General features: G+C 63.1%; 39 protein-coding genes, 1 tRNA gene and 1 pseudogene. 27 read left to right on the forward strand and 14 right to left on the reverse strand.

The window, feature by feature from the left end; all coding sequences use genetic code 11:
* Window positions 1–204: 204 nt before the first annotated feature.
* The 3 genes from ACP7D4_RS24440 to ACP7D4_RS24450 form a co-directional block, all read right to left on the reverse strand.
* Window positions 205–825 (reverse strand): hypothetical protein, encoded by a 621-nt coding sequence (locus ACP7D4_RS24440; protein ID WP_426211835.1) that lies wholly within the window; start codon window positions 823–825, stop codon window positions 205–207.
* 320 nt (window positions 826–1,145) lie between these two features.
* On the reverse strand, window positions 1,146–2,369 hold the full coding sequence (locus ACP7D4_RS24445; protein ID WP_426211837.1) for a tyrosine-type recombinase/integrase: 1,224 nt from the start codon (window positions 2,367–2,369) through the stop codon (window positions 1,146–1,148).
* Window positions 2,370–2,543: 174 nt separating this feature from the next.
* Window positions 2,544–2,630, reverse strand: a tRNA-Leu gene (locus tag ACP7D4_RS24450).
* Between the two features lie 122 nt (window positions 2,631–2,752).
* Between ACP7D4_RS24450 and ACP7D4_RS24455 the strand changes: the two genes are divergently transcribed.
* The 10 genes from ACP7D4_RS24455 (at window position 2,753) to ACP7D4_RS24500 (ending at window position 13,539) form a co-directional block, all read left to right on the forward strand.
* The gene (locus tag ACP7D4_RS24455; protein ID WP_426211839.1) at window positions 2,753–3,520 is read left to right on the forward strand and encodes a hypothetical protein; all 768 of its coding nucleotides are present in this window, start codon (window positions 2,753–2,755) and stop codon (window positions 3,518–3,520) included.
* A 72-nt stretch (window positions 3,521–3,592) separates the two neighbouring features.
* Complete coding sequence (locus ACP7D4_RS24460) at window positions 3,593–5,773, forward strand: penicillin acylase family protein (RefSeq protein ID WP_426211841.1); 2,181 nt, start codon at window positions 3,593–3,595, stop codon at window positions 5,771–5,773.
* 177 nt (window positions 5,774–5,950) lie between these two features.
* Entirely contained in the window at window positions 5,951–6,502 is a 552-nt protein-coding gene (locus ACP7D4_RS24465) for a thymidine kinase (protein WP_426104830.1), read from the forward strand.
* A gap of 14 nt (window positions 6,503–6,516) precedes the next feature.
* The gene (locus ACP7D4_RS24470) at window positions 6,517–7,062 is read left to right on the forward strand and encodes a hypothetical protein (protein ID WP_426104832.1); all 546 of its coding nucleotides are present in this window, start codon (window positions 6,517–6,519) and stop codon (window positions 7,060–7,062) included.
* A 142-nt stretch (window positions 7,063–7,204) separates the two neighbouring features.
* Complete coding sequence (locus ACP7D4_RS24475) at window positions 7,205–9,394, forward strand: carboxy terminal-processing peptidase (protein ID WP_426211843.1); 2,190 nt, start codon at window positions 7,205–7,207, stop codon at window positions 9,392–9,394.
* 199 nt (window positions 9,395–9,593) lie between these two features.
* Complete coding sequence (locus tag ACP7D4_RS24480; RefSeq protein ID WP_426211845.1) at window positions 9,594–10,115, forward strand: PEP-CTERM sorting domain-containing protein; 522 nt, start codon at window positions 9,594–9,596, stop codon at window positions 10,113–10,115.
* Between the two features lie 173 nt (window positions 10,116–10,288).
* Window positions 10,289–11,479, forward strand: coding sequence for an acyl-CoA dehydrogenase family protein (locus tag ACP7D4_RS24485; RefSeq protein WP_426211847.1), 1,191 nt, complete (start codon window positions 10,289–10,291; stop codon window positions 11,477–11,479).
* Between the two features lie 8 nt (window positions 11,480–11,487).
* Window positions 11,488–12,633, forward strand: coding sequence for an acyl-CoA dehydrogenase family protein (locus ACP7D4_RS24490; protein ID WP_426211849.1), 1,146 nt, complete (start codon window positions 11,488–11,490; stop codon window positions 12,631–12,633).
* A complete protein-coding gene (locus ACP7D4_RS24495; protein WP_426104841.1) occupies window positions 12,630–13,091 on the forward strand; it encodes a MaoC family dehydratase in 462 nt (153 codons plus the stop codon). Before ACP7D4_RS24490 ends, ACP7D4_RS24495 begins: the two co-directional genes overlap by 4 nt.
* Window positions 13,084–13,539, forward strand: coding sequence for a MaoC family dehydratase (locus ACP7D4_RS24500; protein ID WP_426104843.1), 456 nt, complete (start codon window positions 13,084–13,086; stop codon window positions 13,537–13,539). The genes ACP7D4_RS24495 and ACP7D4_RS24500 overlap by 8 nt, the downstream gene beginning before the upstream one ends.
* Window positions 13,540–13,642: 103 nt before the next feature.
* On the opposite strand, the gene ACP7D4_RS24505 is transcribed toward ACP7D4_RS24500, so the two are convergent.
* The 8 genes from ACP7D4_RS24505 to ACP7D4_RS24540 all read right to left on the reverse strand — a co-directional run bounded on the left by ACP7D4_RS24505 (window position 13,643) and on the right by ACP7D4_RS24540 (window position 28,273).
* Window positions 13,643–16,042, reverse strand: coding sequence for a penicillin acylase family protein (locus ACP7D4_RS24505; RefSeq protein WP_426211851.1), 2,400 nt, complete (start codon window positions 16,040–16,042; stop codon window positions 13,643–13,645).
* 38 nt (window positions 16,043–16,080) lie between these two features.
* Complete coding sequence (locus tag ACP7D4_RS24510; protein ID WP_426211853.1) at window positions 16,081–17,715, reverse strand: DUF418 domain-containing protein; 1,635 nt, start codon at window positions 17,713–17,715, stop codon at window positions 16,081–16,083.
* 137 nt (window positions 17,716–17,852) lie between these two features.
* Window positions 17,853–19,604 (reverse strand): DUF418 domain-containing protein, encoded by a 1,752-nt coding sequence (locus tag ACP7D4_RS24515; RefSeq protein WP_426104848.1) that lies wholly within the window; start codon window positions 19,602–19,604, stop codon window positions 17,853–17,855.
* Window positions 19,605–19,834: 230 nt separating this feature from the next.
* Window positions 19,835–20,758, reverse strand: coding sequence for a diguanylate cyclase (locus ACP7D4_RS24520; protein ID WP_426211855.1), 924 nt, complete (start codon window positions 20,756–20,758; stop codon window positions 19,835–19,837).
* Entirely contained in the window at window positions 20,755–24,900 is a 4,146-nt protein-coding gene (locus ACP7D4_RS24525) for a response regulator (RefSeq protein ID WP_426211857.1), read from the reverse strand. The genes ACP7D4_RS24520 and ACP7D4_RS24525 overlap by 4 nt, the downstream gene beginning before the upstream one ends.
* A 248-nt stretch (window positions 24,901–25,148) precedes the next feature.
* Window positions 25,149–26,408, reverse strand: a complete 1,260-nt coding sequence (locus ACP7D4_RS24530) for an acyl-CoA dehydrogenase family protein (protein WP_426211859.1) — start codon at window positions 26,406–26,408, stop codon at window positions 25,149–25,151.
* Between the two features lie 2 nt (window positions 26,409–26,410).
* A complete protein-coding gene (locus tag ACP7D4_RS24535; protein ID WP_426211877.1) occupies window positions 26,411–27,484 on the reverse strand; it encodes a phosphotransferase in 1,074 nt (357 codons plus the stop codon).
* 90 nt (window positions 27,485–27,574) lie between these two features.
* Window positions 27,575–28,273: a histidine phosphatase family protein gene (locus ACP7D4_RS24540; protein WP_426104856.1), complete on the reverse strand. Its 699-nt coding sequence runs from the start codon at window positions 28,271–28,273 to the stop codon at window positions 27,575–27,577.
* 306 nt (window positions 28,274–28,579) lie between these two features.
* Between ACP7D4_RS24540 and ACP7D4_RS24545 the strand changes: the two genes are divergently transcribed.
* The 16 genes from ACP7D4_RS24545 (at window position 28,580) to ACP7D4_RS24620 (ending at window position 45,146) form a co-directional block, all read left to right on the forward strand.
* Entirely contained in the window at window positions 28,580–30,283 is a 1,704-nt protein-coding gene (locus ACP7D4_RS24545; RefSeq protein WP_426211861.1) for a GspE/PulE family protein, read from the forward strand.
* A 1-nt stretch (window position 30,284) separates the two neighbouring features.
* Window positions 30,285–31,517, forward strand: coding sequence for a type II secretion system F family protein (locus tag ACP7D4_RS24550; protein WP_426104859.1), 1,233 nt, complete (start codon window positions 30,285–30,287; stop codon window positions 31,515–31,517).
* A 19-nt stretch (window positions 31,518–31,536) separates the two neighbouring features.
* A complete protein-coding gene (locus ACP7D4_RS24555; protein WP_426211863.1) occupies window positions 31,537–32,079 on the forward strand; it encodes a type II secretion system protein in 543 nt (180 codons plus the stop codon).
* Between the two features lie 23 nt (window positions 32,080–32,102).
* On the forward strand, window positions 32,103–32,711 hold the full coding sequence (locus tag ACP7D4_RS24560; protein ID WP_426211865.1) for a type II secretion system protein: 609 nt from the start codon (window positions 32,103–32,105) through the stop codon (window positions 32,709–32,711).
* 97 nt (window positions 32,712–32,808) lie between these two features.
* On the forward strand, window positions 32,809–33,366 hold the full coding sequence (locus ACP7D4_RS24565) for a pilus assembly FimT family protein (protein ID WP_426104865.1): 558 nt from the start codon (window positions 32,809–32,811) through the stop codon (window positions 33,364–33,366).
* On the forward strand, window positions 33,356–33,970 hold the full coding sequence (locus ACP7D4_RS24570; RefSeq protein ID WP_426211866.1) for a type IV pilus modification PilV family protein: 615 nt from the start codon (window positions 33,356–33,358) through the stop codon (window positions 33,968–33,970). Before ACP7D4_RS24565 ends, ACP7D4_RS24570 begins: the two co-directional genes overlap by 11 nt.
* Window positions 33,967–34,854: a type II secretion system protein gene (locus ACP7D4_RS24575; protein ID WP_426104869.1), complete on the forward strand. Its 888-nt coding sequence runs from the start codon at window positions 33,967–33,969 to the stop codon at window positions 34,852–34,854. The genes ACP7D4_RS24570 and ACP7D4_RS24575 overlap by 4 nt, the downstream gene beginning before the upstream one ends.
* Window positions 34,851–35,324 (forward strand): agglutinin biogenesis protein MshP, encoded by a 474-nt coding sequence (locus ACP7D4_RS24580; RefSeq protein ID WP_426104870.1) that lies wholly within the window; start codon window positions 34,851–34,853, stop codon window positions 35,322–35,324. The genes ACP7D4_RS24575 and ACP7D4_RS24580 overlap by 4 nt, the downstream gene beginning before the upstream one ends.
* 12 nt (window positions 35,325–35,336) lie before the next feature.
* Window positions 35,337–38,441, forward strand: coding sequence for a DUF6701 domain-containing protein (locus ACP7D4_RS24585; RefSeq protein WP_426211868.1), 3,105 nt, complete (start codon window positions 35,337–35,339; stop codon window positions 38,439–38,441).
* A 160-nt stretch (window positions 38,442–38,601) separates the two neighbouring features.
* On the forward strand, window positions 38,602–39,510 hold the full coding sequence (locus ACP7D4_RS24590) for an agglutinin biogenesis protein MshI (protein ID WP_426104873.1): 909 nt from the start codon (window positions 38,602–38,604) through the stop codon (window positions 39,508–39,510).
* Complete coding sequence (locus ACP7D4_RS24595; protein WP_426211870.1) at window positions 39,507–40,181, forward strand: hypothetical protein; 675 nt, start codon at window positions 39,507–39,509, stop codon at window positions 40,179–40,181. Before ACP7D4_RS24590 ends, ACP7D4_RS24595 begins: the two co-directional genes overlap by 4 nt.
* On the forward strand, window positions 40,178–40,867 hold the full coding sequence (locus ACP7D4_RS24600) for a hypothetical protein (protein ID WP_426211871.1): 690 nt from the start codon (window positions 40,178–40,180) through the stop codon (window positions 40,865–40,867). The genes ACP7D4_RS24595 and ACP7D4_RS24600 overlap by 4 nt, the downstream gene beginning before the upstream one ends.
* Before the next feature lie 32 nt (window positions 40,868–40,899).
* On the forward strand, window positions 40,900–41,286 hold the full coding sequence (locus ACP7D4_RS24605; protein WP_426104879.1) for an MSHA biogenesis protein MshK: 387 nt from the start codon (window positions 40,900–40,902) through the stop codon (window positions 41,284–41,286).
* A 12-nt stretch (window positions 41,287–41,298) separates the two neighbouring features.
* Window positions 41,299–43,086, forward strand: a complete 1,788-nt coding sequence (mshL, locus tag ACP7D4_RS24610) for a pilus (MSHA type) biogenesis protein MshL (RefSeq protein WP_426211872.1) — start codon at window positions 41,299–41,301, stop codon at window positions 43,084–43,086.
* Between the two features lie 3 nt (window positions 43,087–43,089).
* Window positions 43,090–43,983, forward strand: a complete 894-nt coding sequence (locus ACP7D4_RS24615; RefSeq protein ID WP_426104882.1) for an ExeA family protein — start codon at window positions 43,090–43,092, stop codon at window positions 43,981–43,983.
* Entirely contained in the window at window positions 43,980–45,146 is a 1,167-nt protein-coding gene (locus ACP7D4_RS24620) for a tetratricopeptide repeat protein (protein ID WP_426211873.1), read from the forward strand. The genes ACP7D4_RS24615 and ACP7D4_RS24620 overlap by 4 nt, the downstream gene beginning before the upstream one ends.
* Before the next feature lie 131 nt (window positions 45,147–45,277).
* Here the strand turns inward: ACP7D4_RS24620 and ACP7D4_RS24625 are convergent, their stop codons facing one another.
* From ACP7D4_RS24625 to ACP7D4_RS24635, 3 genes are read right to left on the reverse strand one after another with little or no spacing between them, the layout of a single operon-like run.
* Window positions 45,278–45,772 (reverse strand): adenylate kinase, encoded by a 495-nt coding sequence (locus ACP7D4_RS24625; protein ID WP_426211875.1) that lies wholly within the window; start codon window positions 45,770–45,772, stop codon window positions 45,278–45,280.
* A 1-nt stretch (window position 45,773) separates the two neighbouring features.
* Complete coding sequence (locus ACP7D4_RS24630) at window positions 45,774–46,415, reverse strand: NrsF family protein (RefSeq protein ID WP_426211876.1); 642 nt, start codon at window positions 46,413–46,415, stop codon at window positions 45,774–45,776.
* Window positions 46,412–46,588 (reverse strand): sigma factor-like helix-turn-helix DNA-binding protein, encoded by a 177-nt coding sequence (locus ACP7D4_RS24635; RefSeq protein ID WP_426104955.1) that lies wholly within the window; start codon window positions 46,586–46,588, stop codon window positions 46,412–46,414. The genes ACP7D4_RS24630 and ACP7D4_RS24635 overlap by 4 nt, the downstream gene beginning before the upstream one ends.
* Window positions 46,589–47,010: 422 nt before the next feature.
* Here ACP7D4_RS24635 and ACP7D4_RS24640 point away from each other — a divergent pair.
* A pseudogene (locus tag ACP7D4_RS24640) lies at window positions 47,011–47,181 on the forward strand (cytochrome b/b6 domain-containing protein); the annotation flags it as partial.
* Window positions 47,182–47,287: the final 106 nt, after the last annotated feature.

The following is a 47,287-nucleotide window of genomic DNA, read 5'->3' on the forward strand; positions in this document are numbered from 1 at the left end:
GTCATCCGCTCATGTCTCGACACGCTACGCAAACAAGGCTATGGAATGCTGGAGGTCTTGCTTCGGGCCTTCACAGGCAATCCTATCCAGCTCGCAGCATAGCGGCTGAACAGTCACGAATCGTGATTGTTTTGAAGTTAGATGTATGCAGCTTTACCTAGGACCGGGTTAACCTGTGCTTAGCTCAAGCTAACTCTAGCAAAGCTAAGGCTGACCTTTTAGCGACGCGACATAAGCGCGAATCCACTTTAGCGGCCTAGTGGTCGATGGCTGTAGTTTTGTATGGTTCTTGGAAAATTCAACGACTTGCGGGGTTATCGCGAGAGCTGCTTCTGGGAGACTCCCCCATCTTCCGAGTTTGTATAGGCGAATGGTCTCCTGTTCGCACGCTTTGATCTTTGCCGAGCGAGCATCTCCGCCTGCCTTTGCCCTCATGTAGTTTAATGACTCCTCAGTACTATCCACGACAATTTGCTCGAACTCATTTTGCTGAATTTCATTATCTATATTTTTCGCGTCTCCAAGGATGCGACTGGCCAGCAAGAGGGCATTGGCTGTATTGATGCAAAATCCATCATTGCGGATCACAGAAAGGGTGTCGTCCAAAATTTGGAGAACACATATTCCCAGTAGCTGCGCTTGTCGAGGAAGACGCTCCGCCTTGATGAATACTTCGTCAAAAAATGTTTGGCCGATCGCATCGATGTAGCACTCCCATGCTTGAATGCTTGATACATCTCGTCGTAGCATCGTGTCAATTTCTGCTTTTTTACACCCAAACTCATAGGCAAGTTGGGCAAAATTTGCCAAGCGAATGTAATACATATTGCTAAGGCAGGTTTGTCGCCAATCAGACGCCGTTCCGCCCTTCGATAAGTGCCTATAAGCGCAAATGTTCCTCGTGCTTACAATGAGTTCGAGGACTTGAGTTCCGAATGTCTCACTCAAATTGTCGAATGTTTCAGTCTCAAGTTCAAAATTCTTGAAAGGTGATTCCCATTTAGTGCGATCGGGAAGGTGGCAATGTTCGAAAAAGTCGTGTATCACATACGCTCCTCAGCGTACCTGGTGAAATAGGTGCCAGCCCACCCGCTAGGTAAGCGGGTATTCGGGGATCAGCCTAGGGCTGGCGTAAGTCGGTCAATCTATGCTGCGTTGCCGTGCAGTGGAATCACGTCAGCGCCGCACCGCAACTTGTCCAGGTAGTCGGACCAACGCTGCATCATTTTGCGACGTGCCGGCAAGTGGGCGGTGCGGTTGTAGGCCCTCCCATTTGGGTCTTTGACGGCGTGTGCGAGCTGGTGTTCGATCAGGTCTACGCGCTCGCCCAGTACCTCGTCCATGATTGTTCTCGCCATCGCGCGGAAGCCGTGGCCGGTCATCACTGCCTTTGCGTAGCCCATGCTGCGTAGCGCGGCGTTGACGGTGTTCTCGCTCATACAGCGGTCGCTTGTACGAATGCTAGGGAAAACGTACTTGCCGTCCCCGGTCATGCCGTGCATGGCGCGCAGCAGGTCTACAGCCTGTGTCGAGAGCGGCACAAGGTGGTCTTGGCCCATTTTCATTTTGATACCCGGAATACGCCATTCCGCCGCCTCCAGGTCGATTTCTGTCCATTCGGCGCTGCGAAGTTCGCCCGGTCGCACAAACACCAGTGGCGAGAGCTTGAGCGCTGCTATGGCGTAGGGATGGCCGGTATAAGCATGGATCGAGCGCAGCAGCGCGCCACCGTGCAATGGCTCAGTGATCGCCGCAAAGTTCGCCTTTGGAACCGACGATAGCGCGCCCCGCAAGTCTGCGGTCACGTCGCGGTCAGCAAGTCCACTGGCGACGGCGGCGCGGAACACCTGGCCGCACAATTGTTTGATCTTGTGCGCCGACTCGATGGCCCCGCGCGCCTCGATCTTTTGCAGCGTCGCCAGCACGTCGCGCGGCTTGATGGTCGAAATAGGCATCTTGCCAATGAACGGGAATACGTTCTTTTCCAGCCAGCTTGTGTTCTTCTGCTGCGTGCTGGTGGCTCGATTTCCCGCCGTCTTGTTTAGCCACGAACGGGCGACAGTCTCGAACGTGCTCGCCGCTGAGTCGGCCTTGGCAAGCTTGGCGTCAATCTTAGCCTGGCCGGGGTCGATTCCATCAGCCAGCAGTTCGCGGGCGTCGTCGCGGCGTTTGCGGGCCTTGGCGAGCGATACAGCAGGATAGACCCCCAGCGCTAGCGTTTTCTGCTTGCCGTCGAAGCGGTAATTGAGACGCCAGTATTTGCCGGAGGCTGTCACCAGCAGGTGCAGGCCTTGCCCATCGGTGAGCTTATCGCCCGCCTTTGCGCCGCTGTGTTTTACATGGAGTAGGGCGGTGGCTGTCAGTGCCATATTGAGCCTGTTGTTGGTATGTGGATTTCACGTCTTCGAGATACCAACAAAACTACCAAGAATCACGTGATATTTGATACTACTTCATGCAACAAGGTAGCACAACAAAAAACCCGCGCTCCCTATAAGAGAGGCGGGTTTCGATGCTTAGTGAGAAAGTGTGAATCAAGTTCTTGGTGCCCGGAACCGGAATCGAACCGGTACGCCCTTTCGAGCACGAGATTTTAAGTCTCGGGTGTCTACCAGTTTCACCATCCGGGCAACGCGCGAGATTTTAGCACAATCGATGCGCATGCTGGCCACTTTCCCCGTCCGCGTCAATCGTGTAGCATGCGTGGCGGCGCCGGCAGCTCGGCGCGCCACGGTACATACAAGGACACGCATTGAACATCACCATCAACGAGGAACTGCGTTCCTTCATCGATCCACTGACCCACAACGAATACGCCGCGCTTGAACGCAGCCTGCTGGCCGAAGGCTGCCGCGATGCGCTCGTGCTGTGGGGCGAGGTCCTGATCGACGGCCATAACCGCTACGAGATCTGCAGCAAGCACAACATCGCCTTTCGCACCGTGCAAAACACCAGCTTCGCCTCGCTCGACGACGTGATGCTGTGGATGATCGACAACCACCTGGCGCGGCGCAGCGTCTCGGACTACCAGCGCGGCGTGCTCGCACTGCGCAAAAAAGATATCGTCGCCGCCCGCGTGGCCCAGCGCGCCGCCGATCCCCAAGCCGCACCGGCAAGCGAAGCCGCCGCCGCGCCGGAGTCGCCGCCATGGAACACGCGCGAAGACGTGGCCAAGGCCGCGCGCGTGTCCAGCAATACCATCAGCCAGATCGAGCGGATCCAGAAAGCGGCCACGCCGCAGCTGGTGGAAGCTGTCAGGGCGGGGACCATTTCCATCAACGCGGCGGCCAGCGTGGCCTCGCTGCCCGAAGCGGTGCAAAATGCCGCCGTGGCGGGCGGGCGCAAGGAGCTGCAGCAGGCGGCCAAGCAGGTGCGCGAGCAAAAAGCGGGCAGCAGGGCGCCCAAGGAGCCCGCGGTCGATGCCGAAACCGAGCTGCGCGCCCAAGTGGCGGCGCTGCGCGAAAAGGTTGATGCGCTGACCGCCGAGAACCTCGCGCTCAAGGCGCAGCTGGGAAGTTAGTTCAAGGCGGCGCGCTGTCGGAAGGCGCTGCGCGCTTTTACAAGCTGTTTTCATGTTGACTGGGGTAACACGATGTTGCGAACTGGCTTGTTTGGATCGACCTTGTTTGTTTGCGCATTGGCCACGGCGCTGCCCGGTGCGCATGCCCGGCCGGCTTCCGAGCAGGCCCGCTTGGCCGACAGCGCGCAGCGCGTCACCATCCTGCGCGACAAATGGGGCATCCCCCACGTGTTCGGAAAAACCGACGCCGACGCGGTCTTTGGCCTGATGTTCGCGCAGGCCGAGGATGATTTCAACCGGGTCGAACTCAATTACATCAACGCCCTGGGCCGGCTGGCCGAAGTGGAGGGCGAAGCGGCCATCTGGCGCGACCTGCGCATGAAAATGTACATCACGCCAGCCGCCATGAAAGCCCAATATGCGGCCAGCCCCGCATGGCTCAAGAAGCTGATGAACGCGTGGGCCGAAGGCCTCAATTTTTACCTGCAAACGCACCCCGACGTCAAACCGAAGCTGATCACCCGTTTCGAGCCATGGATGGCGCTTTCGTTCAGCGAAGGCAGCATCGGCGGCGACATCGAAGAGATCGACCTCAAGGACCTGGAAGCGTTTTACGGCAAGAAGCCGCAGCTCGCACGCGTGGCCCCTTTCGAAGCTGAGCCGCGCGGCTCGAACGGCTTTGCCATCGCACCCAAACTGAGCAAGTCGGGCAGGGCGCTGCTGCTGATCAATCCGCACACCTCGTTCTACTTCCGGCCCGAAGTGCACGTCGTCAGCGAACAAGGCTTGAACGCGTACGGTGCCGTGACATGGGGCCAGTTCTTTGTCTACCAGGGCTTTAACGACAAGGCGGGCTGGATGCATACGTCCGGCGGGGGCGACGTCATCGACGAATACCTCGAGACCATCGTCGACAAGGACGGCAAGGTCTTCTACAAGTACGGCGCGGGCGAACGCGCAATGAAGGCGGTCGCCATTACGCTGCCTTACAAAACGCCAGCCGGCATGGCCAGCAAGACCGTGACCGCCTACTTCAGTCATCACGGCCCGATCGTGCGCGCGCAAGACGGCAAGTGGGTCGCCGTCAAGATGATGAATGAGCCGCTCAAGGCCTTGACGCAGTCTTATTCGCGCACCAAGGCCAGGAGCTACCAGGCTTTTTACCAGACCATGCAGCTGCGGACCAATTCGTCGAACAACACCGTCTACGCTGACGCCGACGGCAATATCGCTTACTTTCACGGTAATTTCCTTCCCCGGCGCGAAGCGTCCTTCGACTGGAAACACCCGGTCGACGGCAGCAACCCGGCTACCGAGTGGCGCGGCCTGCACGACATCAAGGACACCATCACGCTGTTCAATCCCGCCAATGGCTGGATTCAGAATACGAACAACTGGCCGTTTCGCGCGGCGGGCGCCAGCAGCCCGCGCCAGCAGGACTATCCCAGCTATATGTGGTCGCTGCCGGAAAACGCGCGTGGCCTGCATGCGCTGCGGGTGCTCGGGCAGGCCAGCGACGTCACGCTTGACAGCCTGATTGCGTCCGCCTACGACAATTACCTGACCGCCTTCGAGGCGCTTTTGCCCCCGCTGCTGGCGGCCTACGACGCCTTGCCCGCGCAAGACCCGCTCAAGGCGTCGCTGTCCGGACAAATTGCGGCCTTGCGTGGCTGGGACTTGCGCTATTCGGTGACGTCCGTGCCCACCTCGCTGGCCGTGTATTGGGGGCAGCAGATGGTCGCCGCCGGTGCAGCGGCGGCCCGCGCGCGCGAAGTGCCGGTGGCCGACTATATCCGCGACCGCCTGACGGCGCAGGAGCGCTTGCAGGCACTTGCGCGCGCGAGCGCCAGGCTGGAGGCCGATTTTGGCACGTGGCAGACGCCCTGGGGCGAGATCAACCGCTTCCAGCGCATCAGCGGCGACGTGCGCCAGCAGTATGACGACGCCAAACCGAGTTTGCCGGTGGCGTTTCCTTCGGCGGTGTGGGGTTCGCTGGCGTCGTTCGGGATGTCGGCGCCGCAAACGACCAAGCGCATTTATGGCGACCGGGGGAACAGCTTCGTGGCGGCGGTGGAGTTCGGGCCGCGCGTGCGGGCCAAGAGCATTCTGGCGGGCGGGAACAGCAGCAATCCGGCGTCGCCCCATTTTGCCGACCAGGCGCTGATGTATAGCCGGGGCGAATTCAAGGATGTGCTGTTCTACAAAGAGGACATCGAAAAAAACCTGGAGCGCAAATATCACCCGGGGCAGTGAGCTGCCTTACATCGTCCTCGCGTACGCGAGGACGATGTGGCTCTGCTGCACTGCTACTCTTTTTGCTGCAGCCTCGTTCGCGAGGACGATGTGGGAGACGGTCGTCGCTTTCCTATATGGCGGACGGCGCCAGCCCGCTTGCTATAATCCGCCCTCGAGACATTCAGGATCATCGCAGTGGCAAAACTTTATTTCAGATATTCGGCAATGAACGCCGGCAAGTCCACGGCCATGCTGCAAGTGGCGCACAATTATGAAGAACAGGGCCAGCAAGTGCGCCTGTTCACCGCCGCCATCGACAGCCGCTACGGCGTGGGCAAGGTCACCTCGCGCCTCGGACCGCAGCGCGAGGTTGAAACTTTCGACGCCGACACCGATTTCCTCGCAGACGCCCCTAAAGTGGCGTGTCTGCTGATCGACGAAGCACAGTTCCTCACCACGCTGCAAGTGCAGCAGCTGCACCAGCTGGCCCAAGTAAAGGGCGTGCCGGTCATTTGCTACGGCCTGCGCAGCGACTTTCGCGGCGACCCTTTTCCCGGCTCGGCCTACCTGCTGGCCCTGGCCGACGACATCGAAGAACTGAAAAACATCTGCACCTGCGGCAAAAAAGCGACCATGAATGTGCGTATCGATGAGCACGGCAAGCGCATTCGCGAAGGCGAACAAGTGAGCATCGGCGGTAACGAAAGCTATCGCCAGGCGTGCGGCCGCTGCTTTTACGCCGGCTAGCCTGACGCGCGGCCATGGCCTTTTCCGCCACCTGCCGCGCCCTCGCGCCTGCCTTTGCCTGCGAGCATGGCGACATATTGCTGTACCTGTTGCCATCGGCGCTGTTGGCGCTCGTCATTCGCTTTCTGGCTGCAAAGCATCCCTTTTTCTTCTTGTTCACCGTGGCCGGTACCGCCTGCCACGAATTGGCCCATTTCACGGTCGGCCTGGTGACCGGGGCCAGTCCCGGCGCCGTTACCATCATTCCGCGCCGCAAGGGCAAGCACTGGGAGCTCGGCTCCGTGGCGCTCAAGCGCGTACGCTGGTACAACGCCGCCCCGGCCGCGCTCGCGCCGCTGCTGATCATCCTCATTCCACTGGCTGTCGCGTGGTGGCGCACCGGCGCGGGCTGGTCTTTCCACCTGCTCGATGTGGCGATCGCCTTTGCGCTGGCGCCCCAGTTCCTGTCGTTCTGGCCATCCATCATCGACTGGCGCATCGCGCTGCGCTCCTGGCCCTGCCTGTTCATCCTGGTCCCTGGCGCCTGGCTGGCCTGGCATTGGCACGCGCAACTGTTTTAGTTTGTAAGTCCCTGGCCCAGTTGCCCACAGGCCAGCTAAGCTGGTCTTAAGCAAGCTGGCGCAAGCTGGCTCTACGCCATCGGCGAAGCTGATAGAATCAGCGCTAGTGGATACCACGAGAAACACGCCTGGAGAGAAACAAATGAAGAAGTGTATGTTGATGGTCGCGCTGGCGTTTGCCATGACCACCCAAGCGGCCGTGCCGCAAGCAGATAAATTCACCGGCGCCCCGTTAAGGGCCGCGCCCGCGCAGGCGCAGGCGGCCGTGCTGGCGTCCATGTGGTTTGAAAAACGCCATTACAAGGCCACGCCGCTCGACGACGCCATGTCGGCCAAGATTTTCGACGCTTATTTCAAGTCGCTTGACGGTGAAAAGCTGTTCTTCCTGCAAAGCGACATTGACCAGTTCGCGCCTATCCGCACAAAACTCGACGACGCGATCCGCAACGAAAACATTACCTTGCCGTTCGTGATCTATTCCGCTTACCAGCAACGTTTCGCCGAGCGCATTGCCTATGCGCGCGAACTGCTCAAAGGTAAGCTCGACTTCACCATCGACGAGCGTTTCCAGATCGACCGCGAAAAGGCAGCCTGGCCCAAGTCCGAAGATGAAATCCGCGACCTGTGGCGCAAGCGCGTCAAGAATGACTGGCTGCGCCTGAAACTGGCGGGCAAGGAAGAAAAAGCCATCCGCGAGACGCTCGACAAGCGCTACGACAACTACGCCACCCGCGTGGGCAAGGTCGACAGCGAAGACGTGTTCCAGCTCTTCATGAACGCGTACGCCACCTCGATCGATCCGCATACCAATTACCTCGGTCCCCGCTCGGCTGAAAACTTCGACATCGCCATGCGCTTGTCGCTCGAAGGCATTGGCGCGGTGCTGCAGTCGCGCGACGAATACACCGTCATCCGCGAAATCGTGCCGGGCAGCCCGGCCGGCCTGTCGGGCAAGCTAAAAGTGGGCGACCGGATTGTGGGCGTGGCGCAGGGCGAAACCCCGTTCACGGAAGTGCTCGGCTGGCGCATCGACGACGTCGTTGGGCTGATTCGCGGCGCCAAGGATTCCACCGTCAAGCTCGACATCTTGCCGGTTGATGCCGGCCCCGACGGCAAGCACAATACCGTGGCGCTGGTGCGCAAGAAAATCAACATGGAAGAGCAGGCCGCCAAAAAATCGATCATCGAAGTGGTCGATGGCGCCGTCAAGCGCCGCGTCGGCGTCATTTCGCTGCCCACCTTCTACCTCGACTTCGAAGCGCGCCACCGCGGCGACAAGGACTACAAGAGCGCCACGCGCGACGTAGCGCGCATCCTGGGCGAACTTAAAAAGGCCAAGGTTGACAACGTGCTGATCGACCTGCGCAACAATGGCGGCGGTTCGCTGTCCGAAGCCGTCGAATTGACCGGCCTGTTCATCGACAAGGGCCCGGTCGTGATGCAGCGTTCGGCAGACGGCAGCGTGGGCGTCGAGAACGACGTGGTTCCGGGCTTGGCGTGGGACGGTCCGGTCGGCGTGCTGATCAATCGCGGCTCGGCTTCGGCGTCGGAAATCTTCGCCGCCGCGATCCAGGATTACGGGCGCGGCTTCATCATCGGCGAGTCCAGCTTTGGCAAGGGGACCGTGCAATCGCTGGTCAACTTCGACCGCAATGCGCCGGCGGGTGAAAAACCCAAGTATGGCGAGCTGAAGATGACGATCGCCCAGTTTTTCCGCATCAACGGCGGCACCACGCAGCTGCGCGGCGTCAGCCCCGACATCAAGCTGCCGGTACTGTCGGACGTCGAGAATTTCGGCGAGTCCAGCTATGACAATGCCTTGCCGTGGGTGGCGATCAAGCCGGCATCGTACGTACCGTCGGGCGACCTGAAAGAGCTGATCGCGCCGCTGCAAAAGCGCCATGACGCGCGCATTGCCAAAGACCGTGACTTCCAGTACCTCGAGGAAGACCTGGCCGAAGTGCGCAAGCTGCGCAAGGAAAACTCGGTGTCGCTCAATGAAGTGGTGCGCCGCAAGGAGCGCGACACCCAGGAAGCGCGCGCCAAGCAGCGCGAAGAGCGCCAGAATGCGATTGCCGCTGTTTCCGGCGATGCCGCGCGCAACAAGGTACTTGCTGCGGCCAAGGCCAAGCGCCGTCAGGACGACGGTTTGCAGGCTGACGAGCGCAATCTGGCAGCGGAACTGGCGGCCGAAAAAGCGGCCAAGGACGCCAAGGATGTCATGCTGACCGAGGCCGCGCACATCCTGAGCGACGCGGTGGGGATGGTCAAGACCGACAACCGGCTCGCAACGCGCCTGATGCCTTACATGCCAAGCAAGGCTTCCGATTAAAAAACTTGTTGCGGATATCACACATCCGTTGTTGTGTTGTTGAAATTGTCGCAATGCGAAAGGGGTCTCCTCATAGGGAGATCCCTTTTTTTTGCTTGGCACAATTGAATTTCAATCGAACATTGTCTATTTTCTACTGATGCTAGGATAGTTACTCAAATGCAGCGCTACCAACACTAACAATATTCAGGAGAGTTTCATGATCGTTCGCCACATAATCTTTGCCGGGCTGTTTGCTACAGCGTCATTCGCCAACGCCGGTACGGTGGACGCTTCCGCCGCGTCGGTTCAGCCCGCTTTCGCTTTCGCTACTGCCACTTCGGCTGCGCCTGTGATGGCGTTCCAGTCGTCGCTGGCCGGTCCTGGCGGCTCGTGGAGCGCACAGTCGCGCATGGGCGACATTGGTTCGACGTCGATGATGTTGTTCTCGCAGTCGGGTTCAGGTTTTTCAGCAGCGCCTGTCGCAGCAGCGAGCGCGACGGCTCCGGCGCAAGCTGCGGCGGCACCGGTAGCCTTCACCGAAACGGCCAAGGCCGCCCCCGAGGCGAGTATCGCCGCGCCTGCCGCGACCGACATGCCAGCCATCGTGCTGGGCGCTGACGGCATCGACAGCGCCAATGCCCCCGCAGCCCTGGCAGCAGTACCTGAGCCTGCGACCGGCATGCTGATGCTGGCCGGCTTGCTGGGCGCTGGCTTCATGACGCGCCGCCGCAACAAGTAAATCGACCCACCCGGTCGCACCGAAAGCCGCTCAGCCACAAGCTGAGCGGTTTTTTTTCGCCTGTCCTTCCACCCCGGGGGAGGTGGTGAATTGGTGCTTGCAGGCGGAATGATTTCATGTACAATTCTGTGAACGGTCGTGCTTTTTTCTGGCGGCGAAAACAAGGAGAGTAAATGGACCTGAACTATACGAGCGAGGATCTGGCCTTTCGCGACCAGGTGCGCGCCTTTCTCGACGCTAGCTTGCCGGCCGACCTGCAGCACAAGGTGCGCATGCATTTGCGCTTGTCCAAACCGGACTATGTACGCTGGCATCAGATCCTGGCCGCGCAAGGCTGGGTCGCACCCGGCTGGCCCGTTGAATTTGGCGGCCCCGGCTGGTCCCCCGTCCAGCGTCACCTGTTCGACGAAGAATGCGCCCGGGCCGGCACGCCGCCCATCCTGCCATTCGGCGTGAACATGGTCGCGCCGGTCATCATGGCCTTTGGCAGCGACGCGCAAAAAGCCCACTTCCTGCCGCGCATTTTGTCGTGCCAAGACTGGTGGTGCCAGGGCTACTCGGAACCGGGCGCCGGCTCCGACCTTGCTTCCCTCAAGACCACCGCCGTGCGCGACGGCGACCATTACATCGTCAACGGACAAAAAACCTGGACCACGCTGGCCCAGCACGCCGACATGATCTTTTGCCTGGTGCGCACCGACAGCGGCGTGCGCAAGCAGGAGGGCATCTCCTTCCTGCTGATCGACATGCACACGCCTGGCGTGACGGTGCGCCCGATCCTGATGCTCGACGAAGACCACGAGGTCAACGAAGTCTTTTTCGACAATGTGCGCGTGCCGGCAGCGAACCTGATCGGCCAGGAAAACCGCGGCTGGACCTACGCCAAGTACCTGCTCGGCCACGAGCGCACCGGCATTGCCGCGGTCGGGCGTTCCAAGCGCGAGCTGGCCTTCGTCAAGCGCTACGCGGCGGCCCAGGCCAAGAACGGCAAGCCGCTGCTGCAGGACCCGTACTTCGCGGCCAAGGTGGCCACGCTTGAAATTGAGCTGATGGCGCTCGAGATGACGGTGCTGCGCGTGCTGGCGCAGGAACACAAGGCGCCGGGACCGGAAGCGTCGGTGCTCAAGGTGCGCGGCACCGAGATCCAGCAAACGCTGACCGAACTGATGGTCGAGGCGGCAGGGCCGATGGCGCTCGCCTTCGACCCGGCCTACCTCGAGTCCGACACCGAGCACAGTGCGGCCGGCGACGACGACGCGGCGCCCCTGGCCGGCTACTACTTCAATTTCCGCAAGACCTCCATCTACGGCGGCTCCAACGAAATTCAACGCAACATCATCACCCAGATGATCCTGGGCCTGTGAGGTACTGAATGGATTTCAACTTCAAAGAAGAGCAGCTGGCCTTTGCCGACGCGCTCAAGCGCTGGGTCACCAAGGACTACAGTTTCGACGCGCGCCGCAAGATCGTGCACTCGCCGTCCGGCGTGTCCGACGCGGCCTGGACTACCTTGGTCGAACTGGGCATGACGGCCTTGCCGGTGCCCGAGGAACAGGGCGGCTTCAACGGCAGCGCGCTCGACATGCTGGTCGTGATGCAGGAGCTGGGACGGGGCCTGGTGGTCGAGCCCTACCTGGCCACGGTCATGGGCGCCGAAGCGCTCAAGACTGGCGGGGGCCATCCGCAACTGCTCGAACAAGTCGCCGTCGGCGAACTGAAACTGGCGTGCGCGTTCACGGAAAAACAGTCGCGCTACGATCTGGCCGACATCGCCACCACGGCCACGGCGCAAGATGGCGCCTACGTCATCAACGGCACGAAGAGCATCGTGCTGCACGGCGCGCAGGCGGGCAGCCTGCTCGTATCGGCGCGCAGCAGCGGCGCGCAGCGCGACGCGGCGGGCATCTCGCTATTCGTGGTGCCATCGTCCACCGCAGGCGTTGCCATCACCGACTTTCGCACGCTGGACGGCCTGCGCGCGGCCAATATCACGTTCACCAACGTGCAGTTGCCGGCTGCGGCGCTAGTGGGCACCGAGGGCACGGCCTGGGACACGCTGGAACACACGGTCGACTATGGCGCGGCGCTGTTGTGCGCCGAAGCGCTGGGCGCCATGGAGGCGATCTTCGCCGCCACGCTCGACTACCTCAAGACGCGCACCCAGTTCGGCGCGCCGATCGGCAAATTCCAGGCGCTGCAGCACCGCATGGCCGACATGTATATCCACCTCGAACAAGCCCGTTCGATGGCGATCCTGGCCGCCGTCAAGATGGCGTCGGGCGACGCCGCCGAGCGCCGCCGCACCGTTTCGGCCGCCAAGTTTCGCGTCGGGCAGGCGCTCAAGTTCGTCGGCCAGCAGGCGGTCCAGCTGCATGGCGGCATGGGCGTGACCAACGAAGTCATGGCCGCGCACCACTTCAAGCGCCTGACCATGATCGAACTGACGCTGGGCGACTGCGACCACCACCTGCAGCGTTTTATTGCGCAGCCGGGTTTTGCCACGGATGGCGAACCGTGAACTGGTATTTCGAAGACTTTTACGCCGGCCAGGAGATCGCCCTCGGTTCACGCACCGTGACCGAGGAGGAGATCATCGCCTTTGCCAGCGCGTTCGATCCGCAGCCCTTCCATGTCGACCGAGACGCCGCCGCCGCATCGATGTACGGCGCCGTCATCGCCAGCGGCTGGCACACCTGCAGCATGATGATGCGCATGGTGGTCGACGGTCTGATGGCGGCCTCGTCGAGCATGGGCTCGCCCGGGCTGGACAAGGTGCGCTGGCTGTTGCCGGTGCGCGCCGGCGACACGCTCACCGTTAGCTACCTGACCACCGCCGTCAAGGCCTCGAGCTCCAAGCCGGACCGCGGCGTGGTCTGGTCGATCTGGCGCGCGCTGAACCAGCACGGGGAACTGGTCTGCACGGTCGAAGGCATGGGTATGTTCGGGCGCCGCCCGGCGGGAGCGCCTGATGCGTGAATTCGCAACGCTCGACGAGATGCGCGCGCTCGTGGGGCAGGAAGTGGCGCTTTCGCCGTGGGTGGAAATTACCCAGCAGTGCATCGCCATGTTCGCCGACGCGACCGACGACCACCAGTGGATCCATGTCGATCCCGAACGCTGCGTGCGCGAGTCGCCGTTCAAGACGCCGGTTGCGCATGGGTTTCTGACGCTGTCGTTGTTATCGAGCCTGTTTGAGCAATCGCTGCGCATGACGGACGCGAAGATGGTCGTCAACTATGGTTTGAACAAGGTGCGCTTTCCCGCACCAGTGCCGGTGGGCAGCAGAGTGCGCGCGCGCCTGACGCTGTTGAAGATCGACCAGCTTCAGGAAGGCGCCCAGCTCGAATGGAGCGTGCTGATGGAGCGCGAAGGCGACGCCAAGCCCGTGTGCGTCGCCGAACTCATCATGCGGCGCTATCCGTAGGCGATAAAAGCCACATCGTCCTCGCACCGCCGCGTGCGCGGGGACGATGTAGCGGAGGCGCAGCTCCCGGTGCGCTTTTCCGGGCTGCATTCAACCCCCAGCGCTACCGTCCCGGCACCAAATCAATCCTCAACTCCGCAGCCGCCTCCACCGCCGCTCTTGAATAAAGCAGCGGAAAATACTCCCCGCCGGCCCACTTGGGTGCCAGATCGCGGTAATGCGCGCTCTCCGGGTCGCCCGACTGGCCCGGCATGTTCATCGCGCGCGAATTGTCCCAGTTGCCCACATCAATCACCACCCGGAACGACGGCCCGTTGTTCTGCACAAAGTCCGTGTTGCGATAGCTCGACTGGTTCACCGTGTAGGCGCCGCCCTGCACGGCAATCGGCCCCACATTGAGCTTCGCGCGCAGCGCCTGGTCGGCGCCGGCGCCCAGCGCGTGCATGGGATACAGGGTGTGCAGCCGCCCCCATTGCCACGCCGCCGCATCCGGTCCCTGCATCCGTTCCATGTCCGCATACGCCGCCACCAGGCTGCCCAGCAGCACCTGGTCGCGCACCGCCGCGCCATCCTTGCCCAGGCGCGAGCCCGGGCGCTCGAGCGTATCGATCAGTACCGTGGCGTCCGGCGCGGGCACGCTGGCCGCGTCTTTTGCGCCCAGCACGGCGTGCGTGAAGGCGCCGCCCAGATAGCGCGACCACCACATCTCGTACAGCGCCGCCGCGCCCGAATCGCGCCGTTCCTGGTAGTCCCAGTCCTTGAGCAGGCGCAGTGCCGCGGCGCCGCGCGCATCCATCGTCACCAGCGGCTTGAGCAACGCCACCATGCGCCGCGCCGGCACCGAATACACATCGTTTTGCAGCCGCATCGCGTCTTCAATGCCGCTCTTGCCGCTGCGCGATAGCTGCTCCTGCAAACGCGTGTAGCGGCCATTGTGCGGCCACTCGAAACCGAGTTTGCGTTCCTTGTACGGGAACGCGGCGGGGATGTTCATTTCGTTGGCCGAGGCGAACCAGCCGGCCTTGGGATTGTACGAAAACGGCAGCTTGTCGCCGGACAGAAAGCCGGCCCACTCGTAGCGCCCGTCGCCGGGCACGGGCATCAGGCCGTCCCAGTTGGGGCGAATCGGCACCAGGCCGCCGGCCACCCAGCCGATATTGCCGTCGGTGTCGGCATACACCTGGTTTTCGGTCGGCGCGCCCCAGTGCTTCATGGCGCGCCGAAATTGGGCAAAGTCGCGCGCGCGCATGTAGTCGATGCTGCCGAAGTAGGGCGCCATGCCGGGCGCCATCCAGCCGGTGCGCACCGCAAAGGCGCGCCGCTTGTCCGGCTCCGAGAAAATCAGCGGGCCGTGGCGCGTAAAATTGAGCTCCACGGTCACCGGCGCCTGTCCGCGCACCGCGATCGTTTCGCGCACCGTCTGCATGTTCTCCCAGGCGCCGCGGTATCGGTATTGCCTGGCGTCGGCCGGATTGAGCTCGTACACGTACAGGTCTTCCTGGTCGATGCTGAAAATGGTCAGGCCAAAGGCGATTTTGCCGTTGTGGCCGATCGAAATACCCGGCAGCGCCGGCTCGCCCGCACCGATCACGTCCAGTCCCGGCGCCGACAAATGCGCAATATAGCGCAGCGACGGCGCCGAGTAGGCGCGGTGCGGGTCATTGGCCAGGATCGCGCGCCCGGTCGTGGTGCGCCGGGGCGCTATCACCCAGTTGTTGCTGCCTTCCATGGACGCGTCCTGGTCCGGCGCGCTCGCCGTCAAGGCGGCCAGCGGCGCGGACGGCGCCACATCGCCGACGACGACCGCCTGAGTGGCCAGCGTAAACACGTCCAAGAGCTTGGGCGGCAGGCACGGGTCCAGGCCCTGCGGCACCTTGGTGACCCAGGCCGGTGTCAAGCCGTAGCGAATCTGGTCGGCAGCCAGGCCCGACTTGCACACCGTGTTCGCGCGCGCCACTTCCGAGAGCAGGTTGCGCGTCAAGCCGTGGCTGCGGATGCGCACCACGTCGGCCGCCGACCATTTGGAAGGCGTATAGCCAAGCCGGCGAAACTCGAACGGCATCTGCGCGGGATGCGCGGCCAGGTAGTCTATATAGGCGTTGATGCCGGCCACGAAACGGCCCGTCACCGCTTCGGCGCCGTCGCCGTAGGCGTGCCACTCCTGCTGCATGTCGCCCCGGTACAGGAACAGCCGCGCAGCCCGGTCCTGGTCCACGTAGCTGCGGCCAAAGACCGATGCCAGTTGCCCCAGGCCGCGCAGGCGCCACAGGTCGATCTGGAACAGGCGGTCGCGCGCCGCATTGAAGCCCTGGACGAAAAACAGGTCGTCTTCGCTGGCGGCATACAGGTGGGGGACACCCCAGCGGTCTACCAGGATGCTGGCGTTTTGCTTCAGGCCCGGCAGCGCAATGGCGCGCGCGGGCGCGCCTGCCAGTGCCTGCGAGGCGTCCAGGAGGAACAGGCCCGCAACCAGTGCGGCAACAATGCGAACGCGAGAAACCATGCAGTATTCTTTCTTCAAAGCTGGGTCGGGCGCGACGTTCAGGCCGGGCGCAGGGGGAGGTTGGCGGCGCTCGCAATGCGCATGGCGGGCAGCTGCCAGTAAGTGATCGCGCGCCACAGCCACTCCATGGGGCCGTAGCGCCATCTCGACAGCCACCAGTGGCTGAACGGAATTTGCAAGGCAAGCATTGCCACCACACAGGCCAGTTGCCACTTGCGTTCAATGCCGTAGTAGCCCAGGCCGTAGCCGTAAAAGACCAGCGTGAAGAGCACGCTGTGGGTCAGGTAGTTGGTCAGCGCCATGCGGCCGAACGGGGCCAGCACGGCAATGCGCGCGAACGGCGAGCGGCTGTGCAGCATCACGACCACCAGGCCCACGTAGCCCAAGCAAGCGGGCAGGTTGCCAAGGCGCAGCAGACCCGTGGCCAGGATGTGCCCGTCCAGCGTCCCCGGCACGGCGCGCACGGCGATAGTCGCGCCCAGCAGGCCCAGCCCTATTCCAAGCGGCAAGCCGAACAGGGCCAGCTTGCGAAACAGCGGCAAGTGCGCGCCGGCATTGGCGATCACGCCGGAACGGACAAACCACAAGCCGAGCAGGAACATGCACACGATAATCGTTGAAAAGCCGAACTGGCCCGGCGCATGGGCGATAAAGCGTGTGCTGCGCATGGCCACGGCGTCGGCATAGCTGCCCTTGGTCAGCACGGCCACCTCGCCCGCCATTTCCGCCTTGTGTTCGGTGATCGCCTTGGCGCGCTCCGCGCTGCGCAGGGCGGCGGCGGGGCTTGGGGCGCCGGCGGCGACCGGTTCCGGAAAATAATACTGGCCGGCGCCAAAGCCGATCAGCATCAGGCAGCTGAACACGTACATGGCAACGCCGATCCGCCACGGCCGGGCCGCCGCCGGCGCGTGGTAGCGTATCATCAACAGGTTAAGCAGCAGCACCATGCTGCCCACGATAGGCATCATGACCTTCGCTTCGCGCGGCAGGCCAGGAATCAGAAAGCCGGCCGCAATGGCCGCAGCCGCGGCCATCATGTTTAGGCGCGTGACGATCTTGAAAACCGGAACGCTGCGCTTGGACACGTCAATGTGCTGGGGGCAGCGCAGGTACCAGGCCATCCAGCCGAAGTAGGCCAGGCAGCCGGCGATCTGATAGGTCCACGTCAGTTTCAGAAGCAGGCCGGCGGCCCCCAGCAGCGCAATGGCGAGCACGATGAACTTGCCGCGCCCAAACAGCACAACGAGCAGGCAGAGTGCTGCGACCGAGTAGCTGAACAGGATATCGCCGCTCCACACCAGGATGCCGTGCAGGGCGCCGAACACGGCCAGCGCCGTGATCCTGCGCAAATACGGCACGAGGAAATTGCGCCCGGCCGTTTCGGCGCGGGTCAGCATGACGCCAAAGCCCATGCCGAACAACAGCGAAAACATGGTCCAGAATTTGCCGATGACAAAATATTGGACAAACAAGCTGAAAACCAGGTTGGCCCCGGAAAGTCCGGTCGGGATGCCGCTACCGATGTCGGACGTGGGCCGGTTGAAAAATTCTATGTTCATCAGCAAAATGCCGATCAGGGCAAACCCGCGCACGACGTCCAGTGCGGCAATGCGCTCGCCGCGTTCCAGCGGGGCCAGCAGCATGGACGGGTGGGTGTCGACAGATGTGGCCAAGGTTGCCCCTTTGCGTATATTTTTATGAGCTTGCATAGTACGTAATGACAGCGCCGCACAGCAAATGATTTTGCGGCGCGGCGCGTTTTTAATCGGCAAGGCAAGAGGGCGGACCAGCCGGTCCGCCCCAGTTTGAATCAGGCCACCTGAAGCGCGGGGCCTTGGCTGCTGGCCGGCCTGACGCGCATGGCAGGGATTTGCCAGTAGGTGATCGCGCGCCACAGCCACTCCATCGGACCGTAGCGGAAGTGCTTGAGCCACAGGTGGCTCAGCGGCACTTGCACCACCACCATGGCGATCACACAGCCCAGCTGGCCGATGCGTTCGAGGCCGAACAGGCCAAGTCCATAACCGTAGAAGAGCGTCGAAAAGACCAGGCTGTGGGTCAGGTAATTGGTCAAGGCCATGCGGCCAAACGGGGCGAGCACCTTGATGCCGGCGAACAGGCCGCTGTTGAGCATGAGCACAATCACGCTGACATAGCCCAGGCAGGCTGGCAGGTTGCCCAGCATCAGCAGGCCAGAGGCAAACTGGTAACCGTTCGGCGTACCGGGCGTGGCGTGGGTGGTAATTTGCGAACCGATCAGGCCCAGGCCCACGCCGAACGGCAGCGCAAACAGCGCCAGATTGCGAAACAGCGGCAGGTGCGCGCGGGTATTGGCCATCACGCCCGAGCGGACAAACCACAGGCCCAGCAGGAACATGCCGATCAGCACGGTGGCGAAACCGACTTCGTTGGGTGCGTGCTCGACAAACTGCGCGGCGCGCATCTTGACGCCGTCAGCCCAGCTGCCCTTGGTCAGTACCTTGATTTCGGTGTCCATCTTGGTCTTGCGCTCGGCCAGGCGTTCGTCTCGCTTCTGGCGCCGCTCGGCAATGCGCTCGGCGTCAGTTTGCGGCTTTTTGGCGGCGACGGCGCCTTTGACGGCGCCTTTGACGGCGGGAGCTGGCGTGGACACGGTGGTGGCAGCTGCCGGAGCAGCGACGGGCGCGGTCCCCGCCGCGCTCATTTTGGCAATCACTGCGTCGTCCGGGTTGGGAAAGTAATACTGGGTCGCGCCGATTGCCGCCATCATGAAAAAGCTGAATGCGTACACGCCGACGCCGATGCGCCATGGACGCGCTTGGACGGGGTTGTGAAAGCGTGCCATCAAGATGCCCAGCACCAGGAAGGCGAAGCCGGAGATCGACAGGCCAAATTTGGCTTCGCGCGGCAACGATGGAACCAGCAAGCCGACCAAGAGGGCCGCGACCGAGACGACCATGATCAGGCCGACGACGATCTTAAAAATCGGTACGTTCTTGCCAAACATGCGAATCTGGTCCGGGCTGCGCAGAAGCCAGGCCGTAAAACCGAAGAAGGCAACACCGCCAGCAACGCCGTAAGCCCAGTCCAGGCCGGGGATAAAACCCACGCCGATCAATACGGGGATGCTGAGGAAAATGAACAGCGCGCGCCCGTACAGCACGATCAACAGGGCGCTGGCCGCCACCGCATAGCTGAACAGGATGTCGCCGCTCCACAGAAAAATATGGTGCAGCGCGCCAAAGGTGGCCAACGCGGCGATCCGGCGCAGATAGGGAACGATGAAGTTGCGCTGCGCCGTTTCGGCCCGCATCAGCATCACGCCAAAGCCCATGCCGAACAGCAGCGAGAACATGGTCCAGAACTTGCCGACGACGAAATACTGGACAAAGTAGCTGAACCACAAGTTAGCGCCCGACAAGCCTTGCTGCATGCCGCTGCCGATGTCGGTGGTGGCGCGGTTGAAAAACTCGATGTTCATCAAGAGGATGCCAATCAGCGCGAAGCCGCGCACGACGTCGAGCGCGGCGATGCGCTCGGTGCCGGCGACGGGCGCGAGCGGCTTGTTCAGGTCTGTTGTCATGGGTTAGCGCCTTCCAGGGATTGAAGTGTTGTCAATTTGGATGGTACGTAAACACAAGAGGTAGCGGGCGCAATTTGCGACGAAACGCTCTTTTTCGGGAGCAGGCGGCGAAATTACTCAGTCGAAATACAAGCTAAGCTTGCATATGCATGGCTGGTTCCGGACGTGCCTGCGTTGCAGGCAGCCAGGCAGGAAGACATAAAGAGGCGCAGGCAGACGCGCACACTTCTTCAGCCCTTGGCGCCCGTCAGATAGCGGTTGCGCCCCCGCGCCTTGGCTTCGTACAGCAGCGCGTCAGCCGCCTTGATCAGTTGGCCCGGATCAGTCAGTTCGCTCGGCATCTCGCTTGCCACGCCCATGCTGACCGTCAGTTGCCGGCAGCCCGACGAATGTTCATGGGCGATGTTCAGTGCGGCGATTTCCTCGAGCACCCTGCGCGCCACCGCTTCAGCGCCGGCCAGGTCTTCCTGCGGCAGCAAGACGGCAAACTCTTCGCCACCGTAGCGCGCCACCATGTCTTGCGGGCGCATCGCCGCGCGCCGCATGGCCGCGCCCACCTGCTGCAGGCAGGCGTCGCCGGCCTGGTGGCCGTAGTGGTCGTTGAACAGCTTGAAATGGTCGATGTCAACCAAAATCAAGGCAATCGACATGCGCGCGCGCGCGCAGCGGCGCCATTCGCCCTGCAGCTTTTCATCAAAGGCGCGCCGGTTCGATACGCCCGTCAGGCCGTCGGTGAGCGTCAGTGCGCGCAGTACGTCGCTCTGGCGCTTGACGGTGAGCTGGGTGCGCACGCGTGCGCGCACCACCGCCGCGTTGACCGGTTTGCTGATGAAGTCCGCCGCGCCGGCGTCGAGCGCGCGTGTTTCGTCTTCGGGGGTCTTGAGGGCGGTGACGAAAATGATGGGAATGTCGCGCGTGACGGCCGACGCGCGCAGCGCCGCGCACACCGCGTAGCCGTCCATGTCGGGCATCACGGCGTCAAGCAAGATCAGGTCGGGCAACTGGTTCTGGGCGATAAGCAGCGCCTTGGCGCCGTCCATGGCAAACAGCACATCGTACTCATCTTGCAGCGCATGGTGCAGAATCTGGATGTTTTCCATCGCGTCGTCCACGATCAGGACGCGCCCCTTTTGTGCGATATCGTTCCAGCTCATGGCGTACCTTTTCTATTCATTAGTTCCCGGATCTGCTCCGCCGCGCCGGGGAAGGCCAGTGTGGCGACCGACTCTGCCAAGGACGCCATCTCGTCCGGCGCGGTCACGGCGGCCAACTCGGCGCGCAGCGCTTCAAACTCGGCCATGGCCTTCAGGTCGCTATTTTGAAGTAATCCGAGCAGATCCGCCAGTCTGCTGTGCAGCGCGCGCCCATCGCCCTTCGGCGCGGCCGTTTCAACGCCGCGCGGCATGTCGAGCTGGCGCGCGGCCGCCATCAGCCTGGCCAATTCGCCGTCGAGCACATCGAGCCGCTCGATCAGGTCGGCCATGCCGCCGCTGCGCAGTGCGTGTTCAAAGTCGAGCGCCAAGGCCGCAAAGTCGGCCGCGCCAAGGTTGGCAGCCACACCGCGCAGCCGGTGCACCAGCGCGACCGGCGCTTCACGCTCGCCCGCGCGCAGCAGCTGGCGCACCTCGGCCAGCGTGCCGCCCTGGGAACGCTCGAATCGCTTGAACAAGGTGACAAAATTGCCAAAGTTGCCGCCGAAACGGGGCAGCGTGGAGCGCAGATCGATGCCCGGAATGCTGGCCGGCAGCGGCGTGGCATGGTCGGTGCCGTGGTAGCCGGTGCGCACCGGTGCGCCCGGTGCCTCGGGAGCGCCGCCGGTCACCCGCACCACCGTCTCGATCAAGCTGTCGACGTCGATCGGCTTGGAGATGTGCGCGTTCATGCCGGCCTGCATGGCACGCGCGCGGTCGTCTTCCATCACGTTGGCCGTCATGGCAATGATCGGCAGGTCGGCCATGCCCATCTTGCGGATCGCCTCGGTCGCCTCGTAGCCGTTCATCACCGGCATCTGGATATCCATCAGCACCGCATCATAGCGGGTGGGCGTGGCGCTGAGCATCTCCACTGCGACCCGGCCATCGCCCGCAATATCGACCGCCGCGCCGGCGTGCAGCAGCAGGTAGTTGGCCACTTCCTGGTTGAGCTGGTTGTCTTCGACCAGCAGCACGTAGATGCCGGCCAGGCGTCCGGCCAGCGCCTGCGCCTGGCCGGGCGCCCCCTGCGCCCGGCCGGTGTGCAGTTCGACCAGAGCCGCGATCAGCGCTTCGCGGGTAACCGGCTTGAACAGCGTGGCGTCCAGTTTCAAGTCTTCCGACAGCATCGCCAGCTGTTCGCGCGTGGGCTCGGCCACCATCAGCGCGGTGCGCGGCAGTTCCACGCCGCGCTCGGCGCGCGCATGGGTCAGCACTGAAATGCCGTCCAGTTCCGGCATGGCCGCGTCAATCAGCATGAAGTCGTAGTGCCGCTGCGGCCCATTGGCCGCGCGCAGCATCGCGAGCGCCTGGTGGCCGTCGGCGGCGGTGTCGACATGCCAGCCGAAGGCGGTGCACTGGGCCGCGAGCGCCGCGCGCGCGCTGGCGTTGTCGTCAACCACCAGCAGCCAGCGTTCGGCCAGGCCGGGCAGGTCCGGCAGGGCGGCCAAGGGCGCCCCGACCGGCGCGCCGAAAGTCGACTCGAAAAAGAACTCGGCGCCCTTGCCAGGTTCGCTGGTAACGCCGATGACCCCGCCCATCAGGGCAACCAGGCGGCGGCAGATGGCCAAACCCAGGCCGGTGCCGCCGTATTTGCGGCTGGTCGAGCTGTCGGCCTGGGAAAAAGCGGCGAACATGTGCCCCTGGTGTTCGCTCGCAATCCCGATGCCGGTGTCGCGCACCGAAAAGGCGAGCGTGATATGGTCGTCGGCCACGGCGCCGGCGGCGCGGATCGTCAACACCACCTCGCCCTGTCCGGTAAACTTGATGGCGTTGCTGACCAGGTTGAGCAGCACCTGCTCGAGCCGCATTGGGTCGCCCGTCAACTGCAGGGGCACGTCCGGCGCCACGGCGAACACCAGTTCCAGGCCCTTGTTGGCGGCGCTCGGGGCTAGCAGCACGGAAATGCTGTCAAGTACCTGGTCGAGCCGGAACGAGGTGTATTCGAGCATCAGCTGGCCAGCCTCGATCTTGGAAAAATCGAGTACATCGTTCAGGATGCCCAGCAGCGAGCGGGTCGACATCTTGATCTTGGCCACATAGCTGCGCTCGCGGCGCGCCAGCGGCGACTCTTCGAGCAGGCGCGCCAGACCCATGATGGCGTTCATCGGGGTGCGAATCTCGTGACTCATGTTGGCCAAGAATTCACTTTTCGCGCTGCTGGCCCTTTCGGCCCGGTCCAGCGCGTGCGCCAGCTGCTCGTTAAGGGACTGCAAACGCGCTTCGCCGGCGATGCGCTCGCTGATGTCCCGTACCGTGGCCTGGATCACGCCCTTGCCGCCCGCGTTCAGGCTGGTAAGCAGGATATCGGCATGAAACAGCGAACCGTCGATGCGCTGGTGCAGCCACTCGAACTGGTGGCTGCCGCGCTCGAGGGCGTAGCGGATGAACTGCTCGGCCTTCTCGTCCGAGCGGCGCCCGTCGGGCTGGAATTCGGGCGAGGTGGCCGCCGGCGAGAGCGTCATCAGCTGCACCACGTCGGTACAGCCGAACAGCACGGCGGCGGCGCGGTTGCCGCCCACGTAGCCATCGTTGAGCGTGAGCAGCATGTGGGCGTCGCCCGACATTTCGTAGAGCACGTGGAATTGCTCGCTGACGTCGCGCAGCTTGTCGGAGAGCTGCTTTCGTTCGCTCACATCGACCACCAGGCCCGACACGCCCACCAGCTTGTGGTCCTTGTTAAAGATTGGATGGTAGCTCACGATCCAGTGGTGCTCGACGCCCGGCTCGGACGGCACTTGACCGTGGGACTCGATTGCCAGCAGCGCCGTCTCGGTGTCGCGCACCGTGCGGTAAGCCTTTTCGTATTCCACGCCCTGCTCGCCGAGCAGTTCGGGCAGCGTCTTGCCGATATGGTCGGCCACGGGAAGGTTATTGATCGCGGCCAGGTAGTCGTTGACCATCACCACCCGCAGGTCGGTGTCGAGCATGGCCAAGCCGGCGGGCGCCGTCGCATACACGTTGGCGATCAGCGCATTGGCGTTTTCCAGTTCCTCGGTCCGCTCGCGCACCCCGTCTTCGAGCCCGGCGCGAAAGCGCAGCAGTTCCTGCTCCACGTGGCGCAGCGCGGAACCGACTTCGGCCGCTTCGCGGATGTCCAACTCGGGAATGAGCACCGGTTCGCCGCGACCGAGCGCGATGGCAGGTTCCCTCAGCGCCCGCATCGAGCGCCCGATGCGTGCACCCATGCGCCAGGCCATGGCAAAGCCGATCACCAGCAGCGCACCAACGCTCAGAAATACGCTGGCCAGCGAATTTCTGAGCGTTTCGTTGGCGGCGGCGCGCGGCACGTCGATCGCCGCCACCCAGCCCCGCTGCGGCAGGCGCGTGTAGACCAAAAACACGGGCAGGCCATCGCGCGCGGTCAGTTCCAGCGTGCCCGCATCGGCGTTGGCCAGCGCGGCGGCCAGGGCCGGTTTGGCCCGCGTGCCGATATGCTCGGGCGCGCCGACGGCGCTTGTGCTGGTGTTCGTGATGGTGACGTTGGCGCCGTCATAGACGGCGGCCGACCACTGCGCGGGCAAGTGCAGCGCGGGCAGCAGCGTGCCCAGGCGCGCCGGCGCGATGTGAGCCGAGAGCACGTAGCGCACCGCGCCGTCGACGCGCACCGGTATTTCGATCGAGAGCAGCCATTGCTGGCCGGGCCCGAGGTGGGCAAGGTTGGACGTTGCGACCAGGCCGCTGGCGGCGGCGCGCACGATCGAGGCCGCGTTCGGGTTGGGCGGCAGGGTGGCACCAGGGTCGAAGCCGGTATGCGCCAGCGGCCGGCCGGTGGTGTCGCTGAGCACAAAAGCGTTGGCCGGCAAGCCTGCATCGAGCATGGCGCGGGCATGGGCGCGGAAGGCATCGAGCTGGCCCGTTTGCAGACTGGGCGAAGTTGCCAGCGCGCGCCCGGCGATCTCGGTTGTATCGAGCTCGCGTTCGAGTTCGCTGCGCAAGGCTTGCGCGATGCGCTCGGCTTCGTGCAGCAGGTTGGCCCGTTCGCGCTGGAACGAGTCGAAGGCGAGGGTGCCAAAGCCGATCAAGGACGGCACCAGGCCGGCAAGCACCAGCTTGGCCGTCTTGGAGCGGATCGAAGGTTGGGTATGACGTCGCTTTAAGTGCACCGGTACTGCCTCCGCCGCATCACGGCGCCGCGGAAGCGGCACCATATGCCTGATGGTAGCCGAGAGCAAGCTTTCTTGGTAGTACTTTACGAAAGCGCTGTGGTGCGCAGGGGCAGGCGGCGCTTGGCGGAATGCGCGCTGTGCGCTTTTCCGCCCTACAGTTTGCCACCCCGACATATGTCATGACAACCGTGGCATCTCGTGCACGGTAGGGCGCATTGTGCCAAGCGCCGCCCGCGCCTTGCGCTCTACGACCGCGTCACCGGCAACGCCAAACTTTCGCCAAGCTTGATATGCTTGGCCAGTTCCAGCTTGGCAATCGCATTGCGATGCACCTCGTCCGGACCGTCGGCCAGGCGCAGCGTGCGATTGCCTGCCCACTGGTAAGCGAGCGGGAATTCGTCCGACACGCCAGCGGCCCCATGCGCCTGGATCGCCCAGTCCAGCACCTGCTGCGCCACATTCGGCGCCAGCACCTTGATCATGGCGATCTCGGCTTGCGCGTGTTTGTTGCCTACGGTATCCATCAGCGAAGCCGTCTTGAGCGTGAGCAAGCGCGCCGTGTCAATCTGGATGCGCGACTCGGCGATGCGCTCGCGCCAGATGCTCTGGTCCGAAATCTTTTTGCCAAACGCGACCCGGCTGCCCAGACGCACGCACATCAATTCCAGCGCGCGCTCGGCCACGCCAATGGCGCGCATGCAATGGTGAATCCGGCCAGGCCCCAGGCGCCCCTGCGCGATTTCAAAACCGCGCCCTTCGCCCAGCAGCAGGTTCGAGGCCGGCACCCGCACATTCTCAAAGGTGATTTCGCAATGCCCGTGCGGGGCGTCGTCGTAGCCGAACACGGGCAGCGGGCGCACGATGGTGATGCCCGGCGTGTCGGCCGCGCACAGGATCATCGATTGCTGCGCATGGCGCGCCGCGTTTGGGTCGGTCTTGCCCATCACGATAAAAATCTTGCAGCGCGGGTCGCCCGCGCCGGAAATCCACCACTTGGTGCCGTTGATGACGTAGTCGTCGCCATCGCGCTCGATGCGCGTCTCGATATTGGTGGCGTCGGACGAGGCAACGCCCGGCTCGGTCATCGCAAAGGCCGAGCGCATTTCGCCGCGCAGCAAGGGTTCGAGCCACTGCTGCTTGTGCTCTTCGGTACCGAAGCGCTCGATGGTTTCCATATTGCCCGTATCGGGCGCGGCGCAATTGAATACTTCCGGCGCCCACACCACGCGGCCCATGATTTCGCACAGCGGCGCATAGTCAAGGTTGGACAAGCCTTCCGGCGCGCGCGCCGACTTGGGCAGGAACAGATTCCACAAGCCTTGTTCGCGCGCCAATGGTTTGAGGCGTTCGATCAGCTCGGTGGGGATCCAGCGATTACCCTTGGTAATGCCATTGTGATCAACTTCCTGTTTAAACATCTTTTCGTTCGGATAGATGTGTTCGTCCATGAAGGCCAGCAGACGGCTTTGGAGCTCCTTGCAGCGGTCGGAATAGTCGAAGTTCATGCTTAATCCTTGGAAAGTGAGATTGCGCGCTGCGCGTATGTCCAGCCCAGTTCGGCCATCGGCCGCGCGGCCTTGCCGTTCTCAAGCGCCTGGGCGCTGGAGGCGGTGCCGTCGACATAGCGTTTCATGATGCCCTGCATGATGCCGGCCAGCCGGAACATGTTATAAGCCAGGTAGAAATTGAAGTCTTCGATGCGGATCGTCTTGCCGGTGCGCGCGCAATACGAGGCGATGTATTCTTCCTGACTGGGAATGCCCATTTCCTTCAGGTCCAGCCCGGCAATGCCGCGGAACTGGCCGGGCGCGATATGCCAGCTCATGCAATGGTAAGAAAAATCGGCCGCCGGATGGCCCAGCGTCGACAATTCCCAGTCCAGCACGGCGAGAATGCGGGGCTCGGTGGGGTGGAAGATCATGTTGTCGAGGCGAAAGTCCCCGTGCACGATAGCCGTGTCGTCGCCCGCTGGAATATGCTGGGGCAGCCAGGCAATCAACTGGTCCATCGCGTCGATGGTTTCCGTGGCCGAGGCCTGGTACTGGCGCGTCCAGCGTTCGATCTGGCGCGAGAAATAATTGCCGGGTTTGCCAAAGTCGCCCAGGCCGATGGCCTGGTAGTCGGTGGTGTGCAGCCGGGCGATCACGCGGTTCATTTCATCATAGATGGCAGCGCGCTCGGCCGGCGTCATGCCGGGCAGCGATTGGTCCCACAGCACGCGCCCGTCGATGAATTCCATCACGTAAAAGGCGCGCCCGATGACTGTTTCATCCAGGCAGAGCGCGTATTGGCGCGGAGCGGGAAAGCCAGCCTTGTTGAGCGCGTCCATGACCTTGAACTCGCGGTCGATGGCGTGGGCCGAGGGCAACAGCTTGGCGGCCGGGCCGGGCTTGGTGCGCAGCACGTAATGCTGGCCGCCTGCCGTAATTTTGAAGGTCGGGTTGGACTGGCCGCCCTTGAACTGCTCCACACTTATCGCCCTTGCCGGGCCGCCCGGATAACCCTCCACGTGCTGGCGCATGTACGCGTCGAGCGCGTCCACGTCGAAGCGCTGGCGCTCCGATACCGGTTTGGTCCCCATCATTTCTTCGAACACAAGCGTCTCCCTGGAATTGGTAGCCTTATTCTAGCCGATGAAAAGCACGCCCGTACTATTTATTTGTGGCGGCCTTCAGCGCGATTTGCGGTATTGCTCGTATAACTGTTCCATCGTTGTGCTGCGGGTGTCGCCTTGCAGCGGGGCAGGCGGCGCGTAATTCATGAAGCGCAGCACCCAGTCGGCGTCGGCTTCGCCCACGTCGAGCGCGTTGATGCAGCCGGCCGTTTGCGCCAGCGCGCCCAAAAACATGCGCTGGCCCGTCAGTGCCAGCGACAGGATCGCACAGTTGACGCCGCCGTGCAGTACCAGCAGCACCGTGTCCCAGCCGGAATCGGCCCGCAAGCGCGTGACGGCGGGATGGATGCGGTCCATCAGTTCGCCGACCGATTCGCCGCCCAGAAAGCGCTTGTCTTCGCCGACCATGCCTTCAAAGGCGCCGGTAAAGGCGGCTTTCAGGTCGGCATCAAGGATGGTGGAGAGGCGACCGCCGCGGATTTCTTCGAGCTCGGGCCAGGTTTCGAGGGGGATGTGCTGGCCCGTTTCCGCCAGCACGCGCTTGGCAGTTTCCACCGTGCGCGGCAGGCCGGAGACGATCACGCGGTCGAAGCTGACCTGGTGCTCGGCGAAGAGGCGGCCGGCGGCGCTGGCCTGGGCGCGGCCCAGTTCATTCAAGGGAACCAGTTCGGGGAGGACGGGTTTGCCGGCGGCGTCGAAGTAGGTGACGCTGCCGTGGCGCATGAGGTAGATGCGACGGCGGGGGGAGGGGGGCATATAAGTTCCGAGGTGTGAGCGCCCCCTACGTCGTCCTTGCGAACACGGGGACCCAAGGAACATTTGCTCTGTCCAGCCGTTCTATGGGTCCCCGCGTTCGCGAGGACGATGTGGGGGTGAGCTTGCGTTGTTTGATGCTGTTCTTTTTAATTCTAGCCGATGATCGCCTTGCCTGTTGAATAAGCGATAGTGTCGCGGTTTCACAATGCCTGGGCACGCCCGACACACAAAATCATTCCTTATGACAAAATTTATTCGTTTCTGGCATAGAATGGTTCGCAACATGCATAACGCGAGGGTAAGCCCATGGCAAGACCAGAAAAAGTCCGACTAGGCGAAATCCTTGTTCAACAAAAGCTCTTGTCCGAAGATCAACTCGGCCTTGCGCTGCAAGACCAGAAGCGCACCGGCCGCAAGCTCGGCCGCGTGTTCGTCGAGAGCGGCTACGTCACCGAGGAACAGATCTCCGGCGCGCTGGCCAAGCAGCTCGACATCCCGTACATCAACCTCAAGTTCTACAATACCAATCCGGATATCGTCCGCCTGCTGCCCGAAACGCAGGCGCGCCGGTTCCGCGCGCTGGCGCTGGAAGACCGGCGCGGCGCGCTGCTGGTCGGCCTGGCCGATCCGACCGACCTGTTCGCGTACGACGAAATCACGCGCCTGGTCAAGCGCAACATCGAGCTGGCCGTCGTCAACGAAACCGAAGTGCTGGCCGCGATCGACCGCATTTACCGGCGCACCGACGAAATCACCGATTTTGCGCGCGAGCTGGAACAAGACCTGGGCGACTCGCTGGTCGACTTTGGCGCCATGGCCACCAATCCGGGCCTGGAAGAGGCGCCCATCGTCAAGCTGCTGCAGTCCGTGTTCGACGACGCCACGCAAGTGCGCGCCTCCGACATCCACATCGAGCCGCAAGAGGCGCGCTTGCACATCCGCTTTCGCATCGACGGCGTGCTGCACCTGCAGACCGAGGCTGACATCAAGATCGCCACCCCGCTGGCGCTGCGCCTGAAACTGATGTCGGACCTGGACATTTCCGAAAAACGCTTGCCGCAAGACGGCCGCTTTGCCATCAAGGTCAAGCAGCAGCGCATCGACGTGCGGATTTCCACCATGCCGACCCAGTACGGCGAATCGGTGGTCATGCGGCTGTTGAACCAGGGCGGCACCACCTTGCGCCTGGACGCCATCGGCATGCCCATGAAGCTGGTGGAGCGCTTTCGCGACATCGTGCAGCGCCCCAACGGCCTGGTGCTGGTAACGGGGCCCACCGGTAGCGGCAAGACCACCACGCTGTATTCGGCGCTGGCCGAACTGAACTCCACGGAAAAAAAGTTGATTACCGTGGAAGACCCGGTCGAATACCGGCTGGCCGGCATCAACCAGGTGCAGGTCAACGACAAGATCGAGCTGACGTTCGCGCGCGTGCTGCGCTCGGCGCTGCGGCAAGACCCGGACATTGTGCTGGTGGGCGAGATGCGCGACCAGGAAACCGCGCAGATCGGCCTGCGCGCCGCGATGACGGGTCACTTGGTGCTCTCTACCTTGCACACCAACGACGCGGCCAGCACGCCGCTGCGGCTGATGGACATGGGCGTGCCGCGCTACATGGTGGGCAGCGCGCTGCAGGCGGTGCTGGCGCAGCGCCTGGTGCGCAAGATCTGCGAGAGTTGCACCGCGCCCTACGAACTGCTGCCGGCCGAACGCCAGTTCCTCAAGTCGGAACTGGGCGACAGGGTCGACACCATCAGCTATTTCGCCGGCAAGGGCTGCTCGCATTGCAACGGCATGGGCTACCGCGGCCGGACCGGCGTGTACGAATTGCTTGAGATGACGAAGGAAGTGGTGGACGCGGCCAACAACCCGGACCCGGCGCACTTTTTGCGCGCCGCGCACGCCGAAATGAAGGGCGAAACGCTGCGCCGCCATGCGGTGGCGCTGATCGTGCAAGGTCGCACGACTGTGTCGGAAGGTATGCGCATCAGTAACCAGTTAGAGGATTGACGTGCCGTACTTCGCCTACAAGGGACGCAACACGCGCGGCGAGATGATGCAGGGCGTGCTGGAGGGCGCCGACACCAGCGCCGTGGCCAACCAGCTATTTACCACCGGGGTCACGCCGGTGGAAATCGTCGAGGCCAAAAAGCCCGTGGTGGCCGCCAACAAGGAAGGCGTGGTGGCCGCCTTCATGGAGCGCAAGGTCACCTCGATGGACGTGCAAATGTTCAGCCGCCAGCTCTATACGCTGCTCAAATCGGGCGTGCCGATCATGCGCGGGCTGACCGGCCTGCAGGAGTCATGCACCAGCAAGTCCTTCGCGCGCGTGATCGGCGACCTGCGCGAGTCGCTCGACTCGGGGCGCGAACTGTCGTCGGCCATGCGCCGCCATCCGGAAATTTTCGATAATTTTTACCTCAGCATGGTGCGCGTGGGCGAGATGACGGGCCGCCTTGAAGACGTGTTCCTGCGCCTGTTCGACCACTTGGAGTTCGACCGCGAAATGCGCCAGCGCGTCAAGGCGGCGCTGCGCTACCCGATGTTCGTCGTGATCGCCATGATCGGCGCCATCGCCGTGGTTAACGTGTTCGTCATCCCCCAGTTCCAGAAAGTGTTCGACAGCTTTCACACCGAGCTGCCGCTGGTCACGCGCCTGCTGGTGGGCTTTTCCAAGTTCACCGTCACGTACTGGCCGCTCATTTTGGGCATGGTCGGGGTCATCTGGTTCATCACGCGCAGCTGGGTGAACACGGAAAAAGGCCGCTACGAATGGGACCGGCGCAAGCTCAAGCTGCCGATCGCCGGCAAGATCATCCTGAAGGGGACGATGTCGCGCTTCGCGCGCAGCTTTGCGCTCGCTTCCCGCAGCGGCGTGCCCATCGTGCAGGGCTTGACGACGGTGTCGCAGACGGTCGACAACGCCTATTTGTGCGCGCGCATCGAACAGATGCGCGACGGCGTCGAGCGCGGCGAGAGCATCCTGCGCACGGCCAAGGCGGCCGGGGTGTTTACGCCCATCGTGCTGCAGATGATCGCGGTGGGCGAGGAAACCGGTTCGCTCGACGAACTGATGGACGAAATCGCCCAGATGTACGAGCGCGAAGTCGACTATGAACTGAAAACGCTGGGCGCGCAGATCGAACCGATTTTGATCGTCTTCCTGGGCATCATGGTCACCATTCTGGCGCTGGGTATCTTCCTGCCGATCTGGGATCTGGGCAAGGCGGCGATGAACAAATGAGCAAATAACGCATGAACACATGAACCATCGAGAGCGCGGTTTTTCCCTGTTCGAACTGGCCGTCACGGTGGCCATCATCGGCGTGCTCGCCGGCGTGCTGCTATCGCGCATCCAGCTGTACCAGGAAGAGGCGGACAGGGTGGCTATGGAGAGTGTCGTCGGCGTCCTGCGCAGCGCGCTGTCGATGAAGGCGGGACAACTGGTGGCGCAGGGGAAACAGGACCAACTGAGCAAACTGACAAGTATTAACCCGATGGATCTGTTGGCACAAAAGCCAGCAAATTACCTTGGTGAGTTCAATACGCCACAAAAAGAAAAAATTTCCCGTGGGAACTGGTATTTCAATCGAAAAAAATTACTCCTCGTGTATATTGCAAGGACTGGTGCAACTTTCCAGGTCTCAGATCCAAGGCAGTTCGAATTCAAAATCGACGTCCTGAGAGACCTGGATGGCGCAAACGGCCCAAAACCTGCCGAGACGTCAAATAGCACGACGATAGAGGGAGTGGTGTTGAATCGCATTCCCAGTAGTCTCAGCAAGCAAGCAATTTTGCCTAAATAACCAAGTGTCGTAGGAGCTAAACAATGAAAACCACCCAAATGATTCGCAAGCAGGCCCAGGCCGGCTTTACCCTCATCGAGCTGATCGTCGTGATCGTCATCCTCGGCATCCTGGCCGCTACCGCACTGCCGCGCATGTTCGACATGTCCGGTCAGGCGCGCCTGGCTAAAATGCAAGCTGCGCTGGGCGCCGTCAAGGCGGCTTCGGCCAGTGCCCACGCACAGTGGCTGGTCAGCGGCGGGCAGCTGGCATGCGCCACCTGCGGCTCGCCAAGCGGCTCCCAACCGGGCACGACAGTCATCGGCGAAGGCAAGACGATCGTCATGCTGGCCGGCTACCCTGACGTTGGCGGTGATGGCTTGGCCAACGCCGCGACTGTTGTCGGCACCAACAGCGGCATCATCATCGCTTCGGGCTTGTCTTCCCAGGATTATGATCTGACAACGCTTGACACGGCTTTGACCACACCAGTGGCATCGAAAAACAATCTGACTGTTGCTGCCGATTCGGCGCACCCCAAGTGCCGCTTCACCTATATCGAAGGTAGCCAGACCGATAACGGCACCTCCCAGCCTACCGCTGTCGCACCTTCGTACAAGTCGGACGAGCTGATCCCTGCAAACTGCAACTGATCGCCCGGCCAGCGGGTCGTGAGTCCGCTAACAAAAACAGGCCAAGTAATTGGCCTGTTTTGCTTTGCAAATTGAAAGCAGTCAACAGGTGTTACCGATGACGATCACGCGACGTGTGCCTTACCTGCCGAGCATGGCTGCCCAGCGCGGCTTTACGCTGGTCGAACTGATTGCGGTGATCATCATCGTCGGCATCCTCGGTTCCTTTGCCGCCACCCGTTTTATAGGCCGCGCCAGCTTCGACTCGGTCGCTTTCGCCGATCAAAGCGCCGCGCTGCTGCGCTATGCACAGAAAGTGGCAGTCGCACAAAACCGTTATGTCTACGCGCGAGTGCAGGCAAACGGTATCGCGCTGTGTTACGACAGCGGTTGCACAAGCGGCAATCGCGTGCTCGCGCCTGGAGGCACCAATAGCAACAGCGCCGCCAACAAGCTGGCCTGCGCTGACACGGCCTGGGCCTGTGAGGCGCCGCCCTCGCAGGTGAGGATCACGCCGCTGGCCTTGTTCTATTTCGACGCGCTGGGCAAGCCTTTTCTTGCGACCGACGTGCCGCCCACAGCAGTCTCGTTGTTTACAACGCGTGCCTTTACCGTCACGGCCGACACCTCGGTTCGCACCATCACCATTGAAATGGAGACCGGTTATGTGCACTAGCAATCGGTCCCCGGCCGAGCGCGGCCTGTCGATGATCGAGCTGATTGTTTTCATCGTCATCATCAGCGTGGCCGTCGCCGGCGTGACGTCGGTGCTGGCCTACACCACCGGACACAGCGCCGACCCGCTGCAGCGCAAGCAAGCCATGCTGATCGCCGAAGCGCTGGTCGAAGAAGTGAGCCTCGGGCACATGACGTTTTGCCATCCGGACGACGCCGGCGCCGAAACGGCCACCAGCGCGGCCCCCGGCGCCGGCTGCACCGTGGCCGAAACGGTCGGCGTGAGCGCGGGCACGGCGCGCCCTTACTTCAACATCAATGACTATGTGAGCACCTTTGGCGTGGCCACCTCGTTCACCGCCGGCGACAGTACCGGCAAGATCACCGACGTGCTGGGCAACGCAAAATTCAACAACCAATACACGGCCTTGGTCACCATCAAGGCCGACGCTACGCTGGGCCCGGCCGGCGTCACCCAGATCGCCGGCAGCGGCACGGCCGATACCAACTTGCTGCGCATTACGGTGGCCGTCAAATACGGCAATGGCGAGCAAATCGTGCTCGACCGCTATCGCACCCGCTACGCACCGAACAGCACGCCATGAACCTCTTTTCCAACCTGTATCGCCAGCGCGGCGTGACCATGGTCGAGATGATCGCCGTGATCGTGATCACCGGCATTATCGGCGCCGTGGTGGCGGTGTTCATCCGGCTGCCGGTGCAAAGCTACACCGACTCGGTCGCGCGCGCCGCCGCCACCGACGTGGCCGACCTCGCGCTGCGCCGCATCACGCGCGACCTGCGTCTGGCATTGCCCAATTCGGTGCGCGTGACCGGGCCGGCGGCCGGACCCGTGTTTTTGGAATTCCTGCAGACCACGGCCGGTCTGCGCTACCTGGCCGAAGACGATGTCGTCGGCGCTACGCCCCCCGTCAATTACCTGAACTGGAACGACCCGCTCAAGACAAGCTTCGACGTGGTGGGCGTCCTGCCGGCAGACCGCCATGCGCCGGTGGTGGGCAACTTTGTCGTGGTCTACAACTTGGGCGAGGGCCAGGAACCTGCCAATGCCTACAATTGCGCCAGCGCGGCAGGGTGCAATATGGCCGTGATCAGCGCTATCAGCGGCGCCACCATCACCATGGCCAGCAATCCGTTTGCCGCGCAAACGGCGAGCGGGGTGGCCCTGATGTCGCCCGCCAAGCGCGCGTATGTCGTCACCTCGGCCGTGACCTATGGCTGCGACCGCACCACCGGCAAGCTCACGCGCTATTGGAACTATACGATCGTGAAAGACCAGCCGACGAGTTTCAGCGACGGCAACAGCGCGCTGCTCGCTGAAAATATCAGGGGCTGCAATTTCGTGTATGCCAATCTGGCGAACCAGCGCAGCGGTCTGGTCGGCCTGACGATTGATGTTGGCATCGCCGGCCAGACCTCGGCCAAGCTCACGCTCGAGCACCAGATTCACGTGGACAATACGCCATGACCCATTTGCCCATTCACGCTGCGCTGGCCAGTGCGCGCGCGCGCGGCGTCAGCATGCTGACCGCCGTGTTCCTGCTGGTGGTGCTGGCCGGTCTGGCGGCGGCCATTGTCGGCGTGTTCAGCAACCAGCAGAGCGCCGCCGTGCTCGACGTACTGGGAGTACGCGCCGACCAGGCTGCGCGCAGCGGCCTCGACTGGGGCCTGTACCGCCAGTTGCGCTTGCAGGCGCCCACCGGTTCGGTCGCCTGCTTTGCGCCGTCGCCCGTGACCTTTGCCTTGCCGGCCGACAGCGTGCTGGCGAGCTTCAGCGTGACCGTCACCTGCACCCCGGGCACTAACGTGGTGGGCAACACCACCAATCGCTGGACCATCACCGCAGTCGCCTGCAACAAGCCGGTCGCCGGCAGCTGTCTGAATGCCAGTCAGGATGCCGATTATGTGCGGCGGCGCGTGCAAGCCGAGCTCAATTAAATGGAGAATGCCATGGTCGCCCAATCAACCTGGCTTGTACCGCGCGGTGCATGGCGCTCATTGCTGGCGCTGCTGGCGGCGCTGTTGCTGGGGTGCGCCGGCGCCGGCAGCGCCCGCGCCGGCGCCGTCATCACCAATGTGACCTTCAATGGCCAAGGCAACGTCACCGTGGTGCCAGGCGCTACCATCAGCGTCACGCTGTACGTCACCTTGTCCAATGCGCGCTGGCGCAAGACGCAAATTGACACGTCGCCAGTCACGAGCATGACATGCATCGACAACACGGACGTCTCAGCCGACGGCAATTACAGCTTTACATTTAATTATGTTGCGCCAGCGAGTAATGGCCTGTACGACATTTCGTTCTATATTCAGCCAAATGCGAACTGCACTAGCGGCGCTACCGCCACACGTATTCTCACCGGTGCGGTCAAGGTCGACAATACTTTCCCCGTTGTGCTCTCGATCACGCGCGACCTGCCGGACCCGACCAACGCCAGTCCAGTCACCTGGACCGTCACGTTCGACCGTCCCGTCAGCGGCGTCACGCTAAGCGATTTTACGCTGCCGGCCAATGGTGTCGGTGGCACCACACTGTCGGGAACCATCACCAGTAGCAGTGTGTATGTGCTCAGGACACCGAATACGGGCAGCGGGACGCTGGGATTGAACGTGATCGATAACGATTCGATCATCGGCCCCAACGGACTGGCGCTGGGTGGCGCGGGCATTAATAACGGCAACTTTACCGGACAGGTGTATACGATCGACCGCGTGCCGCCCACCTTCACAGTCGTAGGCATCAGTTCGAACAACGCCGTCAGCGCGCTGTTTGCCCGGGTTGGCGAGCGGATCAGCGTGACCTTCACCACCGCCGACGCGAACGGCGTGCAAACACCCACGGCCACCATCAACGGCGCTGGCGCCACTGTCACCGGCGCGGGCAACAGCTGGGTTGCCAGCCGGCTGGTCGTGGCCAGCGACGTGGAGGGACTGGTGGCGTTCAAGCTCGACGTCAATGACGTCGCGGGCAATGCGGCCACCTCGCGCACGAGCGTGACGAACGGTTCCAGCGTAACGATCGACAATACCGCGCCCGTGGCATCCATCGCGTGCGCCAACCCGGCGCTGTGCGGCGCCGCCAATCCGGTATCTGCCGGCCAGGTCAGCTGGAGCGTGACGTTTTCGGAAGCGGTGACGGGCGTGAGCGCGGCCAATTTCACCTTGTCGGGCAGCGGGGCGACGATCGCCTCGGTCAGCGGCAGCGGCACCACCTATACGGTGGTCGCTAACGTCAGCACGGCCGGCGTGGTGGGCTTGAATCTTTCGGCAAACCTGGCCAACGTGCGCGACCGCGCCGGCAACAATCCTGGCGCCAACACTGCCGTCGCGAGCAATAGCTACACCGTTGGCGGCTGTTCGGTGGCGGCCGGCGGCGGCTGCACCTTCGACGCGGTGGAAACCGGCGCCGGCGCGGGCACGCCCATTTTTACCAAGCGCGTCGGCGCCACGGTGACGCTCGATATCCTCGCGCGCAACGGCGCCGCGCTCAATACCGGTTCGAGCGATACCGTGGTCGCTACGCTGGTGGTGGCAGACAAGACCGCCACCTGCGGCACCGTCGCGGTGGCGCCGCCCGTGACGCTGACGTTCGCTCCGGCCAATGGCGGGCGGCGCAGCATTCCCTTCACGCCAAGCCGTGCGGCGCGCGAGGTGCGTGTCAAGCTTGAATCGAGCGGGGTCACGGCGTGTTCATCCGACAATTTCGCGCTGCGTCCCGACGCGTTCTCGCTTGCCTCGGCCGATGCCAACGCGGATGCCGCCGGGGTCAGCTTCATTGCTACGCCGGTGATCAAGGCGGGCACGCAGTTCGGTATCCAGGCCAGCTCTGCCGCCGGCTATGACGGCACGCCGTCATTCGACCAGAACATGGTGAAGGTTCTTACCGGCAACACCAAAGGCGTGCTTAGCGGCAGTTTTGGGGTGGCCAATGCCAGTGGCGTGGCCAGCGGGAACGCGTTTACGTACAGCGAGGTCGGTTACGTCGGCCTGAACAGTTGGGGCGTGTATGACGACGGCAGCTTTGCCGCCGTCGACAGCGCCAAGGGTGAGTGCGTCACCGCCACGCTGGGCGGCGGGACGGCGCCGGTTGACCCCAACACGGCCAATGCTGCTGGCAAGCTGGGCTGCTATTTCGGCAGCGCCGCTTCGCCGTATTTCGGGCGCTTCATTCCTGACCACTTCGCATTAAGCGCGGGCACGATCGTTAACCGCAGCGGCTACCCGCTCTGCACCAGCGCCGCCTTCACTTACATGGGCGAAGCGCTGAAGCCGAGTTTTGTATTGACAGCGCAAAACGCGGCCAACGCGACCACGGTGAACTACACGGACACCTTGGCGCGCCTGAATATTCCGACTCAACTTGGCCTGGGCGCGATTGACGACCCGGCTGGGGGCACCCGCCGCCCGCTGGCAGTCTGCGCGGCGACCCCGGTCGGGCCTTGCCTGAACCCCAGCTCGCCCACCGGCAGTTTTTCCAACGGAGTCAGCACTGCCATCGTCGTCCCGTTCATCGTGGAGCGCGCCACCACCGTCGTGGCGCCGTACACAGCGCTGAAGGTCGGCGTCGCACCGATCGATCCGGATGGCGTGCGCATCGCCACCTACAACCTTGATACCGTCAATGTCCCTGTCGGAGCCAATCAGCATGCGCTGGTGGGCTCCACGCAGGTGCGCTACGGGCGCTTGGAAGTGGATAATGCCTACGGGTCCGAATTGCTGAACCTTGGCGTCAAGATCGCGGCCCAGTACTGGAACGGCAGCAGCTACTCCACCAACACGCTCGACAGCTGCACGCCGCTGGGCACAGCGGAGTTCACGCTGACCTTGCACAAGGATCCCCTGAGCACGGTCAACATGGGCGACACGCATATACTGCCCGGTACCCCTATGGCGGGCGGGGCGGGCAGGGTGCTGCTGACCAAGCCGTCGCCGGTGCCAACCGGAAAAGGCAGTGCCGTGCTCAAGTCGAAAAGCCTCATTCTGCCCGGCGGCGGGCGCGTCACCTTCGGCGTGTACAAGGCGGGGCCGGTGATTTACGTACGCGAGACCTATTAATTTGCCGCTTGTGTCTCATAATCGTTGCCTACATGAAAATTTTAGGCTTACTTCTATGAATTATGAATATAATCAAGGAGCTAGGGCAGCTTCCTCATAATTGATTCATCAACGGATTGCGTGCATGGGTTTTTTTAGTAAATCAAGGAAAGTCAGTGGCTTGCTCGCGATCGGTTTCGGTGTCGATGGCATGTGCGCCGCCCGTGTCACCCGGGTTGCGGCCGGCAAGCCGCAAGTCGAGGTCGCCGCGTTTTATTCGGTCAAGCAACCAACGCCGCCAGAAGTCCTCGACAAGCTCGCGCGCGACCTGCACGCGTCGCAGTACCGCGTGTCAACGCTGCTCGGCGCACGCGACTACCAACTGCTCGCCGTCGAAGCGCCCAACGTCCAGCCGGACGAACTGAAGGCGGCCGTGCGCTGGCGCCTGAAAGACATGCTCGACTTTCATATCGATGACGCCACCGTCGACGTGCTCGATATTCCCGCCGACAAAAACGCCGCCGTGCGCGTGAACCAGATGTTCGCCGTCGCGGCGCGCAACGCCGTGATTGAAACGCGCCAGGCGCTGTTTACCGCCGCCAAGGTGGAGCTGTCGGTCATTGACATTCCCGAAGCGGGGCAGCGCAATATTTCCGCTTTTTTGGAGCCGGAAGGGCGCGGCCTTGCCATGCTGTACTTTAACGCTGAAGGCGGCCTGCTGACCGTCACCTTCAATGGTGAACTGTATTTGTCGCGCCGGATCGAAGTCACGCTCGACCAGGTCCAGGAACTCGATCCCGACCGCCGCAACCAGGTGTTCGACAAGATTACGCTCGAGCTGCAGCGCTCGCTCGACCACTTCGACCGCCAGTTCCACTTCGTGACCGTGTCCAAGCTGTTGCTCGCGCCCTTGCCCAATTCGTCGCTGCACGACTATCTGTCGTCCAACCTGTACATGCCGGTTGATACGCTCGACCTGGCCACGGTGTTTGATTTTACCAAGACGCCCGAGCTGGCCGCCGTCGAGGCGCAGCAGCGCCATTTCTTGACGCTGGGCGCAGCCCTGCGGCTCGAGGAGACGGTGCTGTGACCCAACAGATCAATCTGTTCAACCCCATTTTCCGCAAGCAGAAGAAGTATTTTTCAAGCTTGACGATGGTGCAGGCGCTGGCCATCATCTGCGGCGCCTGCGCGCTGCTGGCCGTCGATGCGGCGTTTCGCACGCGCGCACTGACGGCCCAGGCGGCGGGCACCGAAGCGCTGCTGGCTGCCCGCCAGCAGCGCTTGACAGACGTAAAAGTGCAATTTGCGCCGCGCCAAAAAAGCGCGACCATCGCCGCCGAGATCGTCGCCGCGCAAGCAGAACTGGCCATGCTGCAAAGCGCCACGGCCACCGTGCAGCGCGGCGGCTTTGGCGACACGGTCGGCTTTTCGCCGTACTTTCGCGCCTTTGCCCGTCAGCGCATCGAGGGGCTGTGGCTGACGGACGTGACTGTCGCGTCCGGCGGCGCCACGATCGGGATTGAGGGCAAGGCCTTGCAAGCGCCGCTGGTGCCGCAATACATGGGCCGCCTGGCGCAGGAAAGCGTGATGAAGGGCAAGGCGTTCGCCACGCTCGCGATGACGGCAGTGGCCCCGGCCCCGACCCCCGCCCCGTTGGTGCTGGCGGGCGGCGCGCCTGCGCCGGCGGCAGCGCCCGTCTACCTGAAATTCAGCCTGCAGTCGGTTGGCGCCAGCCCAAAAGCGGAAACGCCCAAATGAGAAAATACTGGCTGAAAATTAGCGGCAAGGTCGACAGCCTCACGCTGCGCGAACGCACCATCGTCTTTGTCACCACGGCGGGACTGGTGATTTGCGCAGTGTTTTTCTTTTCGCTCAACCCGACCTATGCCAAGCAAAAGGCGTTGCTGCTGACCATGTCGCAACAGCGCGACCAGATTGCCGGCGTGGAGGCGGAAATCGCCCAGACCATGCTCGCGCACACGCTGGACCCGGATGCGGCAGACCGATTGCGCCTGCAGCAAGTGAAGGGTGAGGCGCAAAAGCTGTCGTCCGCGCTGATGGCCATGCAGCAGGGCATGGTGCCGCCCGAGCGCATGACCGGCTTGCTCGAACGGATCTTGCGCGCGCACCCCAGCTTGCGCCTGACGTCGCTGCGCACCTTGCCCGAGGAAGCGCCTGCTGCAGAAGCCCCCAAGGCGGGCCAAACGGTCGCGCCCAAGACGGGCGAGGTGGCCGCGCCGCCGCAATTGCTGCACCGCCACGGCGTGGAACTGGTGCTGCAAGGCAGCTACCCCGACATGGTTGCCTACATGACGGCGCTCGAAGGCATGCAAGGCCAGATTTTCTGGGGCGGCGCGACCATGAAGGTCGACACCTATCCCACCGCGACCTTGACGCTGGTGGTGTACACCATCAGCCTGGACAAGAAATGGCTCAAGCTATGACGCAAGCTATGACGCAAGCTATGACGCAAGCTATGACACTGTTGCACAGCCTGGCTTTGGTGGCGCTGCTGCCGCTCGTTGCATTAGCGCAAGATGGCGCCGACCCGACGCGCCCGCCGGCGGCCATGACGGCGCCGGTGTTGGCGCCATCAATGCCTGGTGGCGTTGCCGGCGGCGTGCTGACGGCGCCGCGCCTTGAGCGGCGCGCACCGCAGCTGCAATCGATCCTGGTATCGCTGCGCCCCGGCGGCCGGCGCGTGGCCGTGATCGACGGCAAGACCGTGCGCCAAGGCCAGCGCGTGGGCGACGCCGTACTGGTCGCTATCGGTGCAACCGAGGTGGTGCTGCGACGCGGCGGCAAGACTGAGACATTGACGCTTTTCCGGCCGGCCCAGCGGGTCGCCACGGTACAACCATAAAGACAAAATTGTATGCAGAAAACTACCCTGATCGCATGTTTGCTGGGTGCCGGCGCGGTGTTGGCGGGCTGCGCTGAACCGGCGCCCAAGCGCACCACCTTCGACGCCATCAAGGCCGAACTGAAGGCCGAGTCGGCCCCGCGTGCGGGCCGCCCTGCCGTGCGTCAGCCGGACGCCGTGGCCGACGCGCTGCTGCCGCCGGTCAGCGCCATGAGCACGCGCCTGCCCAAGGCGCGCGCCGCGCTCGAGGAACGTTTCAATGTCGCCTTCAACAATGTACCGGCGGCGCAGTTTTACAATGCGCTGGTGGAAGGCACGCGCTACAACATGCTGGTGCATCCGGAAGTAAGCGGCACCATCACCGCCAACTTGAAGGATGTGACCATGGTCGAAGCGCTCGACGCCATCCGCGAGATGTATGGCTACGACTACAAGATGGAAGGCACGCGCATTTCGATCAAGCCGCTGACGATGCAAACGCGCGTCTTCCAGGTCAATTACCTGGTCGGCAGCCGCAAGGGCAGTTCGAGCCTGAAGGTGACGTCGACTTCGGTCAGTTCGGGCGGCAGCGGTGGCCAGAATCAAAACCAGAACCAGAACCAGAATCAAAACAACGGCAACAATAACCAGAACGGCAACAGCAGCGGCGGCGGCCCCAGTGAGAGCAGTTCGGTGACGATGACGTCGAGCAGTGAATTCTGGACCGAACTGAAGTCGGCGCTGGACGCGATTGTCGGTTCGGCCGAAGGCGGACGTGCCGTCGTCATCAGCCCGCAGTCGGGCGTGATCGTGGTGCGCGGCATGCCCGACGACTTGCGCAACGTGGACGCCTACCTGAAGGCGAGCCAATTGTCGGTCAACCGCCAGGTGATTCTGGAAGCGAAAATCCTCGAAGTTGAGCTGAACGACAGCTTCCAGATGGGCATTAACTGGGCCGGTTTTACAACCTACCGCAACGGTAACCCGAAGCGCGTGTCAAGCGGGTTTTTGCAGCCGGGCGTCGCCTTGCGCCCGTTGCCCACTGACGGCAGCGCTCAGGGCCCGATCAGCTCGGTCGGCGGGGCCGGCATTAGCGCGATCGCCGGCTCGGTGCTCGCCGCGGCGGACGCGGCCAGTGGTTCGCTGTTCGGCCTGGCGTTCCAGACAAATAATTTCGCCACGCTCATTTCCTTCCTTGAATCGCAGGGCACGGTGCACGTGTTGTCGAGCCCGCGCATTGCGACCATGAACAACCAGAAGGCGGTGCTCAAGATCGGCACCGACGAGTTCTACGTCACCGGCGTTACCTCCACTCAGAACACCAACCTGACCGGCACCAGCACCAGCACCCCAAGCGTGACGCTGGCGCCGTTCTTTTCGGGCGTGGTGCTTGACGTCACGCCGCAGATCGATGAAAAAGGCAATATCTTGCTGCACGTGCATCCCTCGGTCAGCCAGGTGGCCACGATCAACAAAGGTATCAACCTCGGCTCGGCCGGCTCGCTGACACTGCCGCTGGCCGCGTCCAGCACGTCCGAGATGGACAGCATGGTGCGCGGCCAGGATGGCCACGTGGTCGCCATTGGCGGGTTGATGCGCCAGTCGTCGACCGCCGACCAGAGCGGTTTGCCGGGTGCCAGCAGCGTGCCGGTACTGGGCGCGCTGTTTTCCAACAAGGCGCGCGTGAACCAGAAGCGTGAACTGGTGGTGCTGATCAAGCCGACCATCGTGGACGGCAACAATGCCTTTGCCCAGGACATGCTCGACACCGGCAACCGCGTCCAGCAGCTCGACCCACGCAATGCAGGGGAGCGCCGCTAAGCTATGTATACAGCCCATTTCGGCTTGCGCGAGGCACCGTTCGGCATTACGCCGGACACCAGTTATTTTTTCACCAGCCCGCATTCGCAGGAAGCGCTCAACACCTTGCTGATCGCCGCGCGCAACGGCGAAGGCTTCATCAAGATCACCGGCGAAGTGGGCACCGGCAAGACGCTGCTGTGCCGCAAGTTCATCGCCACGCTGGGGGACGATTTCGTCACGGCCTACATCCCCAATCCTTACCTCGAGCCACGCACACTGATGCTGGCCCTGGCTGACGAGCTGGAAATCACGCTGGAAAAGGATGTCGACCAGCACCAGTTGCTCAAGGCAATCACGCTGCGCCTGCTGGAATTGGGAGGCAACGACAAACGCGTGCTGCTGTGTCTGGATGAAGCACAAGCCATTCCCATCGAAAGCCTGGAAGCGCTGCGCCTGCTGACCAACCTGGAGACGGAAAAGCGCAAACTGCTGCAGATCGTGCTGTTTGGACAGCCCGAACTGAACCGCCACCTGGAACTCGATGCGATCCGCCAGCTCGCGCAGCGCATTACCTTTCATTACCACCTGGGGCCGCTCACGCGCGACGACATGGAGTATTACCTGGCGCACCGGCTGCGGGTGGCCGGCTACGCGGGCGCGCGCCTGTTCGAGCGCGGCGCGATCGCCAAACTGTACCGCGCCAGCGGCGGCATTCCGCGGCTGGTCAATATCCTGGCGCACAAATCGCTGATGGTCAGCTACGGCAAGGGCACCCAGCAGGTCAAGGCGTCCCATGTGGCCGAGGCCGCCAAAGACACCATGACCACCAGGCGCAAGCTGCCAACGTGGGTGCTGGCCGCCGTTCCCGCGCTGGCTGCTGCCGCCGCCGCCTTTACCTGGGTCCTGAACAAATGAGCCTCATAAACAAAATGCTGCAAGATCTGGATGCCCGCGGCTCGCATTCCGGCGTTTCCTTGCCTTCGGAGGTACGTGCCGCAGGTCCCGCGCGGCGGCAATTGCCGTTGGTGCGCATTGCCGTGGTGGCGAGCGTGGTCGTGATCGCCGTCGCGCTCGCCGTTGTGTTCTGGCTGCGGCGGCCGGGCGCGGCGACGGTGACTGCGCCTGCTGTCGTTGTGCTTGTGCCCAAGGTGATAGCGCCCGCTCCTGCTCCTGCTCCAGCTGCTCCTGTGGTACCCGCCGCCGCTGCCGTTGCTGCCGTAACGCCAGCCCCGCCGTTGGCTACACCGACCAAGGCGCTCGAGCCGACGCGCAAGGTAGTGGCGACTGCGGTGCCGGCAGTCGTCGCGCCGGCGCAGGGCACGGTGCGCGATACGTCGGATTCCTCCTTGGCAGTTGAGGCCGCGCCAGTGCGCGTTGTTGCTGCGCCGCGCATCAAGCCAGCGCCGATTGCCAGGCTAGAAGTGCCGCAGCGGGGCGCCAGAGTAGTGCGCATGGCCGAACCGCTGCCGCTGCCAGTTGCAGGTTCCCCCATTGGCGGACGCGACATGACCAGCGCCCAGCGTTCCGAAGCACAATACCGCATTGCCCTGGCCGCGCTCGAAGAAGGGCGCATGGCGGGGGCCTTTGCCGCGCTTGACCATGCGCTCAAGCTCAATCCTCGGCACGACGCCGCACGCCAGAGCCTGGTGGCCTTGCTGATCGAAGCCGGGCGCAACGATGAAGCAATGCAGCAGCTCGAACAAGGCCTGGCAGTTGACGCGGCGCAGCCGACGATGGCCATGTTACTGGCGCGCATGCAGATCGAACGCGGCACTTCCGGCGTTGCGACCTTGATGCGCACCTTGCCCGCGGCCAGCGGCAATGGCGACTACCACGCCTTCCTGGCCGGCGCGCTGCAGCGCGAGTCGCGCCACCGCGAGGCTGCCGAGCAGTACGGCGCCGCGCTGCGCACCATGCCCGAGCACGGCGTATGGCTGATGGGCCTGGGCATCTCGCTGCAAGCCGAAAAGCGCGACCGCGACGCGCTCGCCGCCTTCCAGCGCGCAAAAGCCTCCGGCACCCTCACGCCCCCCCTGCAAGCCTTCGTCGAACGCAAAATCGTCCAGCTCACCCCCTGAAAACCTCCCCCGGGGTCAGTTCCCCCATTACGACACGAGCTCTACCGTAAAACGGTATCCAGGGCTATTTCTGCCTCTGTATGCAGAGCTCGTGTCGCAATGGGGGAACTGACCCCGGTTGAGGGAAAGCATTAACCGGGGGCCAGGAACGCGGCAATGTCGCTTCTGTTCGATAGCCGTACTTTGGCGCCTGCATAGCCGTCGAAAAGCGCCTGGTGCGCCGCGAATCCGCTTGAGCCGTCGCGGCTGCGGTAACTTGCCGCCCACGCTGTCAATGCCGCCATGGTGGCGACGCTGCCGCCGCGTCGTGGTCCGCGCCGGGTGATGTTGGCGATGCACTCGGCCTCGTCGACACACAGCCATAACAGCGTGTCTGACCTTGGTTGCGCCCGTGTCAGCAGGGAGCCGTAGACTCCCTCGACTACCCACGACGGCTGCGCGCAGGCGGCGTCGAGCATAGCGTGCGTCAGGGTTTTGTCGCGCGCGATGTTGTAGCCGCCCGGCTCCCAGAATAGATGGTCGAGATCAATCCACGGCGCGCCGAGCTCGGCTGCAATGCGTGCGGCAAGCCAGCTTTTGCCGGACCCGGAGTTGCCCATGACGAGGGTGCGCGCATGTCGTGTCATGTTACCAGGCCAGTACGCGCGGGCCGATCAGCGCTCCGATGGCGGTTGGCACGAGCATTCCCAACAGATACCAGAACCCGACAAACGCGGCGCTCATTTCGGGGCAATGCAGGCAGTAGAGGGCCGCGGCCGCGCCGCCCGACGCCAGCCCGGCCGCCGCCCCGGCAAGGCGCAAACGGGTCGGCGCCAGCTGGCGCATGATGCATAGCGTTGCCGCGAATACGGGCAGCGACATGAGTGCGATCAGCACCGGGCAATAGCGCCACGTCGATCCCCAGAACAGCGCGCCGCGCAGCTCGGGCGATGACTGGGCCAGTACCGCAGCGGCAACCAGCCAGACCAGCACGATCGGCGCGCCGACCACCAGCGGCAGTTGGCCAAGGCGCGAGCCCGGCGCCGACAAACGCCGCGCCGCCAGCCATCCGGCGCCGGCCAGCGCGACTGAAAACACGAACTTCAGCCAGAACGCGGGCAGCGCCACGGCAAGACCCAAGTGTGGGCGCAGGCCCAGCGTCACGCCCATCAGCAGGCCACTAAGCAGCAAGGCGCCAAGCACCAGCAGCACGTTGCGGCCCGCCGTGGCGCGCGCGAGGGCAACGTCTGGTCCGGTGGCGAGCATATCGATCAATTCATCCGTTTTCATGTTGCATCTCTCAATGTTGCCGCCAACGTTTTCAAGCCTCGATGGACCGCGACCTTAATGGCCGCTTCCGACATTTGCAGGGCGCCGGCTGCTTCCCGCACCGACAGGCCGTCCAGTTTGGTGTAAATGATCGCCTCGCGCTGCTTGGCGGGCAGCGTAGCGAGCAGCGCGATGCCGTCGCCTGCAGAAAGCGCCGATAGGCCAGCTCGTCGCCGTCCAGCCCTTGCACGAACAGCGCATGCAGGCGCAGTTCTGTACCGTGCTGAAGCTCTACCAGGGGTATTCGTTGCATCCGCGCCTTAAGTAACATCGTTTTGAAAATAAAAAAATCAAAAAAATCGTCGCGCTGCTGTAACCAATCGCGCTTTTGCTGCGAATTACCTGTCACTGTCCCACACACCCAGGTTAATACCATGCAAGCCACACGATTGCTCACTGCTTTTGCTGGTCCATGCCGCATGCCGGCATCGTACGCCGCCGCCCCCGCGCTGGTCAAACTTTACACCAGCGAGGGATGCGCGAGCCCTTCATCGGGCGATGCGCGCATCCTTCACGCGATGAGCACGGCGCCGTGCCAGCCGATAGCGAGCCTCTGATGGCCCCCGCGCGCAACATTCACCCGGTATGGCGGCGCCTGACGCACTGGCTCAACGCCGTCGCCGTGGTGGTGCTGGTCGCGAGCGGCTGGCGCATTTATAACGCGACGCGATTTTTCGATTTTGCGATTCCCTCAGGGATCACGCTGGGCGGCTGGTTGGACGAAGCCGCTACGCGGCAGGAGTGCGATCCTGGCTGATGATCGATCCGGCTGGATGATTCAGAATGTGACCTCGTCCCTCGCCCGAGGGTGTGAATCATACGAAACGAGGTCA

The organism is Massilia sp. TWP1-3-3, assembly GCF_049897805.1.
Classification (GTDB): domain Bacteria; phylum Pseudomonadota; class Gammaproteobacteria; order Burkholderiales; family Burkholderiaceae_D; genus Telluria_A.

Coding starts and splice junctions, on each gene's coding strand:
- ACP7D4_RS24520 (WP_426211855.1), bottom strand. CDS start 20,758: ATGAGCTGGAACGATATCGCACAAAAGGGGCGCGTCCTGATCGTGGAC.
- ACP7D4_RS24565 (WP_426104865.1), top strand. CDS start 32,809: ATGACGATCACGCGACGTGTGCCTTACCTGCCGAGCATGGCTGCCCAG.
- ACP7D4_RS24480 (WP_426211845.1), top strand. CDS start 9,594: ATGATCGTTCGCCACATAATCTTTGCCGGGCTGTTTGCTACAGCGTCA.
- ACP7D4_RS24545 (WP_426211861.1), top strand. CDS start 28,580: ATGGCAAGACCAGAAAAAGTCCGACTAGGCGAAATCCTTGTTCAACAA.
- ACP7D4_RS24445 (WP_426211837.1), bottom strand. CDS start 2,369: ATGGCACTGACAGCCACCGCCCTACTCCATGTAAAACACAGCGGCGCA.
- ACP7D4_RS24560 (WP_426211865.1), top strand. CDS start 32,103: ATGAAAACCACCCAAATGATTCGCAAGCAGGCCCAGGCCGGCTTTACC.
- ACP7D4_RS24570 (WP_426211866.1), top strand. CDS start 33,356: ATGTGCACTAGCAATCGGTCCCCGGCCGAGCGCGGCCTGTCGATGATC.
- ACP7D4_RS24615 (WP_426104882.1), top strand. CDS start 43,090: ATGTATACAGCCCATTTCGGCTTGCGCGAGGCACCGTTCGGCATTACG.
- ACP7D4_RS24620 (WP_426211873.1), top strand. CDS start 43,980: ATGAGCCTCATAAACAAAATGCTGCAAGATCTGGATGCCCGCGGCTCG.
- ACP7D4_RS24505 (WP_426211851.1), bottom strand. CDS start 16,042: ATGGTTTCTCGCGTTCGCATTGTTGCCGCACTGGTTGCGGGCCTGTTC.
- ACP7D4_RS24600 (WP_426211871.1), top strand. CDS start 40,178: ATGAGAAAATACTGGCTGAAAATTAGCGGCAAGGTCGACAGCCTCACG.
- ACP7D4_RS24500 (WP_426104843.1), top strand. CDS start 13,084: ATGCGTGAATTCGCAACGCTCGACGAGATGCGCGCGCTCGTGGGGCAG.
- ACP7D4_RS24535 (WP_426211877.1), bottom strand. CDS start 27,484: ATGGGGACCAAACCGGTATCGGAGCGCCAGCGCTTCGACGTGGACGCG.
- ACP7D4_RS24585 (WP_426211868.1), top strand. CDS start 35,337: ATGGTCGCCCAATCAACCTGGCTTGTACCGCGCGGTGCATGGCGCTCA.
- ACP7D4_RS24475 (WP_426211843.1), top strand. CDS start 7,205: ATGAAGAAGTGTATGTTGATGGTCGCGCTGGCGTTTGCCATGACCACC.
- ACP7D4_RS24530 (WP_426211859.1), bottom strand. CDS start 26,408: ATGAACTTCGACTATTCCGACCGCTGCAAGGAGCTCCAAAGCCGTCTG.
- ACP7D4_RS24460 (WP_426211841.1), top strand. CDS start 3,593: ATGTTGCGAACTGGCTTGTTTGGATCGACCTTGTTTGTTTGCGCATTG.
- ACP7D4_RS24605 (WP_426104879.1), top strand. CDS start 40,900: ATGACACTGTTGCACAGCCTGGCTTTGGTGGCGCTGCTGCCGCTCGTT.
- ACP7D4_RS24540 (WP_426104856.1), bottom strand. CDS start 28,273: ATGCCCCCCTCCCCCCGCCGTCGCATCTACCTCATGCGCCACGGCAGC.
- ACP7D4_RS24555 (WP_426211863.1), top strand. CDS start 31,537: ATGAACCATCGAGAGCGCGGTTTTTCCCTGTTCGAACTGGCCGTCACG.
- ACP7D4_RS24470 (WP_426104832.1), top strand. CDS start 6,517: ATGGCCTTTTCCGCCACCTGCCGCGCCCTCGCGCCTGCCTTTGCCTGC.
- ACP7D4_RS24630 (WP_426211876.1), bottom strand. CDS start 46,415: ATGAAAACGGATGAATTGATCGATATGCTCGCCACCGGACCAGACGTT.
- ACP7D4_RS24485 (WP_426211847.1), top strand. CDS start 10,289: ATGGACCTGAACTATACGAGCGAGGATCTGGCCTTTCGCGACCAGGTG.
- ACP7D4_RS24625 (WP_426211875.1), bottom strand. CDS start 45,772: ATGACACGACATGCGCGCACCCTCGTCATGGGCAACTCCGGGTCCGGC.
- ACP7D4_RS24490 (WP_426211849.1), top strand. CDS start 11,488: ATGGATTTCAACTTCAAAGAAGAGCAGCTGGCCTTTGCCGACGCGCTC.
- ACP7D4_RS24440 (WP_426211835.1), bottom strand. CDS start 825: ATGTATTACATTCGCTTGGCAAATTTTGCCCAACTTGCCTATGAGTTT.
- ACP7D4_RS24515 (WP_426104848.1), bottom strand. CDS start 19,604: ATGACAACAGACCTGAACAAGCCGCTCGCGCCCGTCGCCGGCACCGAG.
- ACP7D4_RS24580 (WP_426104870.1), top strand. CDS start 34,851: ATGACCCATTTGCCCATTCACGCTGCGCTGGCCAGTGCGCGCGCGCGC.
- ACP7D4_RS24575 (WP_426104869.1), top strand. CDS start 33,967: ATGAACCTCTTTTCCAACCTGTATCGCCAGCGCGGCGTGACCATGGTC.
- mshL (WP_426211872.1), top strand. CDS start 41,299: ATGCAGAAAACTACCCTGATCGCATGTTTGCTGGGTGCCGGCGCGGTG.